The 57,671-nt window shown below is 29.2% G+C and carries 52 protein-coding genes and 2 rRNA genes (1 of these 54 running past the window's edge); 23 read left to right on the plus strand and 31 right to left on the minus strand.

The window, feature by feature from the left end; all coding sequences use genetic code 11:
* Positions 1-217 precede the first annotated feature (217 nt).
* The 3 genes from ACH5BH_RS11945 (at position 218) to ACH5BH_RS11955 (ending at position 5,588) form a co-directional block, all read left to right on the plus strand.
* Positions 218-3,130: ribosomal RNA gene (locus ACH5BH_RS11945) — 23S ribosomal RNA — on the plus strand.
* A 226-nt stretch (positions 3,131-3,356) separates the two neighbouring features.
* Positions 3,357-3,472, plus strand: a 5S ribosomal RNA gene (gene rrf / locus ACH5BH_RS11950).
* Between the two features lie 205 nt (positions 3,473-3,677).
* Positions 3,678-5,588: a sensor histidine kinase gene (locus ACH5BH_RS11955; protein ID WP_423298509.1), complete on the plus strand. Its 1,911-nt coding sequence runs from the start codon at positions 3,678-3,680 to the stop codon at positions 5,586-5,588.
* A gap of 34 nt (positions 5,589-5,622) precedes the next feature.
* Here the strand turns inward: ACH5BH_RS11955 and rpsU are convergent, their stop codons facing one another.
* Complete coding sequence (rpsU, locus tag ACH5BH_RS11960; RefSeq protein ID WP_254576631.1) at positions 5,623-5,835, minus strand: 30S ribosomal protein S21; 213 nt, start codon at positions 5,833-5,835, stop codon at positions 5,623-5,625.
* 115 nt (positions 5,836-5,950) lie between these two features.
* Here rpsU and moaC point away from each other — a divergent pair, with 115 nt between their 5' ends.
* The 4 genes from moaC to ACH5BH_RS11980 are packed head-to-tail and all read left to right on the plus strand — an operon-like array spanning position 5,951 to position 8,765.
* Positions 5,951-6,424, plus strand: a complete 474-nt coding sequence (gene moaC / locus ACH5BH_RS11965; protein ID WP_423298510.1) for a cyclic pyranopterin monophosphate synthase MoaC — start codon at positions 5,951-5,953, stop codon at positions 6,422-6,424.
* Positions 6,425-6,439: 15 nt separating this feature from the next.
* On the plus strand, positions 6,440-6,703 hold the full coding sequence (locus tag ACH5BH_RS11970) for an HP0495 family protein (RefSeq protein ID WP_423298511.1): 264 nt from the start codon (positions 6,440-6,442) through the stop codon (positions 6,701-6,703).
* Between the two features lie 3 nt (positions 6,704-6,706).
* Complete coding sequence (locus ACH5BH_RS11975; RefSeq protein WP_423298512.1) at positions 6,707-7,477, plus strand: M15 family metallopeptidase; 771 nt, start codon at positions 6,707-6,709, stop codon at positions 7,475-7,477.
* A complete protein-coding gene (locus tag ACH5BH_RS11980; RefSeq protein WP_423298513.1) occupies positions 7,449-8,765 on the plus strand; it encodes a M99 family carboxypeptidase catalytic domain-containing protein in 1,317 nt (438 codons plus the stop codon). Before ACH5BH_RS11975 ends, ACH5BH_RS11980 begins: the two co-directional genes overlap by 29 nt.
* Before the next feature lie 24 nt (positions 8,766-8,789).
* Here ACH5BH_RS11980 and ACH5BH_RS11985 read toward each other — a convergent pair whose 3' ends face one another.
* Genes ACH5BH_RS11985 through ACH5BH_RS12005 form a run of 5 tightly spaced genes read right to left on the minus strand, consistent with a single transcriptional unit; the run spans position 8,790 to position 14,955 of the window.
* The gene (locus tag ACH5BH_RS11985) at positions 8,790-9,053 is read right to left on the minus strand and encodes a hypothetical protein (protein WP_423298514.1); all 264 of its coding nucleotides are present in this window, start codon (positions 9,051-9,053) and stop codon (positions 8,790-8,792) included.
* Positions 9,054-9,063: 10 nt separating this feature from the next.
* The gene (gene surE / locus ACH5BH_RS11990) at positions 9,064-9,855 is read right to left on the minus strand and encodes a 5'/3'-nucleotidase SurE (RefSeq protein ID WP_423298571.1); all 792 of its coding nucleotides are present in this window, start codon (positions 9,853-9,855) and stop codon (positions 9,064-9,066) included.
* Complete coding sequence (gene dnaE, locus ACH5BH_RS11995) at positions 9,855-13,421, minus strand: DNA polymerase III subunit alpha (protein ID WP_423298515.1); 3,567 nt, start codon at positions 13,419-13,421, stop codon at positions 9,855-9,857. Before dnaE ends, surE begins: the two co-directional genes overlap by 1 nt.
* A 39-nt stretch (positions 13,422-13,460) precedes the next feature.
* Positions 13,461-14,219, minus strand: coding sequence for a patatin-like phospholipase family protein (locus ACH5BH_RS12000; RefSeq protein WP_423298516.1), 759 nt, complete (start codon positions 14,217-14,219; stop codon positions 13,461-13,463).
* Positions 14,209-14,955 (minus strand): UDP-2,3-diacylglucosamine diphosphatase, encoded by a 747-nt coding sequence (locus ACH5BH_RS12005; protein ID WP_423298517.1) that lies wholly within the window; start codon positions 14,953-14,955, stop codon positions 14,209-14,211. Before ACH5BH_RS12005 ends, ACH5BH_RS12000 begins: the two co-directional genes overlap by 11 nt.
* A gap of 125 nt (positions 14,956-15,080) precedes the next feature.
* On the opposite strand from ACH5BH_RS12005, the gene ACH5BH_RS12010 reads away from it, so the two are divergent.
* Both ACH5BH_RS12010 and ACH5BH_RS12015 read left to right on the plus strand, forming a co-directional pair.
* Positions 15,081-15,797, plus strand: a complete 717-nt coding sequence (locus ACH5BH_RS12010; protein WP_423298518.1) for a FlgO family outer membrane protein — start codon at positions 15,081-15,083, stop codon at positions 15,795-15,797.
* A 5-nt stretch (positions 15,798-15,802) separates the two neighbouring features.
* Positions 15,803-16,390, plus strand: coding sequence for a FlgO family outer membrane protein (locus ACH5BH_RS12015; protein WP_423298519.1), 588 nt, complete (start codon positions 15,803-15,805; stop codon positions 16,388-16,390).
* Here ACH5BH_RS12015 and recJ read toward each other — a convergent pair.
* From recJ to ACH5BH_RS12080, 13 genes are all read right to left on the minus strand, one after another.
* Positions 16,385-17,950, minus strand: coding sequence for a single-stranded-DNA-specific exonuclease RecJ (gene recJ, locus ACH5BH_RS12020; protein WP_423298520.1), 1,566 nt, complete (start codon positions 17,948-17,950; stop codon positions 16,385-16,387). The two genes, ACH5BH_RS12015 and recJ, sit on opposite strands and share 6 nt — an antisense overlap.
* Positions 17,950-19,566, minus strand: a complete 1,617-nt coding sequence (pyrG, locus tag ACH5BH_RS12025; protein ID WP_404307728.1) for a CTP synthase — start codon at positions 19,564-19,566, stop codon at positions 17,950-17,952. Before pyrG ends, recJ begins: the two co-directional genes overlap by 1 nt.
* A 138-nt stretch (positions 19,567-19,704) precedes the next feature.
* Positions 19,705-21,087: a cytochrome c oxidase accessory protein CcoG gene (gene ccoG / locus ACH5BH_RS12030; protein ID WP_423298521.1), complete on the minus strand. Its 1,383-nt coding sequence runs from the start codon at positions 21,085-21,087 to the stop codon at positions 19,705-19,707.
* 102 nt (positions 21,088-21,189) lie between these two features.
* Positions 21,190-22,026: a hypothetical protein gene (locus ACH5BH_RS12035; protein WP_423298522.1), complete on the minus strand. Its 837-nt coding sequence runs from the start codon at positions 22,024-22,026 to the stop codon at positions 21,190-21,192.
* 124 nt (positions 22,027-22,150) lie between these two features.
* Positions 22,151-22,750 (minus strand): FmdE family protein, encoded by a 600-nt coding sequence (locus tag ACH5BH_RS12040; RefSeq protein ID WP_423298523.1) that lies wholly within the window; start codon positions 22,748-22,750, stop codon positions 22,151-22,153.
* A 13-nt stretch (positions 22,751-22,763) separates the two neighbouring features.
* A complete protein-coding gene (locus ACH5BH_RS12045; protein WP_423298524.1) occupies positions 22,764-23,180 on the minus strand; it encodes a hypothetical protein in 417 nt (138 codons plus the stop codon).
* A gap of 3 nt (positions 23,181-23,183) precedes the next feature.
* Entirely contained in the window at positions 23,184-23,492 is a 309-nt protein-coding gene (locus ACH5BH_RS12050) for a metal-sulfur cluster assembly factor (protein WP_423298525.1), read from the minus strand.
* A complete protein-coding gene (locus ACH5BH_RS12055; protein ID WP_404307717.1) occupies positions 23,482-24,720 on the minus strand; it encodes a hypothetical protein in 1,239 nt (412 codons plus the stop codon). The genes ACH5BH_RS12050 and ACH5BH_RS12055 overlap by 11 nt, the downstream gene beginning before the upstream one ends.
* 8 nt (positions 24,721-24,728) lie before the next feature.
* Positions 24,729-25,052, minus strand: a complete 324-nt coding sequence (locus ACH5BH_RS12060; RefSeq protein WP_423298526.1) for a sulfurtransferase TusA family protein — start codon at positions 25,050-25,052, stop codon at positions 24,729-24,731.
* Positions 25,053-25,133: 81 nt separating this feature from the next.
* Positions 25,134-25,820, minus strand: coding sequence for a gamma-glutamyl-gamma-aminobutyrate hydrolase family protein (locus tag ACH5BH_RS12065; protein ID WP_404307713.1), 687 nt, complete (start codon positions 25,818-25,820; stop codon positions 25,134-25,136).
* Positions 25,802-26,800, minus strand: a complete 999-nt coding sequence (locus tag ACH5BH_RS12070; RefSeq protein ID WP_423298527.1) for an amidoligase family protein — start codon at positions 26,798-26,800, stop codon at positions 25,802-25,804. The genes ACH5BH_RS12065 and ACH5BH_RS12070 overlap by 19 nt, the downstream gene beginning before the upstream one ends.
* A 12-nt stretch (positions 26,801-26,812) precedes the next feature.
* Positions 26,813-29,068 carry a fatty acid cis/trans isomerase gene (locus ACH5BH_RS12075; RefSeq protein WP_423298528.1) on the minus strand — a complete coding sequence of 752 codons (2,256 nt, stop codon included), beginning with the start codon at positions 29,066-29,068 and terminating at the stop codon, positions 26,813-26,815.
* Positions 29,055-30,416: a dihydrolipoyl dehydrogenase family protein gene (locus ACH5BH_RS12080; RefSeq protein ID WP_423298529.1), complete on the minus strand. Its 1,362-nt coding sequence runs from the start codon at positions 30,414-30,416 to the stop codon at positions 29,055-29,057. Before ACH5BH_RS12080 ends, ACH5BH_RS12075 begins: the two co-directional genes overlap by 14 nt.
* Before the next feature lie 192 nt (positions 30,417-30,608).
* On the opposite strand from ACH5BH_RS12080, the gene ACH5BH_RS12085 reads away from it, so the two are divergent.
* A complete protein-coding gene (locus tag ACH5BH_RS12085; RefSeq protein ID WP_423298530.1) occupies positions 30,609-31,172 on the plus strand; it encodes a hypothetical protein in 564 nt (187 codons plus the stop codon).
* A gap of 48 nt (positions 31,173-31,220) precedes the next feature.
* A complete protein-coding gene (locus tag ACH5BH_RS12090) occupies positions 31,221-32,033 on the plus strand; it encodes a hypothetical protein (protein WP_423298531.1) in 813 nt (270 codons plus the stop codon).
* 211 nt (positions 32,034-32,244) lie between these two features.
* Here ACH5BH_RS12090 and mnmG read toward each other — a convergent pair whose 3' ends face one another.
* Complete coding sequence (gene mnmG, locus ACH5BH_RS12095; RefSeq protein ID WP_423298532.1) at positions 32,245-34,116, minus strand: tRNA uridine-5-carboxymethylaminomethyl(34) synthesis enzyme MnmG; 1,872 nt, start codon at positions 34,114-34,116, stop codon at positions 32,245-32,247.
* A 227-nt stretch (positions 34,117-34,343) separates the two neighbouring features.
* On the opposite strand from mnmG, the gene ribE reads away from it, so the two are divergent.
* A complete protein-coding gene (gene ribE, locus ACH5BH_RS12100) occupies positions 34,344-34,964 on the plus strand; it encodes a riboflavin synthase (protein ID WP_423298533.1) in 621 nt (206 codons plus the stop codon).
* Here ribE and mreC read toward each other — a convergent pair.
* The 7 genes from mreC to ACH5BH_RS12135 are packed head-to-tail and all read right to left on the minus strand — an operon-like array spanning position 34,954 to position 41,462.
* On the minus strand, positions 34,954-35,772 hold the full coding sequence (mreC, locus tag ACH5BH_RS12105) for a rod shape-determining protein MreC (RefSeq protein ID WP_423298534.1): 819 nt from the start codon (positions 35,770-35,772) through the stop codon (positions 34,954-34,956). The genes ribE and mreC overlap by 11 nt on opposite strands.
* A complete protein-coding gene (locus tag ACH5BH_RS12110; protein WP_404307697.1) occupies positions 35,765-36,796 on the minus strand; it encodes a rod shape-determining protein in 1,032 nt (343 codons plus the stop codon). The genes mreC and ACH5BH_RS12110 overlap by 8 nt, the downstream gene beginning before the upstream one ends.
* Before the next feature lie 20 nt (positions 36,797-36,816).
* Positions 36,817-38,046, minus strand: a complete 1,230-nt coding sequence (gene clpX, locus ACH5BH_RS12115; RefSeq protein WP_423298535.1) for an ATP-dependent Clp protease ATP-binding subunit ClpX — start codon at positions 38,044-38,046, stop codon at positions 36,817-36,819.
* An 18-nt stretch (positions 38,047-38,064) separates the two neighbouring features.
* Positions 38,065-38,844, minus strand: coding sequence for an acyl-ACP--UDP-N-acetylglucosamine O-acyltransferase (lpxA, locus tag ACH5BH_RS12120; protein ID WP_404307693.1), 780 nt, complete (start codon positions 38,842-38,844; stop codon positions 38,065-38,067).
* Positions 38,845-38,855: 11 nt separating this feature from the next.
* Positions 38,856-39,299, minus strand: a complete 444-nt coding sequence (fabZ, locus tag ACH5BH_RS12125) for a 3-hydroxyacyl-ACP dehydratase FabZ (protein ID WP_404307691.1) — start codon at positions 39,297-39,299, stop codon at positions 38,856-38,858.
* Between the two features lie 49 nt (positions 39,300-39,348).
* Positions 39,349-40,392: a lipid-A-disaccharide synthase gene (lpxB, locus tag ACH5BH_RS12130; protein WP_404307689.1), complete on the minus strand. Its 1,044-nt coding sequence runs from the start codon at positions 40,390-40,392 to the stop codon at positions 39,349-39,351.
* Positions 40,389-41,462 carry an epoxyqueuosine reductase QueH gene (locus ACH5BH_RS12135; RefSeq protein ID WP_423298536.1) on the minus strand — a complete coding sequence of 358 codons (1,074 nt, stop codon included), beginning with the start codon at positions 41,460-41,462 and terminating at the stop codon, positions 40,389-40,391. The genes lpxB and ACH5BH_RS12135 overlap by 4 nt, the downstream gene beginning before the upstream one ends.
* A 174-nt stretch (positions 41,463-41,636) precedes the next feature.
* On the opposite strand from ACH5BH_RS12135, the gene ACH5BH_RS12140 reads away from it, so the two are divergent.
* The gene (locus ACH5BH_RS12140) at positions 41,637-41,912 is read left to right on the plus strand and encodes a hypothetical protein (RefSeq protein ID WP_423298537.1); all 276 of its coding nucleotides are present in this window, start codon (positions 41,637-41,639) and stop codon (positions 41,910-41,912) included.
* A gap of 28 nt (positions 41,913-41,940) precedes the next feature.
* On the opposite strand, the gene ACH5BH_RS12145 is transcribed toward ACH5BH_RS12140, so the two are convergent.
* Positions 41,941-43,065 (minus strand): hypothetical protein, encoded by a 1,125-nt coding sequence (locus ACH5BH_RS12145; protein ID WP_423298538.1) that lies wholly within the window; start codon positions 43,063-43,065, stop codon positions 41,941-41,943.
* Between the two features lie 65 nt (positions 43,066-43,130).
* Here ACH5BH_RS12145 and ACH5BH_RS12150 point away from each other — a divergent pair, with 65 nt between their 5' ends.
* Positions 43,131-44,114 carry a helix-turn-helix transcriptional regulator gene (locus ACH5BH_RS12150; protein WP_423298539.1) on the plus strand — a complete coding sequence of 328 codons (984 nt, stop codon included), beginning with the start codon at positions 43,131-43,133 and terminating at the stop codon, positions 44,112-44,114.
* 28 nt (positions 44,115-44,142) lie between these two features.
* On the opposite strand, the gene ACH5BH_RS12155 is transcribed toward ACH5BH_RS12150, so the two are convergent.
* A complete protein-coding gene (locus ACH5BH_RS12155; RefSeq protein ID WP_423298540.1) occupies positions 44,143-45,345 on the minus strand; it encodes an NAD(P)/FAD-dependent oxidoreductase in 1,203 nt (400 codons plus the stop codon).
* A gap of 314 nt (positions 45,346-45,659) precedes the next feature.
* On the opposite strand from ACH5BH_RS12155, the gene nfo reads away from it, so the two are divergent.
* The 4 genes from nfo (at position 45,660) to ACH5BH_RS12175 (ending at position 50,479) form a co-directional block, all read left to right on the plus strand.
* The gene (gene nfo / locus ACH5BH_RS12160) at positions 45,660-46,505 is read left to right on the plus strand and encodes a deoxyribonuclease IV (protein WP_423298541.1); all 846 of its coding nucleotides are present in this window, start codon (positions 45,660-45,662) and stop codon (positions 46,503-46,505) included.
* Positions 46,506-46,601: 96 nt separating this feature from the next.
* Positions 46,602-47,978, plus strand: a complete 1,377-nt coding sequence (locus ACH5BH_RS12165; RefSeq protein WP_423298542.1) for a Sau3AI family type II restriction endonuclease — start codon at positions 46,602-46,604, stop codon at positions 47,976-47,978.
* Between the two features lie 129 nt (positions 47,979-48,107).
* Positions 48,108-49,427, plus strand: a complete 1,320-nt coding sequence (dcm, locus tag ACH5BH_RS12170) for a DNA (cytosine-5-)-methyltransferase (protein ID WP_423298543.1) — start codon at positions 48,108-48,110, stop codon at positions 49,425-49,427.
* Positions 49,428-49,546: 119 nt separating this feature from the next.
* Positions 49,547-50,479 (plus strand): AEC family transporter, encoded by a 933-nt coding sequence (locus ACH5BH_RS12175; RefSeq protein WP_423298544.1) that lies wholly within the window; start codon positions 49,547-49,549, stop codon positions 50,477-50,479.
* On the opposite strand, the gene ACH5BH_RS12180 is transcribed toward ACH5BH_RS12175, so the two are convergent.
* Positions 50,467-51,084, minus strand: coding sequence for a tetratricopeptide repeat protein (locus ACH5BH_RS12180; protein WP_404307661.1), 618 nt, complete (start codon positions 51,082-51,084; stop codon positions 50,467-50,469). The two genes, ACH5BH_RS12175 and ACH5BH_RS12180, sit on opposite strands and share 13 nt — an antisense overlap.
* A 121-nt stretch (positions 51,085-51,205) precedes the next feature.
* Between ACH5BH_RS12180 and ACH5BH_RS12185 the strand changes: the two genes are divergently transcribed.
* A complete protein-coding gene (locus ACH5BH_RS12185) occupies positions 51,206-51,559 on the plus strand; it encodes a hypothetical protein (RefSeq protein ID WP_423298545.1) in 354 nt (117 codons plus the stop codon).
* A 10-nt stretch (positions 51,560-51,569) separates the two neighbouring features.
* On the opposite strand, the gene ACH5BH_RS12190 is transcribed toward ACH5BH_RS12185, so the two are convergent.
* Positions 51,570-53,948 carry a tetratricopeptide repeat protein gene (locus tag ACH5BH_RS12190; RefSeq protein ID WP_423298546.1) on the minus strand — a complete coding sequence of 793 codons (2,379 nt, stop codon included), beginning with the start codon at positions 53,946-53,948 and terminating at the stop codon, positions 51,570-51,572.
* Positions 53,949-54,129: 181 nt separating this feature from the next.
* Here ACH5BH_RS12190 and ACH5BH_RS12195 point away from each other — a divergent pair, with 181 nt between their 5' ends.
* From ACH5BH_RS12195 to ACH5BH_RS12210, 4 genes are all read left to right on the plus strand, one after another.
* Entirely contained in the window at positions 54,130-55,863 is a 1,734-nt protein-coding gene (locus tag ACH5BH_RS12195) for an ATP-binding protein (protein ID WP_404307655.1), read from the plus strand.
* Between the two features lie 447 nt (positions 55,864-56,310).
* The gene (locus ACH5BH_RS12200; protein ID WP_404307653.1) at positions 56,311-56,700 is read left to right on the plus strand and encodes an NAD(P)H-quinone oxidoreductase subunit 3; all 390 of its coding nucleotides are present in this window, start codon (positions 56,311-56,313) and stop codon (positions 56,698-56,700) included.
* Positions 56,682-57,191: a NuoB/complex I 20 kDa subunit family protein gene (locus ACH5BH_RS12205; protein WP_404307651.1), complete on the plus strand. Its 510-nt coding sequence runs from the start codon at positions 56,682-56,684 to the stop codon at positions 57,189-57,191. The genes ACH5BH_RS12200 and ACH5BH_RS12205 overlap by 19 nt, the downstream gene beginning before the upstream one ends.
* Positions 57,191-57,671: the 5' portion of an NADH-quinone oxidoreductase subunit C gene (locus ACH5BH_RS12210; RefSeq protein WP_423298547.1), read on the plus strand. Its footprint extends 323 nt past the window's final position; 481 of the gene's 804 nt are visible here — the first part of the coding sequence; it begins with the start codon at positions 57,191-57,193; its stop codon lies off the right edge, out of view. The genes ACH5BH_RS12205 and ACH5BH_RS12210 overlap by 1 nt, the downstream gene beginning before the upstream one ends.

The following is a 57,671-nucleotide window of genomic DNA, read 5'->3' on the forward strand; positions in this document are numbered from 1 at the left end:
TTCTTTAGAAATAAAGGATATGATATTTAAAAACATAATGTTAAAGTCTTAAAATTTTTCTAGCGAATATTTAAATGAGAGTTTAAATATAAACTAAAAAACGAAACAATTTTAAAAACACAACTTTTTTATTAGATGTAGCAATATATTTAATAAGATAGTAGCCAAGGAATAATTATTCAAAACGGTGAAGTAATGTAAATTACTTTATCAACAAAAATAAGCTATTAAGGGCTAATGGTGGATGCCTAGACTGTAAGAGGCGAAGAAGGACGTACTAGACTGCGATAAGCTACGGGGAACTGTCAAGAAGTTTTGATCCGTAGATTTCCGAATGGGACAACCCAGCATATAGAGATATATGTTACCTTTCGAGGGGCGAACGTGGCGAAGTGAAACATCTCAGTAACCACAGGAAGAGAAATCAAATGAGATTCCGTTAGTAGCGGCGAGCGAACGCGGATTAGGACAAACCCAATGCTTGCATTGGGGGTTGTAGGACCATAACATGAGACTAAAGAAGATAGAAGAAATAGTTGGAAAGCTATAGCATAGAAGGTGATACTCCTGTAATCGAAATTTTCAATAGCTCTAATGGTATCCTGAGTAGGTCGGAACACGTGATATTTTGACTGAATCTAGGGGGACCACCCTCTAATCCTAAATACTACTTACAGATCGATAGTGAACAAGTACCGTGAGGGAAAGGTGAAAAGTACTCCAGTGAGGAGAGTGAAATAGAACCTGAAACCATTAGCTTACAATCATTCGGAGCCCTATGATTTATCAGGGTGACGGACTGCCTTTTGCATAATGAGCCTGCGAGTTGTGGTGTCTGGCAAGGTTAAGTCAAGTACGAAGCCGTAGCGAAAGCGAGTCTTAATAGGGCGAATTAGTCAGATGCTGCAGACCCGAAACGAAGTGATCTATCCATGAGCAGGTTGAAGCTGGTGTAAGAGCCAGTGGAGGACCGAACCGGTGGGCGTTGAAAAGTCCTCGGATGACTTGTGGATAGGGGTGAAAGGCCAATCAAACTTCGTGATAGCTGGTTCTCTCCGAAATATATTTAGGTATAGCCTTGTGTAGTAGCATATAGGGGTAGAGCACTGAATGGGCTAGGGCTGCTTACCGCGGTACCAAACCCTATCAAACTATGAATACTATATGTGTAATCACAGGAGTCAGGCGTAGGGTGATAAAATCCTATGTCGAGAGGGGAACAACCCAGACTAACAGCTAAGGTCCCAAAGTCATATCTAAGTGGAAAACGATGTGGAGTTACTGTGACAACCAGGAGGTTGGCTTAGAAGCAGCCATCCTTTAAAGAAAGCGTAACAGCTCACTGGTCTAGTGATTCTGCGCGGAAAATATAACGGGGCTAAGATATGCACCGAAGCTTTAGACTCAAGTTTACTTGAGTGGTAGGAGAGCGTTCTATTCAGCGTTGAAGGTGTACCGGCAAGGAGCGCTGGAGCGGATAGAAGTGAGCATGCAGGCATGAGTAGCGATAAAAGAGGTGAGAATCCTCTTCGCCGAAAACCCAAGGTTTCCTACGCGATGCTCGTCATCGTAGGGTTAGTCGGGACCTAAGTCGAGTCCGAGAGGGGTAGACGATGGCAAATTGATTAATATTTCAATACCAACAAATAAGCGCGATGTGGGGACGCATAGAGTTAATCGAGCACACTGATGGAATAGTGGGTCGAAGGACGTAGGCTGTAACTTAGGCAAATCCGGGTTACATGAAGCCGAGATCTTACAGGCTCTTGACACTCTTCGGAGGAGATAGAGAATCGATGATACTGTCGTGCCAAGAAAAGCCACTAAGTATATTATTTGTTGCCCGTACCGTAAACCGACACAGGTGGGTGGGATGAGTATTCTAAGGCGCGTGGAAGAACCCTGGTTAAGGAACTCTGCAAACTAGCACCGTATCTTCGGTATAAGGTGTGCCTACTTTGGTATAGAGATTTACTCTCAAAAGCTAAAGAGGTTGCAACAAAGAGTCCCTCCCGACTGTTTACCAAAAACACAGCACTTTGCTAACACGTAAGTGGATGTATAAGGTGTGACGCCTGCCCGGTGCTCGAAGGTTAATTGATGATGTTAGCATTAGCGAAGCATTTGATCGAAGCCCGAGTAAACGGCGGCCGTAACTATAACGGTCCTAAGGTAGCGAAATTCCTTGTCGGTTAAATACCGACCTGCATGAATGGCGTAACGAGATGGGAGCTGTCTCAACCAGGGATCCAGTGAAATTGTAGTGGAGGTGAAAATTCCTCCTACCCGCGGAAAGACGGAAAGACCCCGTGCACCTTTACTACAGCTTGACACTGTAGCTTGGATATTCTTGTGCAGGATAGGTGGGAGGCTTTGATTCATAGACGCCAGTATATGATGAGCCATCCTTGAGATACCACCCTTGAATATTTGAGTTACTAACTGTGTATAATTATCTTATACCAGGACAATGTCTGGTGGGTAGTTTGACTGGGGCGGTCGCCTCCTAAAAAGTAACGGAGGCTTACAAAGGTTAGTTCATGGCGGATGGAAATCGCCAGTTGAGTATAATGGCATAAACTAGCTTGACTGTGAGACATACAAGTCGAACAGAGACGAAAGTCGGTCATAGTGATCCGGTGGTTCTGTGTGGAAGGGCCATCGCTCAAAGGATAAAAGGTACGCCGGGGATAACAGGCTGATCTCCCCCAAGAGCTCACATCGACGGGGAGGTTTGGCACCTCGATGTCGGCTCATCGCATCCTGGGGCTGGAGCAGGTCCCAAGGGTATGGCTGTTCGCCATTTAAAGCGGTACGCGAGCTGGGTTCAGAACGTCGTGAGACAGTTCGGTCCCTATCTTCCGTGGGCGTAGGAAAGTTGAGGAGATTTGTCCCTAGTACGAGAGGACCGGGATGAACGTACCACTAGTGTACCAATTGTTCTGCCAAGGGCATCGTTGGGTAGCTATGTACGGATGTGATAAGAGCTGAAAGCATCTAAGCTCGAAGCCAACTTCAAGATGAACTTTCCCTGAAGATCCCAGCAAGACTAGCTGGTTGATAGGCTAGGTGTGTAAGCGTTGTAAGACGTTTAGCTGACTAGTACTAATAGATCGTTTGGCTTTTTTTAATAAATTTCTTGGTTTACTATCTTATTAAGTATATATCTGTTGCTTTAAAAAACTTGTTTTTTAAAGGGAACACTACTTAATAAATGTGTGAATTGTTTCACAAAGCGTTTCCTTGAAAAGATGAACATCTTTTTAAGAAGCTCATTTAAGACTTTAACATTATCTTTACACTCATTACCCTAATGTGAGTATAAAGAGTTTATTTGAACTTTTTATACTCATATTGCTGGTGGTTATAGAGAAGTGGAAATACCCAGCCCCATTCCGAACCTGGAAGTCAAGCACTTCATCGCTGATAATACTGCAGGTTTCACTTGTGGAAACGTAGGCCGCTGCCAGCTCTTGAGTTTTATCTAAAAGCTTTTATCTATTTGAACTTCTTTACAGTTCCTTTAGGTAGAAGCTTTTTTTTTAGCCCACTTTCTTTACCTTTACCTATTATTCTCTTTTTTTATTATTTTTTATAGTTTTATTGCCTCTTTTTTATTTTATTTTTATATAATAAATAAAAGATATTGTCTTTTATCTACTTTTTTAGGAACTTACTTGTTAAAAAGATCTATTTATAAAGTTTTAAATGTATTAACTATTTTTCCCCCTCTTTTAATAATATTGCTTTCAATTATTATCACAAGTTATTTAGTTTATGAAAATCAAAAAAAATTTGAGAAAGAATCATTTTTATTAAAGAAGGAGTATCTTAAAGATAGTAGACAGAAGATTTATGAAGATGTGAATAATGCAATTAAATATATAGAGTATGAATATGAAGATACAGAAGAAAAGCTAAAACAAAATTTAAAAAATAGAGTTAATGATGCTTACTCTATAATTAAAGGTATTATTAAAAACAATCAGAATCTTAATAAAGATGAACAAATAAAGATTATAAAAGATGCTTTAAATGATATTAGATTTAATGATGGTAGGGGTTATTATTATATTTATAGTATGCAAGGCAAATGTATATTATTACCAATTCAAAAAAAACTTGAAGGTAAATCTTTTTTAAATGTAAAAGATAAAAGGGGTAAGTTTATTACTAAATCTATAATTAAGTCTTTAAAAGAAAATAAGGAAGAATTTATAACTTGGTGGTGGTATAAACCAAATGATATAGAAAAACAATATAAAAAGATTTCTTTCAATAAATATATAAAAGAATTAGATATGTATATTGGGACAGGTGATTATATTGAAGATTTTGAAAGTATAATAAAAAAGAAAGTTGTATCTTTTCTTTCAAGTTTTAAATATGAAACGGGGGGTTATATTTTTATTTTAAATAGTGAAGGTAGAATTATTTTACATCCTAATGAGAAACTTCAAAATAAATATATAGACACTTTAAACATAAGAGATAAAACTAATTTAGAATCTATTATAAAAATAGGGAAAAAAGGTGAAGGATATCTTACTTATTCTTCTGATGTATTAGGTTTATATAAAGATGGTATTTATAAAACATCATATATAAAAGGTTTAGATAAATGGAATTGGATTATTGGAAAAGGTTTTTATAAAAATGATTTATATGAAACTATAGCTTTAAATCAAAATGAATTAAAAAAAGAAAATACAAAAATTGTAACTAAAATAATTCTTATCAGTATATTTATTACTACAATTCTAATCATTATTATTTTGTATAATGTTAAGTTTTTAAGAAATAAATTTGATTTAATTAATAAAAGAATTGAAAATGAGATTAAATCTAATCATGAAAAAGATAAACTTTTATTTCAGCAATCTAAAATGGCATCTTTGGGAGAAATGTTACAAAATATTGCTCACCAGTGGAGACAGCCTCTTTCTGTTATATCGACAGCTGCAAGTGGTTTAAAATTAAAAAAAGATTTTAATATTTTAGATGATAATAGTATTGATGATACAGTTAATGTAATAATGAAATCAACTACTTATCTATCTAAAACTATTGATGATTTTAGGAATTTTTACAAAGATGAAAAAAAAGAAAAATGTTTTAATATTAAAAATGCTATTACTGACAGTATAGATATTATTTCAATAAAATTGAAAAATAAAAATATTCTTCTTGAATGTAATTTAATTGATTATGAATATAAAGCACTTAAAAATGAATTGATTCAGGTGCTTATCAATATTCTAAATAATGCAATAGATGCTTTTGAAAAACAAAAGGATAGATTAATTTTTATTGATATTGAGGAGAATACATCTTTTTTAAAAATTAGTATAAAAGATAGTGCAGGTGGAATTCCAAATGACATAATAGATAGAGTTTTTGAACCTTATTTTACTACTAAGCATAAGGCACAAGGAACAGGTATAGGTTTATTTATGAGTCAAGAAATAATTACAAAGCATTTTGAGGGTATTATTAGTGTAAAAAATTGTACTTTTGAATATAAAACTAATAATTATAAGGGTGCATGTTTTACAATTAATTTACCTATAAAAAAAGGCCAGTTGTAAACAACTGACCTTTTTTATCGGAAAGAACAAAATCTTATAACCTAGATTCATATCTTCTAAGCATATATAATCTTTTAAGCATTTTCTTTCTAGCATTGATTTTTTGCTTTTTTCTGATCTCTGTCATTGGCTCAAAAAATCTTCTAGCTCTAGTTTCAGTAACAATAAGATTTCTATCACATTGTTTCTTAAACCTTCTGTATGCTTCGTCAAAAGATTCGCTCTCTTTTACTTTAATGCCTGGCATGTAAAGTTCACCTACTTTCTTTTTAATTTAGGCTTGCATTATATTTAAATTATACTTAATTTCAATTTAACTAAAGTTTGAATATAATAAATATACTAATAAAGAGGATATTAATTTGGATTTAACACACTTAGATAATAATAATAGACCAAAAATGGTTGATGTTTCTGCTAAAGATGAAACAACAAGAGTTGCTGTTGCTTCTGGTAAAATTTCAATGAGTCAAGAAGCTTTTGATGCAATAATTAAAAATAATACAAAAAAAGGGCCTGTTATTCAGACTGCTGTTATTGCTGCTATTATGGGTGTTAAAAAAACTAGTGATTTAATTCCTATGTGTCATCCATTACTTTTAAGTGGTATAAATTGTGATGTAGAAGAATTACCTGAATTACCTGGATTTAAACTTATTGTAACTGCAAAATTAAATGGACAAACAGGTGTTGAAATGGAAGCTTTAACGGGTGTTAGTTTAGGGCTTTTAACTATATATGATATGGTTAAAGCTATTGATAAATCTATGGTTATTTCAAATGTCCAACTTGAAGAAAAATCAGGTGGAAAAAGTGGAGATTTCACAAGAAATTAAGTATAAGGAGATTAGATGATAGATTTAAATAAAGAAAAATTAAAATTAAACTACCCTTGTAATTGGAAATATAAAATTGTAGTTTTAGAAACTATCAATATTAAAACTGTAGTTACTGATGTTGTTTCACAAAGAGAACATAAGGTAAATGAATCTAATGTAAGTAAAAAAGGTAAATTTAAAAGTTATACTTTAGAATTGCTTGTTCATAGTGATGATGATAGAAAAGGTTTATATGAGAATCTTGGAAATCATGATGATATTAAAATGGTATTATAATTTATGAATAGGAGAGATTTTTTTAATATCTCAAAAGCAGGAGTTATAACTACTGCTTTATTTAGTAAAGAATTACTTGCTATAGAACCTCCTGAAATTAGAACTCCATACTTTTATTTAGAAGAAAAATATGAAAATGACTTTCAAGAAATTAGAAGAAAACTAAATCTTATTCAAAGACATGTGGGATATGGAAACTTTAATATTTTAGGTTTTGATGAAGCTTTAAAAATTGCTAAACGAGTCTCTTCAATAGGTGAGTTTTCAAAATCACAATTAGAGTTTTTAGAATTTATGTTTTATTATAATCCATCGTCACATGGATTTTATGGTAAAAGAATCACTAAAAGCATTACAAGTAGTATTGATACAAAACAAATAGTAAAAGTTCCAAAAACTGGACACTATCTTTTTAAAGGTAAACCTTTAGAAACTTATAATGACATGGTTAAAGATATAGGGAGCACTCTTACTTTAACTTCTGGTATTAGAAGTGTTATGAAACAAACAAAACTATTCTTTGACAAAATAGCTTCTGTAAATGGCAATATTACAATTGCTGCTATTTCTTTAGCTCCTCCTGCTTATACTTATCATTTTATTGGAGATTTTGATGTGGGTAAAAAAGGTTTTGGTCATGCAAACTTTACATCAAGATTTGCACTTACTGATGAATTTAAAAAAATTAGAACATTAAAATATGTTGATGTTAGATATACAATTAATAATAAGGATGGTGTAAGGTATGAACCTTGGCATATTACGACTGTTTAAAATCTCTATAATATTTTTATTAATTCAAAATTTATATGCACAAGTACAAACTTACGACTTCGATTTTATTAAAAAAGGTGAGCAAGATGAGAATACTCTTCTTTTAATTGGAGGTATCCAAGGTGATGAACCTGGTGCTTTTATGGCAGCATCTTTAATAGCAACTCATTATGATATTAAAAAAGGTTCTGTTTGGGTTATCCCAAATCTTAACTTTTATTCTATTATTAAAAGATCCAGAGGCCCTTATGGAGATATGAATAGAAAGTTCGCTGACCTTTCACCTACTGATCCTGATTATGAAACTATACAGCGTATAAAAAAGTATATTAAAGCTTCTGAGGTTAAGTTAATACTTAATTTACATGATGGAAGTGGTTACTATCGAAAAGAACATATAAACAATCTTTATTCTCCTAAAAGATGGGGACAATGCTCTATCATCGATCAATCAAAACTTGATATTCCTAAGTATGGTAACCTTGAAGAGATTTCAACAAAAGTTGTAAGTAGTATAAATCAAAAGCTTTTAAGACCAAAAGATGTTTATGGTGTAAAAAATACAAAAACAAGACTTGGTGATAAAGAGATGGAAAAAACTCTTACTTACTTTGCTATAAACAATAAGAAGGCTGCTTTTGCAAATGAAGCTAGTAAGGATTTACCATTACATGAAAGAGTTTACTATCACTTATTAGCTATTGAAGCATATATGGATATTATGGGAATAGAATTTGAAAGAAAGTTTGATGTTTCGACGGCTTCTATTAAAAATGTAATTGACCATGATATTTATATCTCTTTTTATGATGAACAAATTAAACTTCCACTTAGTAAAATTAGAAGTATTTTAAAATATTTCCCAATTAATAAAGATGGTATTTTAGAGTTCACTCCTTCAAACCCTTTAATGACTATAGTTAAACAAGGTAAAGAGTATGTTATTCACTATGGAAACAGAAAATTAGCTAAACTTCATCCTGATTATATCAAAGTCATAAAGGATGATAGAGACATAAACTTTTTAATTGATGGACAGAAAAAAAGTGTGAAGCTTGGTGATATTGTATATGCACAAGAAAGCTTTTTAATTGAGCCAATTGATGATTTAAGAGTTAATATTATTGGTTATGTAAATAAAGATATAGAAAGCGAAGTTGGAATTATAGTAAATAAAAATGAAATCCAAAAAAGATTTTCTGTTGATAAAGATGGAGATTTATTTAGAATTGAGTTTTATAAAAAAGATAAGTTTATAGGTATGGTTCTTTTAGGTTTTGAAAAATAGAGTTTTAAACTCTATTTTCTAAGATTAGTCAAAAGATACAAGCTCTTTTTTGAAAAGTTCTTGATTTAACTTTTTACAAGCAGTTTTATAAAGTTTTTCAACTCTTTCTTCATCATCTTTCACGATTTGTACTACTTCTTCTAAAGATTTTCCTTCTTCAAAAGCTACAAAAGTTTTATACTCTTTTTTTGTAAATTTTCTTTTTAATACATCTTTGATTTCATCTTCAGGTCTTAATACACCTACAAGTTTATCAATATGTTTAAAAACAGCTTCTGTATAGTTCATTTTTTTCCTTTTAATTATTTATCCAATTTTCTAGAGACTTGATATCTTTATAAGATGTAAGATCAAGCATGATTGGAGTTATAGAAACATTGTTTGCTTTAATCGCTTCAAAATCACAAGACTTATCAGTACTTTCTTGCCAGATTAAAGGGTGTAGTCCAATCCAGTAGTACTCTTCACCTCTTGGATTTAGATGTCTATGGGTATCATTTCCATACTCTCTATAACCAGCTTTTGTGATTTTAATGCCCTCGCACTCATTAGGTTTGATAGGTGGGATATTAACATTTAATAGCTTTCTTTCATCTAATGGGAACTCATTATTTAGTATTTTTGATGCTAATTTAGCAATCGTCTGTTTTGCTAATGCAAAATCCCAACCATCTTTTATATCAAGGCATTTATTTCTACATACTTGTGAAATAGCAATAGCAGGAACACCTTGAAGCACAGCTTCCATAGCACCTGCCGCAGTTCCACTATATGTAATATCCTCTCCCATATTCGCACCAATATTAATACCACTTATTACTAAATCAGGTTTAAACTCTTCAGTAAAAAGATTGTTTAGTGATATAAAAACACAATCAGTAGGTGTTCCATCATCGACTCTATAATAATCATCATCAACTTTGTCAAGCTTCAGTGGTCTATCTAAAGTTAAAGAGTGACCACATGCTGACTTGTTTTTAGCAGGAGCAACAACAGTTAGTTTTGCAATTGGACTTAATGCTTCAATTAAAGCTTTTAATCCAATGGCATCAAAGCCATCGTCATTTGTAAGTAAAATATGTTTTTTCATCATGCTACTACATAAGCTCCTTCTATTTGTTTAATTAGGTTTTCTACATTTGAAGTTACTTTAAAACCTGTTTCAAGTTCAATATCTGCTAGTTTTGATTTAACGAGTACTTTAAATTCTCTTCTTCCTTGATTATTTGCAATAATATCAAAAAGTTTATACATCACATCATCTCTATCATCAAAAGGAATAGCAACAGTTAGAGGTGGTTCTATTTTTTCAACTTGTTTTGTTTTTACTTTCTCTTTTTTTGCATCTAACAAACTCTCAATTTTAAGAATGTTCATTCTAGTAAAGTTTTCATCTTTTGTGATTCTTACTTTAAATGCAATAGGTTCAGATTCACTTGGGTTTCTTAAATCAATCCCAAAGTTTTCTTCAAGTTCTTTAAGTCTGTTTTCAAACATCATAAGTTCAATATTTCCATGTAAGTCCATGATGGAAGCAATACCAAATTTATTACCTTTTTTAGAAATTTTTTCAGTAATACTCTCTATCTTTCCTACAAATAGAGCTTGAGAACCATCAGCAATCTCATCAATTTCTGATGATAGAGTATATTTGATTTGATCTAATTGCTCTCTATAATCATCAAGTGGGTGACCAGATACATAGAATCCTAAAGAGGCTTTTTCAAGTTCAAGTAGTTCTTTATTATCAAATTCTGGTAATTCTTCAAGTTCTATTTCAATAGAAGTTAATTCTTCACTATCTCCAAATAATGAACCAACAGCCATTTTTTTAGCTTTTGCTACATTTCCAACAGCTTCACCTATTTGCTCAATTTGCTCTAGCATGGCTCTTCTTGTATAGTGGAAACCATCTAAAGCTCCTGCTTTAATAAGTGATTCAATTACTCTTTTGTTTACTTTACTTCCATCAATTCTTGAAATAAAATCAGATAAACTTTTAAACTCTCCACCTTCTTTTCTAACTCTCAAAATTGAGTTAATGGCAACATCTCCAGCACCTTTAATAGCACCCATACCAAACATAACAACTTCTTCACCATCAATTTTTTTAGCAGAGAATACTAGGTCAGACTTATTTATGTCAGGTGGGAATAAATCAAGTCCTAATCTTTTTACTTCATCCACATACTTAACAACTTTATCTGTATTATCTTTTTCAAGTGTAAGTAAGGCTGCCATAAATTCAGATGGATAATAACACTTAAGATATGAAGTATAGAAAGTTACAAGTGCATAAGCTGCTGAGTGAGATTTGTTAAATCCATATCCAGCAAACTTTACAATTAAGTCGAACAGTTCTTCTGTATAAGCTCTTGTATAACCTTTCTCTTGAGCTCCATCGGCAAACTCTGTTTTAAGTTTATCCATCTCTTCTTTAATCTTTTTACCCATGGCCCGTCTAACTAAGTCGGCACCACCAAGTGAGAAACCACCTATACTTTGCACAATCTGCATAACTTGCTCTTGATATACAATAACTCCGTATGTAGTTTCTAATATTGGCTTAAGTGCTGGTTCAAGTTCATCATAGAAATAGTCAATCTTTGCTCGACCATGCTTTCTATCAATAAAGTCATCAAGCATCCCTGACTCCATTGGACCTGGTCGATAAAGGGCTAGAACGGCAATAATATCCTCAAAATTTGAAGGTGCTAGTCTTTTACATAAGTCTTGCATACCATCAGATTCTATTTGGAATAATCCAATTGTATTACCTGTTTGAATTAGCTCATAAACACCTTTGTCATTTACATCTGTTGTTAAGAAATCAACTCTTTTCCCATGTCTTTTCTCAATTAGTTTATTTGCTTCTTCAATAACTGTTAGGGTCTTAAGACCTAAGAAGTCAAATTTAATTAAGTCAACATCCTCAACATATTTACCATTATATTGAGTGGCAAGAGTATCAAGTCCCGAGGGTTTAAATAAAGGAGTTTTTTTCCATAAAGGTTCATTCGAGATAACAACACCCGCTGCGTGAGTACCTGCATTTCTATTTAGTCCTTCTAAGGCTAGGGCAAATTCCCAAACTCTTTTAGACAGTGGATCTGAATCACAAAGCTCTTTGATTTTTGGTTCTTTTTCATAAGAGTCAGTAAGGTTAATACCAAGTTCATCAGGAATAAGTTTAGCCATTGCATCAGCTTTTGCATAAGGCATATCAAGAACCCTTGCAACATCTCTAATAACCCCTTTTGCAAGAAGTTTACCAAAGGTAATAATTTGAGCAACATTGGCACGACCATATTGTTGTACAACATAATCAATGATCTCACCCCTTCTACTTTGACAGAAGTCCATATCAATATCGGGCATAGATACCCTCTCTGGATTTAGGAACCTCTCAAAAAGTAAACCATAAGGCATTGGGTCAATATCGGTAATAAATAAACAATAAGCAACAAGTGAACCAGCAGCAGAACCTCTTCCAGGACCTACTGGAATACCCATTTGTTTTGCAACAATAACGAAATCCCATACAATAAGCATATATCCCGGGAATTTCATGTTGTTAATAATGTCTATTTCTACTTGAAGTCTTTCTCTATACTCTTCATGTTTTTCAGATGGAACTATTTCAAGTCTTTTTTCTAAACCTTTCCAACACTCATGAATAAATAAAGCTTTATCATTTTCAAGTGAATACTCTTCATCTGGAAAAGGTATTTCAACATTTTGCTCTTTAAGTTTATCTCTTGTAAATTTAAAGTTTGGAGGTGTAGGGTTTCCTAGTTTTATCTCTAAATTACATTTATCAGCAATTTCTTGAGTAGCTTCAATTGCTTCTGGAATATCAGCGTATAGTTTTGCTATTTGCTCTGGTGATTTTAAATAAAATTCATGAACAGAGTGTCTTAATCTATTTGGATCATCATAAAGTTTATTCATTGCTATACACATAAAGGCTTCGTGTGCATCAGCATCTTTTGGATTTAAGTAGTGTGTATCATTTGTAGCTACTACTTTTATTCCCGTTTCATGGGCGATTCTTAGAATTTGGTCATCTACAAAGTGTTGATCTCCAATTCCATGTCTCATGATCTCAAGGTAGAAATCATCTCCAAAAATATCTCTATATTCTAAGGCTATCTCTTTTGCTCTTTCATAACCTTTTGCACCATTTCTTACGTTTCTTTCATTTTGTAAATTTAGGTGCCAGTTTATTTCACCTTGTAGACAAGCAGCAGAACAAACTAAACCTTCACTATTTTCTCTTAAAAGCTTTTTATTGATTCTTGGATAGTAGTAAAAACCATGCATATAAGCTTGTGAACTTAAATACATTAGGTTTTTATAACCAGTATCATTTTTTGCATATAAACATAAGTGATATCTTTGTCTATTTGTTTTATCTCCTAATTCTTCTGAATTATGGATATAAGCTTCCATACCAATAATAGGTTTAATGCCTTCATTTCTCATGGCATTATAAAAGTCAATAGCTCCAAACATGTTACCATGGTCAGTCATGGCAACAGAGGTCATTCCAAGCTCTTTTACTTTTTTAGCTAGTGGTTTAATTTTGTTCGCACCATCAAGTAGTGAATATTCTGTATGTAAATGTAAATGTGTAAATTGTGGTGTATCAGACATAATATAATCTTTTTAAAATAATTTTTGTTTGTTAATAGTTTATATTATATCTAAAAAATGATTTTGAGCCTCTTTAAAACCAAGATTAAAACACTCTTCTAATTCTTTAAAAGTGAACAAAGAAAATCCTCTGATATGAGGACTTCCTAAATATTCGTGTGTGTGAGCAATTGAGTGGGCATGATTTTCATGTAATTGTTTAAAAATTTTTTTATGAATTGTTTTAATTGGGTTAAGTTTTTTGATATTTTTCTTATTGGATTTTGGAAATAAATCTACACTAAAAATATGATAATTTTTATCTAGCAAAGGCTTAATTGGTACATTATCGAACAATCCCCCATCTATTAAAGACATTCCTTTGTATTTAACTGGTCTAAAAAGGGGAATTAAAGCAGATGAAGCCATACATAAAGTTACAGTATCTCCACTATTAAAATAGTGAAGTTTTTTCTCTTTGGTATCATAGGCATTCACGTAAACAGGTTTTGGAATATCTTCTAGTTTCTCAATAGGAAGTAATTCTTTTACTATTTTGTTTGATGAGTCAATTTTTAGTAAACCATTTCTAAAATAGTTAAACTTTAAAGCCTGTCTAACATCTTTACTTCCAAATATTCTTAGTTGTTCTTTTGCAGGAATTCCACTTGCATGAGATGCACTTATGATACTTCCAATTGAAGAGCCACTATAAGCTTTAATATCTATGTTTTTTTCTTCACAAAAGTGTAAAACTCCTAAGTGAAAAGCACCTCTAGCAGCACCTCCACCAAGAGCAAGACCTAAATTATTTATCATTCTTATCTAACCAATCTATTATTTTAAACTCACCATCAAAAGTCTCTACTATAGCTGTACAGTTTTCAACCCAATCTCCACAGTTTAGGTACTCTATACCATCTATATCTCTTATTTCAGCTTTATGGATATGTCCACATATAATACCATCATATCCTTTATTTTTTGCGTGAGTTGATAAAACACTTTCAAAATCATTTATAAATGAAACTGAGGATTTTACTGAGTCTTTCACATATTTTGATAAGGACCAATATTTTTTTATTCCAAGTTTTTGTCTTATGAAGTTTAATGCAGCATTTAAATATAAAAGCAAATCATATCCATAATCACCAAGAATGGCTAACCATTTTTTAGTCATGGTAATTGAGTCAAAAAAATCACCATGGGTTATATAATATTTTTTGCCATTAATTCCTTGATAATCAAGCTCATTGGAAATATTTAAAGAATCACCTAAAACTAGGGGAACAAAGGGTCTTATAAACTCATCGTGGTTACCAGTGATAAAATGAACATTTGTTCCTTTTCTGGCTTTTTTTAAAACTTTTTGAATAACATCTGAGTGAGTTTGAGGCCAAATAAACTTTCGTTTTATAGCCCATCCATCTATAATATCTCCCACTAAAATTAGATTTTCACACTCATTATGTTTTAAAAAATTTAATAATTTTTTAGCCTTTGAAAACCTTGTGCCTAAATGAACATCTGATATAAATATGCTTTTGTATTTCATCTTTGAATTTTAGAGTACTTTGATTACAATTGAATAACAAAAGAAAAATAGTATTTATGGGTTTCTTCAAGATTTTATAAGCTAGTTTTAAATAAAATTTAAACAATTATACTAAGGGGAATTTTATGTTGAAAACTTTTGCAAAGACTTGTTTAGTAGCTACTGCTACTATGATATTTTCGGGATGTCAGATACATCAAACGATTGTACAAAAAGAGCAACTACCAACTGTAAAAGGTCAGCAAACAAATAATACTTCAAGTGCAAATCTAAGCACTAACCATCTTCAACAAACAAATAATGAAGTTCAAGTTACAAAAGAGTATTTAAAAATTGCAAGTGATCAAGAAAAGTTTGTAACAAAACAATATACGTTAGAAGGAACAATAAACTCTTTAGCAACACAAATGATGAGAAATCAAAAACTTGCTACAAATAAACCTGTAATTATTACTTCTTTTGTTAGATTAGACCAGTTCAAAAAGACTACTGAGTTTGGAAGAATTGTAAGTGAAAGCTTAATCAATGAACTTTCAAATAAAGGTTTTAATATCATTGAATTTAGAGGTCAGCTAGCTGTATCTGTAGATGATAAAGGTGAATACTTTATTACAAGAAAAGTTAGACAAATGAAAGGTAAAACTCCAAACACTTATGTAGTAGTTGGAACTTACTCAAGACAATATAAAAAAGTGATTTTAAATGCTAGAGTTATTGATAATATTACTGGTAGAATTATTACAAGTGCAAGATCAACTTATCATCATGGAAGAGCAAATGATTGTATGATGTTTAGTGATTGTAAACCAGCAAGAACTGTTCAAATTGTAAAAGAACACTAATATAAATGAAATCCTCTTTTTCTAAAAACTTAAGAAGTATTTTACTTCTAGGTTTTTTAACTCTTTTTTTAACTTCATGTTCATACTATAAAATTCCTATTGATGGAGCAAATGATTTTCATTCATTAGTTTCTAAATTAGTTGATGAATCAGCAGTAAAAATAAAAAAGAATGTAGCTTATGAAGAAGTTGTTTTAGTTTCTGATTTTGTAAATATTCAAGATTTAGAAAACAAATCACAACTTGGTTTTCTATTATCAAATATACTAAAAGATAAATTAGTATCTTTAGATATAGTAGTAAGAGAGGTTACTTTTGGGAAAGAGTTTCAGCTAGGTCAAAAAGGTTTTAATATGCTTATTAGAGATAAAAGAAAGATTATTTCTGATGAGGTTACAAAAGCTAGATATGCTGTAGTTGGAACTTATTCTATCTCTACTAGAAGTCTAAATATTTTTATTAAACTTATAGATATTCAAACTGGAAATATTTTAGCTTCTTCCCATGAAAGAACTTCTATCGATCAAGAAATTATTAATCTTGAAGGTGAAGAAGAAAGAAAAATTGTTCTTAAACCAAGAGTTGTTTTATAAAATATCTTGGATTAAGAACTGAGCACTAAGCTCTCCTCTAAACTCATTTTTATTTACAGAAACTATCATATCAAGTTTATTAGGTAGATTTGTATTGCTATCATTAAATTTTAAAGCCTCAAAGATTATTCCCTCACTATTAAGTGTAAGCTTTAAATGATTTTTATCTTTTCCTATTAAATCATATTTTACTAGGTTTACATTTGAAATTTTAAAAATAGGTTTATGGTTTTGTAGGCCATAAGGTTCAAACTGCTCAATTATAGATAGAAACTCTAAATCAACAGAAGATACATCAAGTTCCCCTAAAGTTTTAGGTTCAATATGAAGTTTGTCTTTCTTATCTTCTAATTCTTGGTTTACTATAGCTTTAAACTCTTCTAAGTTTTCTTCTTTCATCGCTAAACCAGCAGCATTTTTGTGACCACCATAACCTAACAATAAATGATTTGCTTTAGTGATTAAATCATAAAGATTTATATCAGCATTTGCTCTTGCACTTCCTTTAGCAATACCATTATTGATTGAAAAAATAAATGCAGGTCTTTTAAAGTGATGAGACATTTTTGAAGCTACAATACCTATCACTCCTTCATGCCAATCTTCTCCCCAAACAATAACAGCATTATCATCGTAACTAGATGCACTTAGAGCTTTTTGAGAAATCTCTTCTTGTAGAGTTTTTCTATAATTATTTAATTCTTCTAATAATTGTAAAGATTCATTTGCACTAAAGGAGTTATTTGAGAGTAAAAAAGATAAGGCTACAGAAGCATCATCCATTCTTCCTGCACTATTGATTTTAGGAGCTATAAAAAAGCCAATATCATCTGAAACTAAAGCTGCTTTACCCATAACTTCATTTAGTTTTTTAAAGGCTTCTCTTTGTGAGTTTTTGATTTTCTTAAGACCTTGCTTTACCATAGTGTAATTAAGTGCAGTCATAGGCATAATATCAGCAACAATAGCTAATGCTAAAAGATCTAAGAAATCTGACATATTTACATTTAGATTTAACTCTTTTTTTATTGCTGCACATAAGTACCAAGCAACTTGTGCTCCACAAATATCTTTAAATTCAAAGTTACAATCTTCTTGTTTTGGATTTATAATAGCAATTGCAGGAGGTAATTCATCTCCTACTGTATGATGATCTGTAATTATTAAATCAATATCTTTTTTTTCAAGTTTCTTAGCTGCTTCAACTGCTGAAATACCATTGTCAACAGTAATAACTAAACCTTTATCTATTATATCAACTATTTTAGGAGATAAGCCATAACCATGTTCAAATCGATTTGGAATTATGTGTTTTACTTTATATCCAATTTTATTAAAAAAATCTAACATAATAGTAGTAGAGACAACACCATCTACATCATAATCCCCTACAATTGTTATAGTTTCATTATTTAAAATGGCAGTTTTGATTCTTGAGGTTGCTTTTTTGATATCTTTGAAGTTATCAGGAGTAGGGATATTTGCAAGGCGTGAATAAGGATTATTCACGTGTCTTGCAGATAAAATTTCAAAAAGTCTATTTTTTGTAATTTTAGACATTAGTCTTTTTTATTTGCTTGTTTTACAAACTCTAAAATAATTGGGTTTGGAGTCTCTAAGTGAGAAGTAAATTCTGGGTGGAATTGAACACCTACAAACCATGGATGGTCTTTAATTTCAACGGCTTCAATTAAACCATTTGATTGACCTGAAATAAGCATTCCTGCTTCTTCTAATCTTTCTTTATAAGCTGGGTTTGCTTCATATCTATGTCTATGTCTTTCATAGTAGATTTCTTCATTTCCATAAGCTTTTTGAAGATTTGTTCCTTTTAAAGGTTCAAATGGATATTCCCCAAGTCTCATAGTTCCACCCATTGGTGATTTATGAGTTCTTAATTGTTTATTTCCACTTTGATCCATAAATTCATCAATTAAATAGATTAATGGTTCTTGTGTATTTTCATCAAATTCTACAGAGTTTGCATTTTCTAAACCTAATACATTTCTTGCATATTCGATTACTGAAAGCTGCATTCCTAAACAAATACCAAGGTATGGAATTTTATTTTCTCTTGCATATTTTATAGCTTCAAGTTTACCTTCAACTCCTCTGTGACCAAATCCACCTGCAACTAAAATTGCATCAGAATTTCCAATAATTTCATAAGCACCAGTATCTTCAATTTTTTCAGAGTCACACCAGTGAATATTTACTTTTGTATTTAAGTGAGCACCTGCATGAATTAATGCTTCGATTAATGATTTGTAAGACTCTTTTAAATCTAAATATTTACCAACAAAAGCAATTGTTACTTCATCTTTTGGAACTAAGATATTTTTAACTAATGTATCCCATCTTTCCATATTTGGCTTAAATTTAATATTGAAGTGTTCTGATAAAGGAGTTAAAATTCCTTCTTTTATAAAGTGTAGTGGCACTTGATAAATAGATTGTGCATCACCTGCTTCAATTACTGCGTTTCTATCAATATCACATGATAAAGCTAATTTGTCTTTTAAGTTTTTTGGTAGCTCTTTTTCTGTTCTACATACTAACATGTGAGGAGTAATACCAATTCTTCTTAACTCTTGAACAGAGTGTTGAGTAGGTTTTGTTTTAAGTTCACCTGCTGCTTTGATATATGGAACTAAACTTACATGAATATTCATAGTTTTATCTTTTGGTTTTTCATGTCTAATAGCTCTAATTGCTTCCATAAATGGTAAACCTTCAATATCACCAACTGTTCCACCAAGTTCAATTATTAAAAAATCTTTTTCATCTGCTGCTGCATAAATTCTATCTTTAATTTCATCAACAACATGAGGAATAACTTGAATAGTTTTACCTAAGTATCCACCTTCTCTTTCTCTTTTAATTACACTTTGATAAACTTGTCCTGTCGTAAAAGAGTTTTTAGCAGTTAAAGTTGTGTCAATAAATCTTTCATAGTTACCTAAGTCAAGGTCAGTTTCAGCACCATCAGCAGTTACGAAAACTTCTCCGTGCTCTAGTGGACTCATTGTTCCTGGGTCTACATTTAAGTAAGGGTCGATTTTAAGCATACTTACTTTGAATCCAGATTGTTTTAAAATTGTTGCAATAGAAGCAGAAGTGATACCTTTACCAAGCGAACTTAGTACTCCACCCGTTACAAAAATGAATTTAGTCATTAAAAATACTCCAATTAAATTAAATAGTCATAAATATATTTCGCGATTTTAGCTAAAGTTTGTTGATAGACAAGTTAAGTTATGTTTATAATAGTAGCTTAAAAGTTAGCAATTTGCTAACTTTTAAGATTTAATAATTTATTTAAGTTTATCTGCTCTTGGATAAATAAATACTGCTTTTCTTAGAACACTTACTCTTTTTGGGTCTTCTTTAGCATAAGCTCTTAAAGTAACCGTAATTGGAGTATCTTTTGTATTGTCTTTTACTAAAATTTTATCAGTTTCTAAAATAACAACTTTTTTTCTAAGTTTTCCAGGTTGTAAAGTGAAAGGTTTAAATCTTTTTATCTCAATATCTTTATGATCAATAAGTTCAAGGTGATATGTAAGAGGTTTTGATTCTGTATTTTGGAATAATAATACAAAGTTATTACTTACTACATTGTTCTCTTTTACTTTATATAATTGAGTAGTTTTATTTACATTTAAAAGCATATACTCTTTAGTTCCACCCATCGCAAATAATAAACCTAAAACTATTGTAAGTGCTGCTGCATACATAATAGTTTGCTTTCTAAGCATTTTAGTTGGTTTATTTTTCTTAATCTCATTCGTACTTGACCATTGTACAAGTGAAGGTTTTCCTAGTTTCCCCATAACTGTTGTACATGCATCAACACACTCTAAACAGTTGATACATTCAAGTTGTAAACCTTTTCTAATATCAATATGTGTAGGACAAACAGTAACACATGATTCACAAGTAGTACATTCATCTGTTTGATTTGGTAAATCTTTGGCTTTGAAAATAATCTTCTCTTTATTTTCATTGTAAATATCACCACCTCTATTTGTAGAGTAAATAGCCTGATAAGTATTGTCATCATAAAGTACTGATTGTACTCTTGAATAAGGACAGATATAAATACAGAAGTCTTCTTTTAGGAATACTGCATCATAAACTATAAATGCTGCAATTGACAATACAAATCCAATTAAGAACATGTGTTCTGTAGGGTTTTGTATATAAGCAAAAAAATCTTCTGGCGGAATAAAATACCACATAAAGTTAGAAGCTGCAATAAGTGCTAAACAAGCCCATATAATGATTGCGATAACTCTTTTTGAAGCATTTTTTGGTTTTGAGAAGTCAGGCTCTTTTTGTTTATTTTTTATTCTTCTAAGACCTAAAAGTTTTCCTTCAATTAAATCTCTATATACAACCCTAAAGATTGTTTGAGGACAGGCCCAACCACACCATGCTCTACCACCTAAAGAAGTAACAGCAAAAATACCTAAAAATAGAAGCATTAGTAAAAATGGCATAAGGTATAATTCCTGCATATCAAATGCAGTACCTAAAAGATGAAGCTGTTTTTTATCAAAAGATAATAAGAAAATGTGGTTACCACCTATAGTAATAAAAGGTAAAGATAAAGATACTATTGTTGCGATTATGTATCCATAATACCTTTTAATTCTATAAGGAGTTTTACTTAAAAATTCATTTTTCTCTTTCACTGTAAAACCTTTGTATATAATGTATACTTAATTATATATAAAGATACCTTATAATAACCATAAATAACTATAAGTAGAACTTATAAAGTGAAAGTATATTCACTAATTCCCTTGTGTTAGCTTTTTATAGTTTTCTATTTTTTCAGAAATTTCATTTTTTACCATAGAAATATCAAAATTTTTAGGTTTTTGTATAGTTGGATAAGATTTTATAATATTTTCAAACTCTAAAATAGTATCATCAATTGATTTTGATTCAATTACTGGAATGTTTAGTTTTTGAATTAATTCTTCATTATATGTTTTATCTTCTCTTTTAAATAAAACAGGGTTATTTTCACAGAAGATAGATTCTAATGCTGTTTGTAAAGAAGCTGTTAATAAATACTTACTATTTTGAATAGTTTCAACATACTCTTCTTCATCTATAACATCACTAAAATGTTCTGTAAATATTTTTTCATTTCCTAAGAAGAAATAGTGTCCCATAAGAAGTGTGATATCATGTTTAGAAGAATTTTTAACACCATCTAAGAATAGTTCATTATAGTCATCATCACCAAAGAAAATTGTTTTTTCTATATTTGGATTTTCTATTTTTGAATAAAGTTGTTCATCAATAATTACATCATTTAATTCTTCCATATTATAAACTAAAGAACAAAACTCACTCATTCCTTCTTTCATTAGTTCATTTGTTTCATCTGTATCATAAAGAAGAATATCTCTTTTTTGCATGATGTTATGTAAATTTCTTACAACATCAATATTTACATATCTTCTTATCCCTAATAAGTCTTTAGCAAAAGCTCCTGCTCTAAAATCACTAGTACATAAAATAGGATCAAATTCTTTTAATTCAGTTGCTATAGCAGCACATCTTTTTGCTGCTTCAAGACCAATAGCATGACCTGTTTTTGCATAAAAATAAACTTGCATATTAATACCTTTTATATTTGTTTGTATATATTTAAGTATTTAGTATACTAAAAAGCTTCATAGCTTTTGGTTAAAATAAGTTTAAAATAAAATACTAAGTTTATTAAATAAGTTAAATTCAAAGCTAAGGATATTTTACTTGGATTACTTTATTTATATTTTCAAATATATTTTTTACTCTTTCTTGCCATAGTTTTCTAAACTCTTTTTTTTCTTCTATTGAAGCTAAGTTTTGCATTTGTTTTTGCATAAGTTCAGCTACTTTTGGATGAGCTGGTATGCTGTTTGGATTATATATGATTTCTATAGTTTCTTTAGTATCTAACCTTTGAAACTTTGCACTTGAATTAATATTGTCATTAAACTTCATTAAATCAAATCTTTGAAATTTTTTATTTATTCCTTTAAAGCCAGTAGCTTCAGTTGCACCAGTGATTTGTGATATTACATTTGCGATAACGCCTGCTACTGAATCTTTAGAATCTTCTTTAAAGGAGACAAAAATCTCACCTCTTTTAGGGAGTTCTTTTTGATATAAATGTTTTAAGGCTACTAAAGTCATGATATAAGCTCCTGCAACAGTAGGACATGAATGTCCTGCTGCTTTAACTATATCTAAATAATTAAATTCAACAAGACCCTCTTCAAGTGAACCTAAGAATGCTGATAAATCATCTTGAAGTTTTATAGTTTCTATAGTATTAAAAAATTCTGGATAGTTCATATTTTCCTCTCTTTTAAACGAAATACATTGTTTGTGATAAAAATACTATACATATTACTAATGCAAAAGGTAGTTTATGGCTTTTGAAAATAAAAGGTTGAATTCCAAAAAAAACTTGAAGTATACCTCTTAAGCCTAACCATAAACCTAAAATAGCTTTAATTGATAATAATATTTGAAAATTTGAAAGACTATTTTCAATACTTCCAAAGTTAAGATAAAAAAGGCAAATACCACTTACTACAGCAACAATAAGAGCTTTAGGTACCAAAACTCTTGTAAAGTCTTTAAAGTAAGATCTAACTTCTTCATATTTTTCTTTAGTAAGTCTTTTTTGCATTCTCATTAAAATCAAATTATCTGTAAAAAGAAAACCTGCATAAATTAAAATAGAAAAAATATGTATAAGCTTTAAACTTAGATATATCATGTTTTACATTCTACCTAGTTTTGCTTTTACTTCATCTGTTGCCATACTGATATTCCAAGCAGGCTCCCATACTAGTTCAACTTGAGCAAGTTGTGCTTTAGGTAATTCTCTTAAAACAGCTTCTTCTACCCACTGTACAATCAACTGATGTAAAGGACAAGCTTTTGTACTTAATGTCATCACAACTGTAACTTCCATTTTTTCATTACAAAAAGCATCATAAATTAAGCCCATTTCTACAAGATTAAAACCAACTTCTGGGTCATTTACTGTTGAAACAGCTTTAAAAATTTCTTCTTTATTATATATCATCTTTAAACCTTATCATGAAATCTATATCTTTTAGCAAAAAAATTGCACCAATACTTAATACACTAACACCGCTTTTAAAAATAGTTTCATTTGCATATAAAATTCCAATTGATACTATTATTATTCCAATAGATGAAAAAATAAACTGCATATTTGCACTTCTTTTAGGTACCATATCAGCAAGCATTGGAACTTTTTTCTTTCCAACAAAAGGAGAAAATCTTTCATACCAAACTAAAAAGGGGATGATTTTATATAAATGCCCTGTGATTATAAATGTGATAAAAGCAATACCTAACCAAGAAAGAGTAAGTAAAAGGTTTTGACTTGGATATAAAATATATAAACCTGTTAAAATCAATGCAAAGAATAAACAAATATATGAGAAAACCATACTTTTGAAATAGATATCATTTTCTAATCGTACTCTTGTTTTATAGATTATAAAAACTTGCATGAAGTATAAAATTAAAGCTATAAATGTAAAGATATAAGATAAATATTCAAAAATTAAAATATCAAATAATGATGAAAAAACTTGTAATAAAATTCCAATACTTAAAATAGCAAGAGCAGTTTTAACATATATCCATGAGAAACTATGACTTAACCAAAACATAGGAAGTAAAATCAAACTCATTCCCATGATAGTGATGCCAACATAGCCTATTAATACTAAATATACATGGGCTCTTAAAATAGATATAGTATCAACATCTAAAATACCACTATATCCTAAAGCAAGAATAATTCCTATAATTAAGCCTAAAAGTAAAAAAATATTGGCTAGTAAAACACTTGTTATTATAAAGTTTAGTTTTTTCACTTTTATTATAGTAAGAAAAGTTTCAAGTAAAAAAATACTAAAAGAAATAAATGCAACTACTCCTCCATAAGGTAATAATGAAGGGTAATACATAAATCCAAGTGCCATAAGAGTTGTTCCTATAAATAATAAAGGATAAATAATATAATACAAATCAACAGAAAAATGACCAACTTCAAGTACTACAGGAATAAGTTGTGCCATTGCACCAAATATTATCATCATTACAAATCCTAGTAAAAATAAATGTGTCCATGATAAAACTGTATTATTTAAACTATGTGCATCTATAACATCTATATTAAATAGTAAAAAAATACTAAGTGTATATATAATCACACCTATTAAAAAATATGGTGCAACAAGTTTAAAAGGTGGTGCAAACTGTTGTGAAATATTCATCTTATTTATTACCCATTACAAGTGTTTTGTGAAAAATCAGTAGTCTTTGAGGCATTATTTTTTAATGTAAATACTACTTTTACTTTTCCATCATCTGTGTTTTCTTCTTGAAAGTCAAAATCTTCTTGTACTTTTGGGAATAATCCAGCTGGCGATTTATGATTTATCATAACTAGTTTTGAGTTTTTATCTAGTAGTTGTAGACCTGCCATTGCATTTACCATTGGTTCAGGTGGAGGACACATACTTGTATCAAATTCATATATTGTTAGTTCATTTTCAACTTTTTTAAAAAAGTCTACAGTTGAACCCATAACTTCTATTTTTTCCATTTTTGCTCCTTTTATTTCCATAACTTTATCAGTATTGATAATGTATATCATTGATATAAATCAATGGAAATAAAAAGATCTCTAAGATGAGGTTTTATACCTAATACAAGCTTCTACAAACTTTTCAAAAACTCTTCTGTGTTCTTTTAAATATATTAAGTATTCAGGGTGCCATTGTAAGGCTAATAAGAAAGGATAGTCCTTTTTTTCAATAGATTCAATAATAGATTCATGCTTAGAAGACACTTCTAACTCATCACCTACTTTGTTGATAGCTTGATTATGAATACTATTGATTAAAATCTTTTCTTCTTTTACTGTAGAGTATAAAGAACTGTCTTTTTTTACTTTGGCTTCTTTGATTGGGAAGATAGAGTTTTGATGGATTAAAAACTCATCCAAATCAAGTATTTTTGCGTATAAATTTCCTTCAAAATAGATATTTATAAGCTGAGCACCTCTACAAATACCTAAAATAGGAAGCTCTTTTTTATAAGCTTTATCAATCATTTCAAGTTCAAAAGCATCTCTTTTTTTATCAAGCTCTGTATTATGTGCATCTTTGTGTGCTCCATAAAGTGTAGGGTCTATATCATTTCCTCCACTTAAAATCAAACCATCAAGCCTATCAAAGTTTATATTTTTCTTTGAGGGTCTAAGTCTAATACAAAATGCACCTTGAAGTTTTAGGTTTAACTTTATAAACAAGTAAGCAAAAACATTGCCCTTATCTGGTAAACATATTCCAATTAGTGGTTTTTTAGCCATGACTGAACTTTTTCCTCCCATTTGATAAGATTGATTATATTGTCTAAGTGAGATAAATACTCTTTAGATAATAGCTCTAAAGCAGAACTATTATTTGCTAAGTCTTCTATTAGAATCCATCTATTCCATTCTTGAGAAACTTCCCAATCTTTACTTCCAATCATAGAGTTTGATAAACGATAATGAAAGGCTGGCCTTGGTTTGATTTTTGTATCAGGAAGTATAGCTCTTACAGCTTTTTCATCAATAAATGCCAAAATAGGAAGTAAGTCTAAGGATCTATTTCTTGTGGGGTTAAATTTCAAATAATCATTTAAAAATTCATTTATTGAGGGATTGTAGTTTTCATCTAATATATGTTTTATATAATCTTTTTCAAAATTATCAATAAAAGGAGTGATTTTTCTAGCAAGGTCAATTTTAGCGTCTTTATTTATATAATCTTGTAGAATAACATAAGCTCTCATATATGAAAGAAGACTTTTTACATCTAAAGAAATTACTTCTACATTTATATGAAGTCCAAAGGCATAATATAGTTTATGTTTTGTTCCTTTTGCTTCATGAAGTGCTAATTCTTGGATTATTTCATCTATTATTGTAATTTCATCTAAAGGTAGAGGAGGTGTGCTTATCTCATAAGGAACTATATCTTTTGATATATCGCCTATGAATTTTTCTACTATATCAATATCTTCTTTTTTGATATTTATACCAATTTTTTCTGATAACTCTTTTGCATTTTTTTCTATTTTTTGTTTTGTTAAAAGTTCAAAATCAAGTTCTAATATAAAATCCCCATATTGAGATTCTAGTTTATACAAATAATTATTTACTTTTTTTACTTTTAGATTAAAATCTTTTTCAAGAATCTCTAAAATTGTTTCTATTTCAATATTAGAAAATTCAAGCTCAAATCCTATATGTCTAATCTCATTTTTATAGTTTTTTCTAATTTTTGGTTGTAAAAAATTACTCATTTATAATATCCTTTAATCTATACTTTTTTTATAGTATCTATTTAAATCAAATAATCCAGCTTCAATAGGATTTGTTTCATTAAATTTATTTTGAAACCAATCATAAACTTGCCAGAAATTTTTATCGTTTCTATTTATAAAAAACTTAGAAAGTTTTGATTCATCAACATTTCCTTTTAGAAGCTCAAAAAACTCTTTGATATCATCTTCTTCTACGACAACAAAATAATTAGGATAAGATCCTATAAAGCCTTCTATTATGTTTATTTTGTCCTTTTTAACATTTAATCGAGCTTCTTCATTAAATAAAAAGGCAACACTATCATGCCATCTATTTATAACTGCTGTGTAGACTAAATCTTCTTTTTTCATTTTGAATCTAACATATACTAAATTGAAGTTATCGCTTGAAAACTTTTTGAATTTGTTTATTTCATTGTGAAAAATTATACTTTTTAGTGCTTTTTGAATATCATCTTTTGTTTTAAACTCTTTTATATTTTTATAAAAATCAACTTTTGTATCAATAAAGTTTATTTCATCTTTAGGAGTTTTTGTATAGTCTAATAAGTTTACAACAAACTCTTTAAATTCATAATCAACTTTAGGATCTAAGTTTGAGGGTGTATATGTAGCTACTTGTTTTGCAATATCTCCTATATACCAACTATTAAAGATATCATTTCTTTTGCTTCGTGGAAGATACTCTAAAAAGTTGCTTTCTCCTTCAATTCTTAGTCTATCCATATATTTTCTTACAAGTATTTTATGTTGAGTATTTCCATATACATCAAAACCTGCAACAAGAGAGTAATAAAGTCTTTCAAGTAAAGGATAATCTATAACCCATAAAGTCTTAGGTATATCTCCTAGCGCTCCTTTATGTACAGAAGAAGAATCAAAGTGTCTATATATTGTTAAAATAGCATCATTATCTTTTTCTCCATAGTTGTTTCCTTTCCAAATAGATTGGAAATCTAAAGGACTATTGTATTTTTCATAAAGTTTATTTTTGTTTTTATAGTAATCAATAGTTACACTATTATATTTATAAATACTAAAAACATCTAAAATCCCACTATTACCACCATATTCATTTGGTAAAGATAAGTTTTTTTGATTTTGTATTAAAAAATCTTTATCTTGAATTGTATAATCATATTTAGGATCTTTAAATGCAACCCAAAAATGGTCATTTATAACATTTAGTGCAACTTGTCCTTTACAAACAGGACCTCTAATATATGTCATAATAAAGTAGTGTATATTATCAAGCATAAATTCATATCTTGATTTTGCAGGAATTTGCTTAAATGCAATCAAGGGATTTGCAGCTATTTTAGGTTCATAGCTAGGCATATTAGGTTTTTCTTCCCAAATAGGTCTTATAAATAAATCTTTATATCTTTGTAATTTATCTTCATTTAATTTATAAACCATGTGTGTTTTATGTACTATAGTAGATGTTATTTTTTTAAATTTATAGAAAAACTTCTCTTTAGCTTTTCCATAAGGAACTCTTGTTTTTACAGCATCTGAGCCATTTGCATTGTATGTTCTATATAAAGAGTAAAAGTTGTCATCCCCATCAAACTTGATGTGAGCTAAGAAAAGATGTTCATAAATATATCTTGCTGTAACTTGATGTTTCATATCTGGGTTATTTAAGAACATCTCAAATGCTTTGATAATTTTAGAAGGTTTTTGTTTCTCTTCTTCTTGTTTTTTTATATCACCTTTAAGCCATGAAATAAGCATTTTATGCTCTTTTTTATTAAGTGCTGGGAAACCATAAGGCATACCATGATTTGGATTATCTTCTAAATATTCATCTAGTTCTTCCATATTTTTACTACATTGAAGATCATCTGTTTCAGGGGCATAATCTCCTATATTTTCAGGTTTTAGCTGTTTTTGCTTTAAAAGCTTGGACATAATACTTTCTTGATTATATTTTTTCAATACAGAGTGAAAACCTAAATCCTCCCACTCTTTAGATGTTGTTGCATCTATAAACATTCTTGAAGGTTTTGCAGGATCAATTCTATTGTCATAAATTTTTTCTTTTGTGGCACCTCTTAGTAAGCCATCAACAGAACTAAGTTTTAATTGACAAGGTGAGTTGTAACATGAGTGGCAAACAACACATCTATTGTCTAAAATTGGTTTTATATCTTTTTGAAAAGACAATTCATTGTTGTTTTGGGCATATAAAATTGTTTGAAGTAGTAAAACTAGAATCAAAAAATTTAGATTAGTTTTTTTCATTTATTTCCTTAATAGTATTAATTGCTGCTGGCAATAGGGCTTCACTTAAAGCAGGGTGGATATATAGCATATCTTTTAAGTGTCTTATATCATTTTGGATGTGCATTACTGTTAATACTTGATGAATCATAGTAGAGCTTTGAGGTCCTATGAGGTGGCAACCTAGTATTTCATAAGTATTTTTATTTACAATAAATTTAGTAAAAGGATAATCTATTTTCATAGCTTGAGCTTTTGCACTAGCTTTCCAGTTTGTTTTTGAAACTACAAAATCAATATTTTGTTCTTGTGCTTGTTCTTGAGTTAAACCTACACTGGCAATTTCAGGACTTGTAAAAACTGCATGGGGCATATATTTGAATTTTAGAGCTTTATTTTCATCTTCAAAAAGAACTTTAAAAAGATGATTCATTTCATAAGCTGCTGCGTGTTGAAGCATATATTCACCTGCTGCATCACCTACTACATAAACATCTTTTGCATTTGTTTGAAAAAACTCATCTCTTTTTATAAAACCTTTTTCATCAAGTTGTATTGAAGTATTTTCAAGCTTTAAATCTTTTGCATTTGAGTCTCTTCCTATGGCATAAAGTAAGGCTTCACTTTTGTGAATCTTTGTACTTTTATCTTTATTTTCTAAAACTATATCAAATGAGCCATTTTTATATTTTGCATCTTTTACTGTAGTATTAAATTTTATATCAATGTTTTTGCTAAACTCATCTTTGAACGTTTCTTGAATATCTTTATCTTCATTTGATAAAAGAGTATTGCTTCTTACAAGTAGTTTTGTTTTGATTTTTAAAGCATCAAAAACATTTGCTAGCTCACAAGCTATAAACCCAGAACCAACAATAGTAATTGATTTTGGAATATTATTTAAAGGAAAGATATCATCACTACTCCAAGCCTTTTCAAAAGGAGGTTTTTGGGGGCTTGTTCCTGTTGCGATTATTATTTTTTTTGCTGTTAATTTTTGATTATTTACTTCAATAACTTTATCAGATAAAAAATATCCAATACCTCTATATAAATCTACGTTTTCATTTAGTTTAGATTTGTAGTTTTCATCTACACTATTTATAAAAGAATTATTGTTTTCAAATATTTTTTTTATATCAATATTTTTAATTTCACTTGAAATAAAATGTTTTTGAGAATTTTGTATAGTTCTAATAACATCAGCATAACCAATTAGAAGTTTTGAGGGAACACAGCCTCTATTTGCACAAGTTCCACCTAAACTTGATTTTTCTATAATGGCAACACTTTTTCCTATGGCACCAGCTTTTTTAGCTAAGTTTGAGGCTCTTCCTCCTCCAATAATTATTAAGTCGTAAGATTTCATAGTAACTCGCTTTTGTTATTTTTTGTTGTAGTATTATAGAGTTTTTTTCTCAAATGACACTTATTTTTATTTAAAATTTTAGAAGTTGTTTCCTTTTATAATTAAAAAGTGTTTCTTAGTTTTTTAGAACTTTATAAAGATTATTAGTTACTTATAATATAATAATTTTCATATAAAATTTGAAGTAAACTTATGCGAAAACTAAACTCAATTCTTGTATTTATTTTAATACTTTCTAGTTATGTAGTAGCTGAGACATCAAACGTCAAACTCACTTACATTCCTAAAGTAATTCAAATAAATAAATCTACAACAATGACTCAAAAAGAACTAGATGAGGCACTAGTAAAACTTTTTAAAAAAAGTCCTATGAAAGATCAATATAATAAAGCTACTGACTTATTAAGTAAAGGAGCATTTGTTACAAAAAACGCTTTATATTATACGATAAAAAAACAAGTAAAAGATTATAGAGCATTTCAATTATTATATGTTAATGGGGGCTTTGATAAAGTTGTCCTTCAGAATTGTTCATTAATTAAAAAAGCAGTTAAAGTTGATTATTTAGCAAGTTATCAAAGTTTAGAAAATGAAATTAATTCAAGTGTTCAGACTGCACTCTTTTTAAAAGATAAAGTTGATTTTTCAAAATGTGATGTTTATTCTGCATTAGCTGGAACAGAATATAATTCTAATATTTCTTTAGAGACTTTAAAATTGTTGTGCAATCACAAAAAATGGCAAGTAAAATATTAAATGATTTAGTAGTTACTATATATAGCTCTTAAGTATTATGAAGAAATATTGAAATTAATTTCAAAGGATATTAAAAATATCGATAAAACGATTGATAATGCACTTAGAGAAATGAAAGAGATGTCAAATAGTAAAAGTTCTAAACCAGTAATAAAAAATATGTATAAAATAGCAATAAAAATACTTTCAAAAGAGAGTAATACAAATATTAAAGAAAAACAAGCAAATGATGATATGCTTACACAATTAAGAACAGCTATTTTAAAAAAAGATAAAAGACGTATAGATTTTTATCTTAGAAGAGGAGCTAAACCTACTTCGGGAATATTTTATTTAACTATTCAAAATGGACTTGAAGAGTTGTTTTTTAAATTATTAAAAATTAATACTCCAAAAGATTTAGATTATAATAAACTACTTTATACTTCTGCTGTAAAAAAGACCTATAAAGTTTTAGACTTCATAATTAAAAATAAACCGATTAATAATAACTTAGAAGATACTATTATTGTTCTATTATCAGATGCTCAGAATTCAAGAGTTCAAAAGTTAATCAATAAAAATATTAATGTTAATAAAATAATTGATTCAGTTTATTTCAATTATGGACTTAATTCTAAAGAATTATCAAATGCAGTAGAGTTACTAGGAAAAGAAGCTCTTTCAAGATATAAATACTTTAAAAATATTGAAACACAAAAGAATAAAAAAAGAATAAAAGAGGAAAAAGAAAGAGAGAAAAAAAGAATCAAACAACTAAAACAAGAACAAGAAGAATATTCTAAAATAAAAAAAGTAGGTGATAAAGTATGTCTTTTAGGTACTCAGCTATTATTTTTTGAAGTTGAAATTAAACGATAAAATTCAAATAAGAATAAGTGATACAGGTGCTTACTCTGGAAATGAGTATATAGAAAATAGACTTGTGTGGGAACCCTATTGGAATTGGAAAATATGTAGATAAAAACAAGAAAATTGACCTTTTGAATTTTAGATAAAATCAAAGGTCAAATTTCTAGTTGAAGATGTATTAAAAATCTCACTAATTAATGTATATTCTTATTAATTACTGTTAAATAGATTTTTTTTCTAAATTCATATACATGTGAATAACATCAATAGCAGCTGGTGTTATTCCTGAAATTTCACTTGCATTGAAAAGTGTTGGAGGTCTGAACTTTTCTAGTTTTTCTATTGCTTCATTTGATAAACCTGAGATTTGTTTGTAGTCAAAATCTTCTGGAATAGTCATTTTAAGCATTTTTTTCATTTTATCAATTTGCTTTTTTTGTTTTTCTACATATCTATAGTATTTTGCTTCTACTAAGATTTGCTCTTTTAAATAGTCTGATAACTCAGCAAATTGTGGTAAGAATTCATCAAAGTGTTCAACTTTTACTGTACTTCTTCCTACGATATCTATTAGAAGTACTCTATCTTTGATTTTATCTTGTCCTAATCTTTCAAGTAGTTCAAGATTTTCTTTTTTAGATGTGAACCATTCATTACTCATGTATTCAATAGCTTCATCAATAACTTTTTGTTTGAAGTTTACTTTTTTAATAGTTTCATCATCAATAAGACCTAACTCATGTCCATAAGCACTTAGTCTTAAATCAGCTCCTTCTTCTCTTAAAAGAAGTCTATATTCTGCTCTTGATGTAAACATTCTATAAGGTTCATTTGTACCTTTTGTAACTAAATCATCGATTAAAACCCCAATATATGCTTCATCACGTCTAAGTACAAATGGCTCTTTACCATCTATTGCTAAACAAGCATTTATACCTGCTATTAGACCTTGAGAAGCTGCTTCTTCATAGCCTGTAGTTGCGTTGATTTGACCTGCATTATATAGGTTTTTGATTTTTTTAGTCTCTAAAGTGTGTTTTAATTCAGTAGGGTCTACATAATCATACTCAATAGCATATCCATATCTAATGATTTTTGCATTTTCTAATCCTGCAATTGAGTGAATCATCTCTTTTTGCACATCAATAGGAAGTGATGTTGATAGACCATTTATGTAGTACTCTGTACACATTGCTGTTTGTGGTTCTAAGAATAACTGATGTCTATCTCTCTCAGCAAATCTATTTACTTTATCTTCAATACTAGGACAGTATCTAGGCCCTGTACCTTCGATTTGACCTGTAAATAGAGGAGTTCTATCAAAGTTTGATCTAATAGTTTCATGTGTATCAAGATTTGTATATGTAATATAACATGGATATTGAGTAGGACTAAACTCTTTTTTATTTGTTCTAAAAGAAAAAGGTGCAGGGTTTACATCTCCTCCGTGCATTTCCATGTTTTCAAAATTGATTGACTTCCCATCAATTCTTGCAGGTGTTCCTGTTTTTAGTCTTCCTACATTTAATCCAAGCTCTTTTAACTGAATAGATAAAGTTGAAGATGGAAGCTCCCATGCTCTACCTGCATCATACTTATTCTCACCAATGTGAATAAGTCCTTTCATAAATGTACCAGTTGTAAGGATAACTTTTGAAGCTTCAAACTCTTCGTTTAGTCTAGTTTTTACACCGTAAACTTCTTTGTTTTCATTGATTAAAAGTTCACTCACTTCATCTTGGTATACTTCAAGGTTGTCTGTATTGTGACAAACTTTTCTCATATATTCTCTGTATTTATCCATATCAATTTGAGCTCGGCTTCCTTGAACTGCTGCACCTTTTGAAGCGTTTAGGATTCTAAACTGAATACCTGTTGCATCAGTACATAGACCCATCTCTCCACCTAAGGCATCAAGTTCTCTAACTAGGTGACCTTTTGCTAGTCCACCAATAGCAGGGTTACATGAAGCAGCACCAATTTGCTCTACTAACATAGTAATAAGTAGGGTTTGTTTTCCCATTCTTGCAGATGCTAAGGCAGCTTCAATACCAGCATGTCCTCCACCTACAACGATAATATCATATTTCATAATTTCTCCAAAAATTAGGTAGTATTTATATTGTTTTTATAAGTCAAAATTGAAGCCTTGGAATAGTAACTTTTATTTAAAAATTGGCTTCAGAATATTTTTTTCGTATAATACCAAAAAAATATGATTATTCCAAATAAATTTTAATTTTTTTTAAGATTTAATGCTTAATTTAGAAATTAAATGTTATTAGATACTATATCGTATATAAAATATGAAGGAATACAGTGTTTACTGGACTTATAAGAGAGATGGCTCAAGTAGTGAGTCTTAAAAATAACTTCTTAACATTAAAAGCAAAATATAGCCCAAAAATAGGGGATTCTATAGCTGTAAATGGAGCTTGTTTAACGGTAGTTAGATATACAAGTGATACTTTTACAGTTGAGCTTTCACCTGAATCTCAAAAGATTTTAGCAATGGAAAACTATAAAGATGAGGTTCACATAGAACCTGCTATGATGATGGGTGATAGGTTTGAAGGGCATATTGTACAAGGTCATGTGGATTGTTTAGGAACAATTAGTGCTATTAAAAACAATGGAAACTCAACTGATTTTTATGTATCACTTCCAAGTGAATACTCAAAGTATATCATCCCAAAAGGAAGTGTTACTATAGATGGAGTTTCACTTACAGTAAATGATGTGATGAAAGACTCATTTAGACTTACAATCATTCCTCATACAATTGAGAACACTTTATTTAAAAGATATAAAGTAGGAACAAAAGTAAACCTAGAAACAGATATGTTTGCTAGATACGTTTATAATATGTTCAAAGGAACTCAAGAGAAAAAAGATAAGCTTTCTTGGAATGATGTAGATAGGATTATGGCTACTTATTAGTAGTCTTTTCCTTTTTTTCTTTAGTTGAATTTTCTTGTTTATTTGAAGCTGTAGGAGCTTCTTTGTACACATAAAAGTATTTTTTCTTTAAAACATTTGCATACATTTCTACTGTGGCTGTTTTCATTTGTGGAAGTATTTGTATATCTTTTACTTTTCCTACTTTTAGACCTTCTACGAAGATGTTATCCATACCTGATGTTACTATTTCATCTCCGACTTTTATTTCAGACCACATAGGAATAAATTTGATTAGGGTTGTTTTGTCTTTCTTTGCTGTTAAAATACCGGGTGTTTTATTTTCTCCTATAAATACAGCGTAAGAGCATTTTTCATTTCCATTTAGAAGTGCTACAGCTCTTCCTTGTTCTTTTACTACAATTCCTGCGGCATAATCTTGGCTAATAAGTCCTAAAATAGTGTCATCTTTTTTTTCATAATCTAACCATACTTTTGTAAAGTCATTGAAGTTTATATATGATAAAACTTTTGTTTGCTTTATATCTATTCTTGTTTGATGTTGTTCATTTGTAGTAAGAAATTTATTTATACTATCTAACTTTTTTTGAGTAGTAAGATATAAGGCTTTATAGTTTTTAAGTTCATTGTTTTGTATTTCAAGCTCTTCTATTGTTCTAACTTGATTAAAATATTTTTCAATAGTAGTAGAAATATCAATAACCGAGTCAATATAAGAGAGTTTTATGTCATTTAAGAAAGTAAAGTTTCTAGCAACTAGTTTATCTACCTCAAAAAGGTAAGATAAACTAACTACTAAAAAAAGTACAACAAAAAAGAATTTACGCATTAGTGATTAGTTTTAAAAGTGCATCCTCATCTAATACATTGCTTGTACCATAAGCTACTGCTAGAAGTGGATCTTCTGCAACTTTAACAGGAAGTTTTACAATATCAGCGATATATTCATCAAGTCCTCTAATTAAAGCACCACCACCTGTAAGAATTACACCATTATCAACTACATCTCCTGCTAAATCAGGTGGCATATCTTCTAAGACACTTCTTACAGCAGAAACTATCTCTTTTAATGGCTCTTTTATAGCAGTTCTAACACCTTCACTTCCAAGCTCAATAGTTGAAAGTAAACCAGAGTTATCTCTACCTTTTACTTTGATTTTTAGTTCAGTATCAAGTTTAATAGCAGTACCAATTTCAATCTTGATATTCTCAGCAGTTCGCTCCCCAATATATAAGTTGTAGTTTTGTCTTACATAATCAATAATTGATTTATCAAACTTATCTCCTGCAACTTTGATTGATTTTGAAAGTACTAAACCACCAAGGGAAGTTACACCAATCTCAGTTGTACCACCACCAATATCAACAACCACATAACCTGATGGGTCAGATACAGGAATACCAGCACCAATAGCAGCTGCCATTGGCTCTTCAACTAAGAATACTTCTCTAGCTCCTGCACTCATTGCTGATTCTTCAACGGCTTTTCTTTCAACTTGTGTAATCCCATAAGGAATACAAATAATGATTCTAGGTCTTATAAAAGATTTTCTTGAGTGGGCTTTTTCAATAAAGTATCTTATCATTCTTTCAGTCATTTCAAAGTCAGCGATAACACCATCTTGCATAGGTCTAACTGCTTGAATATTAAGTGGTGTTTTACCAATCATTTGCTTAGCTTCTTGACCAACTGCTAAGATTTTATCTCTACCATATTTGTCATTTTGAACTGCAACAACTGATGGTTCGTTTATGATAATACCTTTTCCTCTTACAGAAACAATAGTATTAGCAGTTCCAAGGTCAATGGCCATATCACTTGAAAATAGACCGATTAATTTATCTAAAAACACTTTATTTTCCCTCTCTTATCTTATGCGATTTTTGGTTCTTTCTCTTTTTTTACTACATCTTTTGTAATAGTAATAGTTTTGTCTTTATATTTTGGAAGATCATACATAATATCAAGCATAATATCTTCTAAAATTGACCTAAGACCTCTTGCTCCTGTTTTTCTTTCAATAGCAAGTCTAGCAAGCTCTTTTAGTGCTTCTTTATCAAATTTTAGGTTTACATCATCCATTTCAAATAGTTTGATATATTGTTTGATAAGTGCATTTTTTGGTTCAGTTAAAATATGAACCATATCATCTTCTGTGATTTCATTTAAAGTGGCTACCATGTGTAATCTACCGATTAACTCAGGAATTAAACCATATTTTACTAAATCATCAGTTTCAACTTGAGAGATTAGTTTCTCTTCTTCTTTTTTAGATTTCTTATCTTGATTAAACCCAAGTACGTTTGCACCTTGTTTTTTCTTGATAATATCTTCAAGACCATCAAATGCTCCACCACAAACAAATAAAATATTTGTAGTATCAACTTGAAGTGCGTCTTGTCCAGGATGTTTTCTTCCACCTTTTGGTGGAACATTTACAACTGAACCTTCTACTATTTTAAGAAGTGCTTGTTGAACTCCCTCACCAGATACATCTCTTGTAATTGATCTATTTTCACTCATTCTAGCTACTTTATCAACTTCATCAATAAAGATAATTCCTCTTTGAGCTCTCTCAACATCACCATCAGCAGCTTGTACTAATCTAGTAACCACATTTTCAACATCATCACCAACATAACCAGCTTCTGTTAAAGATGTAGCATCAGCAATTGCTAAAGGTACATCTAAATATTTAGAAATAGTTTGTGCTAAAAGTGTTTTACCTGAACCTGTTGGTCCAATTAAAAGAACATTTGATTTATTTAATTCTGTATCATCATCAATTTCATTATGTCTAAAGATTCTTTTATAGTGGTTATAAACTGCAACAGATAAAACTTTTTTTGCTCTTTCTTGTCCGATTACATAGTCATCTAAGATTGCTTTTAATTCAGCTGGAGTTCTAAGTTTTATCTCTTCTTGAACTTTTTCTTCTTCTGTAGTTATTGGTAAATGCTCCATATCATCAGGAGTATTTCCATTCATAATTTCATGTGCAGCACCAACACAAGCTTTACAAATAGAAGCATTATCTCCTGCAATTACAGGATTATTAGCACTATCAGTTGCTCCACAAAAATCGCATGTTACTTTACTCATTTCACCAAACCTATTTATTTATTTTCTGTTGTAAGGAATACCTCTTTTTGTATTTAAACAAAAAGATGCTAATTCTCTTACATATTTATTTTCATTTTCTTTTAATTCATTTGCTACATCAGCTAAAGGTTTTCCTGCTTCAAATAAAGCTTTATAAGCTGTTTTTACAGCATTTATATCTTCTCTATTTTCAAATCTTCTTCTTAAACCATTTAGGTTAAGACCTCTTAAAACAGCTTTATTACCTTCTGCTAAACAAAATGGAGGAATGTCTTGTGTTACTACAGAACCTCCACCAATCATAACTTGTGTTCCAATTTTACAAAACTGATGAATTGGAGTTAATCCACCAACCACAACATAATCATCAATTTCTACATGACCTGCTAAAGTCGCGCAGTTAGCAAAAACACAATTATCTCCAATAATAACATCATGGGCTACATGAACATATCCCATAAATAAATTATTGCTACCAATTTTTGTAATAGAACCACCACCTTGAGTTCCTGGGTTAAATAAAGTAAATTCTCTAATTTTATTGTTGTCTCCAATAATTAGTTCTACTTCTTCGCCTTTGAATTTCAGGTCTTGAGGGTCTGTACCAATTGCTGCATGAGAATAGATATGATTGTTTTTACCAATTGTAGTTTTACCTGCAATTACAGTATTTGAATCAATTCTTGTTCCATCACCAATTTTTACATCTTTACCAATAATTGTAAAAGGGCCAATTGTGATATTATCACCAAGTTGTGCCCCTTCTTCAATAATTGCTGTTTTGTGAATATTATTCATTATTTACCTAATTATTTGTCTACTACCATAGCTTTTAATTCAGCTTCTGCAACAAGTGCATCATCAACATAAGCTTTACCTTCAAGAACAATTAGTGTACCTCTTAGTTTTTTAACTTGAATTCTGTACTCTAATTTATCTCCTGGTTTTACAGGTGTTCTGAATTTTGCTTTGTCAATACTCATGAAGTAAATAACTTTGTTTTTTAACTCTTCATTTGTTAAATCATTGCTTTTAAGAGCTAAAACTCCACCTGCTTGTGCCATACCTTCTAAAATTAAAACACCTGGGTAAATCGGGTGACCAGGGAAGTGACCCATAAATGCAGGTTCACTTATAGAGATATTTTTATACCCTGTAATACTTTCGCCTTTTTGCATATCTGTAATTCTATCTACAAGTAAAAAAGGGTATCTGTGAGGAAGTATTTCTTGAATTTCCGTAATATCTAACATCTATTATCCTAAAGTTTAATTAATGGTAGATATTTTATCGAAAAGAAAATTAGTTTTGAATTATGTTTGCTACGTTTTTTGAACTTCCATTTTTTAAATACTCTCTTAGAAGTTTTGAATCTTTAAAAAATTTATCCCTATTCATGGTTTTATAGTCATTTAGTAAAGCTTCTACACTTACTTCATCTTGTAAAAATTCACTATGAATACACTCTTTGCCCATCTTATCAAAAAAGATATTAGCAAGACCTATATATGGTAGTTTTACAAAGGTTCTTCCTATTTTATAGTCTAATTTTTTAGCTATATAACTTAGTGTAAAAGGTGTTCCAATAAGTGCAGCTTCAAGAGTGGCTGTTCCAGAACATATAAAAGCATATTCACTATCTTGTAAAGTTTCATGAGCTTGTCTTGAAATAGTAAAATCTGATATATCTCCATAAGTTCTACTAATATATTCATCATCAAATTTTGCAGGGATTATTAAAATATGTTCTTTGTTTGGAATTTGTTTTGCCAAGCTTTTAAAAATTGGCATTAGGTTTTTTATTTCAGTTTTTCTACTTCCTGGCATAAAAGCGATTTTATTGCTTTGTATAAGCTCTTCTTTGAAGTGATGTATTTCATCAAGTAAGGGATGACCTACATAAGTGATTTTATCTTTTTGAGTGTAAAGCTGCTTTTCAAAAGGTATAATAGAGCAAAGTTTAGAACAATATGCTTCAAGTTTTTTAACTCTTCCTTTTTTCCAAGCCCAAGCTTGAGGAAGGATGTAATAAATAATCTCTTTATTTGGATACTTTTGTTTTAGTTTTTTTGCTAAAGGAAGGTTGAAACCTGATGAGTCCATCAAAAGAACTTTATCACAAGTAGCAGCAGCTTCTACAAGTTCATCTCTTAACTTAAAAAAGAATCTAAGCTTTTTAAGAGCATCTATAAAGCCCATGATAGCTAAAGCAGTTAAATCATACATAGGATTACCAAGTTCTTTATCAAATACTCCTACAAGCTCTATATCATCACTTAGGTGCTTTTTAAGCTCCTTTAAGTGAATATTTGAAGAAGTTTCCATCGCACATACTAAAAGTTTCATATTATCTCTTCCCTTACATCATCATAAGTTTGCGCATTTATAAAAATCTCATACTTTTCATCAAGAATTTCATCTAAGACTATAATAGCACTTAAATCATAAGGGCTTTTGATTATTTTGGCTCTTATTTGAAGTTCTTCATCAAATAGTGGGGGATTATATATAAGCTCTTTTACATTTGCATAGTTTTTATTGCTAAGTTCATTGTATCTCTCAATACTTATGATTTTTACTTCATCTCTGTTTAGATAGTTTATGCCATCTTTTTTATAATCAATTCTTCCATTTGTTTTTCCTCTATTTATCATAGAATATGGGAAAATATATGAAGCTTTGATTTGTTTTTTTACAAAAACTTTTCCACTTAAAAGTCTATAGTTTAAAAATCTATTTTTTATGATTTTATACTCATCACCATTTGCTTCAAGAGTATTTCTTCTTTTATAAAGTTCTAATCTCTCTTCAATTGATTCAGGTAAAATTTGATTTGAGATAGGGTTAAACATCTCATCCATGATTTTCTTTTGAGCTTCTCTTTGAGCTGATAAACCAAATAAACAACCACAATAGTTTTGTCTATAAAGTTGGTTTTCTTTTACTTTTTTACCTTGGATTTCTGCACCATTTCCAGCTTTATAATCTCTAAAAATAAACTCAATTCCATGTAAACTTTGAAGATTGTGACCGATTTTATCTAGCTTTTCTTGGGACTTTTTAGGAGAAATTAAAAGAGTAGTTGTGAACTTATCATGTCCTAGCTCTTTTGCTTTTGCAACTGTGTTATCAAGTCTATCATCATAACAAACTGTACATCTATCCCCTTTTTCTGGAAGATGTTCCATACCTTTTACTTTTTTAAGCCATGCTTCTAGGTTATAAGGGCCTTCAATTAATTCAATTCCTAGTTTTTGGCATGAGTATTCTACGTCTAAGTATCTAAGTCTATATTCACTATATGGATGAATGTTTGGATCATAAAAAAATCCTACTAACTTTTCATCTGGATATTCTTCTTGTATTCTTTCTAAAAAATAGTGACTATCAACTGCACAACAAATATGTACTAACAATAAATAACCTTTGATTTTATAATTTATGGATATTATAGTAAAATATTTTAAAACAAAGGATTAGATATCAAAAAATTAGCTATCTTACTTACTTTTATCTTTCTTTTTACAGGTTGTTTAAAAAAAACGCCAACACTTACATCAAGTGCTACAATACTTATAAAAACACCGACCATGAAGTTTTATGACAAGGGTTTTATTTTTAATTATGATGATTATACACAAGTTCAAATCTTTAGTGCAGGCACAGCAATACTTGATATGAAAATCTATGAAGATAGGGTTTGTAGTTCTACTTTTAGATGTGAAAAGTTAGAGATTTTTAATGCAAAAAATTTACATAAATCATATAAAAAAGAGTTTTTAAGAGAACTTTTTAGTAAAAATGAAAAAGAGATTATCCATAGAGATAGAAAAAATAGAATACTTATAAAAATAAAAAAAGATTAAAACAAAAAGGACATAAAGTCTTTTTTGTTTATCTAGGTGACTTAAAGTACCATTTCATTTCTTTTAAATCATTTATATTTTTATTTGAATTTACTGATTGTAAAGTAACTACAAGATGATCACTTGAAAAACTTTTTATTTTTAAAGTTTGAGTATAACCCATGTATTGAGTAACTATACTATTGTTTTGAATTTTTAAAGAGTCATAATCTTTTGTTAAATCATCTATTTTCCAAGAATTACTTATAAAACTTTTATAATGTCTTTGAACCTTTGCTTTATAAGAATTTTTATATTCATGTACCACATAAGCTAAATCCTCATAACCTTTTTCGTACTCATAAAAAGTCTTATTTAATAAATAAGAAACATCTTGTTTATTATCTTCTTGTGGCGTTTTTTTCTCAAGTTCTTTTTTTATTTCTTCTACTTGTGTGCTTGTTAATTTTTGTATTAAACTTGAAGTTTGTAAATCATTTACAACTTGTGTTTCAAGTAAAGCTGCTTTTTGTTTTAAATCTTGATTTATAGTACTTTCAAAAGTAGTTTTAAGTGAAGAGATATTGGCTTTCACATCATCTAATCTTGTAGTATTATTTGTATCAAATAAACCTTCAATATAATCTTGTGTATTTGTAGAGTTTTGTTTAAAATTCTGATATAAAGCGTTTGTAATAATCATACTCTCTTTCGAACTACTAGGTAAATCTAAAAGCTTTTCTTTATCTAAACTGCTTAGATTTAATTGTGTTTTTGTTAAATCAAGAAGTTTTTCAAGGTTTTGATTCTCTATATTTTTATCTGTATTATAAATCAAAGTAGAGATTAAAGAGACTTTTTTTGTTGAAGATTTTAGTGTTGTTGTTAGTCTAATATCTTCTGTATCTATTTGCCCATTTGCATTTACATCTATAATCCCTGAACTCACTACTATAGGATAGGCTATAGTAGTATCAAATTCATAGCTATTTGAATATGGACTAACAGGTATTGCTGTATTTCCATTTGCGTCTGTAACTGTTGCATTTAAAACAGCACCTCTTTCTACTTGAACAATATTTGATATACTAGATGAAACATCTCCTGCTCCCCCACAACCTACAAATAATATAGAACTTAGAAGAGATGTTAGTACTATTTTTCTTTTTTTCATTGTAATCCTTAATATGTTTTTAATTATAAATTTATAGAATTATATGTTTACAAAGAGACAGTATTATGTCGCAAGAAAAAGTAAGAGATAAAATGAATAAAGATTTTGAAAATTTACCTAAAAAAAACAGTGAAAAAAACAGCGATACGGTTCTTAGAAGACTTATGCTTATTTTACAAAAATTAAGTGATAATGAACTTCCAACTAGAAAAGACTTAGAAAAAGAGTTTAATGTAACAGCAAAAACTATCCAAAGAGATATATACCAAAGACTTTCATATTTTCCTATTGAGAAAACATCTTTAGGGCAGTATAAATTTATAGAGGGCTTTACTTTAAATAAAACAACTCTAAAAGAAGATGAAATGCTTTTTGTTTATCTCTCCCTTTCTCAAATAAAAGATATAAATGAAAACTTTGAAAAAATCACTTATGATATTTTTTCAAAACTTTTAACTCCAAGATATTCAAGTCCATACTATATAAAACCAAATAGTTTTCAAGAAATAGATATGGATTCATCTTTGTTAAACAGACTTGAAAAAGCAATAGAGTTAAATAATATGGTGGAGTTGAAGCTTCAAAATAGAGTATTTATAATTGAACCTTATAAAGTAGTAAGCTTTGATGGAATTTGGTATTTATTTGGGAAAGACACAAAGGATGAAAAAATACGAACGGTTTTTATCCATGAGATAAAAGAACTTTGTATTCAAAAGTGTAAGTATAAACTAGATAAACCAATAGATGAAATACTTGATAATGTACATAGTGCTTGGTTTGAAGATGGAAATACAATGGAAGTAAAAGTAAAGGTTTTACCAAAAGCAGCTTTCAATTTTAAGTTAAAAAAGCTATTGCCTTCTCAAGAAATACTAAAAGAGTATGATGATAAATCTTTATTAGTAAAGTTTACAGTATCAACCCAAGAAGATATAGATAATATCATAAAAGCGTGGTTACCAGATATCCAAATAATAGAACCACAAAGTTATAAAGAAAAGTTTATAAAAGAGTTACAGCAGTATCTAAAAGCTTATGAAGCTTAAGTCTAGTCTTTGAGACTAGACTGGATACTTATGACATTTTTTTTAGTTTTGAATAACCTGCTTTGATTAGTTTTAAAAGAGGTTTTCTATAAGAGCTAAATACATACTTTTTGATTTCGTAAGCAAGTCTTCCTTTTACATGGAATAAATCAGCAATATTACCAGCTGCGTATTTTCCACCTAGGGCAATTAGAATACCATCTAGTTTTGGATCACATTTTACTAATCTTTTTTTCTCGATCATTCTTAAAATATTTTTACCTGCATTTGTTCCACTGATTCTAGCAATAGTAACATTTGGAGGCATAATCTCGCCTTTTTTATTTTTGATTTCAGCTGCATCACCAATAGCAAAGACTTTAGGGTCTTTATCACTTTGCATAAACTCATTTACTATTATTTGTCCTTTAGGGTTTTTAGCTACATCAAGTTCTTCTGTGATTTTATTGGCTTCAACTCCCCCTGTAAAGATTAGAAATGAGTTATAGATTTTTGTTCCATTTGAAAGATAAGCAAATCCATCTTCACACTTTTGAAGTTTTGTATTAGTAATTACATTAATACCAAGAGATTTAAGTCTTTTATGGGAAATACTAACTAATTCAGGAGTAAGACCTGGAAGAATAGTATCAGAACTACTTACAAGGGAGATTTTTAGGTTATCACAAGAGAAATTACCTCTTTGAAAAAACATCTTTGAGTTATATGCCATCTCTGCTGCGATTTCTACACCTGATAAACCAGCTCCAACAACTACGATGTGAGTATCATCACATTTTTTTGCTTCATCTTGGATTTTTTTGAAAAGTTGGTTTTCAAAACTTTGTTTAAAGAACATAGCCCAGTGAAGTTTTTTGATATCGTGGGCATTATTTAATCCAGGAATTTGTGGTGGGAAAAATGTTCTAGTACCTGCTGCCATGATTAAATAATCATACTCAACTATTTCTTGTTCTTCTGTGAATATTTTTTTTGATTCTTGGTCTATTTTTCTTACTTTTAAGTTTTTATACTCTAAATAGTTGTGATTAAATCCTAAACATAAAGTAGTTAAATCAATAGTAACATCAGCAATATTTGATTTGTTTGCGATAAGATCATAAACTTCTGGTTGAAGATTATGAAATGTATGTTTATCAATCAATGTGATTTTTATATTTTTATTTTTAACTAATTCTCTTAATGCATAAATACCCGCATAACCACCACCAATTATTACAACTTTTTCCATCAAATAAACCTTTTTTTCACTATTTTATTTGTAAGATAAACTTTTACAAATATATGTTTGAAATGTTACTAAATTTTTATAGCCCATATATAGCGAGCCTCAAACTTAAAATATTCAGTAATTCTATACTTAGCCATTTTAGGATATGATAAAAACTTAATAAAGATTGTAAATTTCTTAACTGGTGTTAATAAATGACACTTTATATAAGCTTATAATAATTCAAAAATCATGAAACAAAAATCACTTATTAAATTAAGCTTATATTATAAATCTAATAAGTGTAAATAATATTAAATTAATAGGATAAATATATGAAATACGTAGGAGCTCATGTAAGTGCAACTGGTGGAGTATTTAATGCCCCAATAAACGCAAGAGAAATAGGCTGTAAGGCCTTTGCTCTTTTTGTAAAAAATCAAAGACAATGGAGAGCAAAAGACTTTGAAACAAAGGTTTTAGATAAGTGGTTTAAAGAGATGGAAGAAACAGGTATTGAAGCAAAACATATCTTGCCACATGATTCATACTTAATCAACTTAGGTCACCCAGAAGAAGAGAAAAGACAAAAGTCACTTGATGGGTTTTTACATGAGATTGAAAGATGTGAAATTTTAAAGCTTGATAGACTTAACTTTCACCCAGGTTCGCATCTAAGAAAGATAAGTGAAGAAGAGTGTTTAGATAGAATCGCACTATCTCTAAACCAAGCAATTGATGCTACAAATGACATAAAACTAGTTATTGAAAACACAGCAGGTCAAGGAAGTAACTTAGGTTATAAGTTCGAGCATTTAGCATACTTAATTGATAAAGTAGAAGATAAATCAAGAATTGGTGTATGTATAGATACCTGTCACATGTTTACAGCTGGTTATGACATCAGAACAAGAGAAGCTTATGATAAAACATGGAAAGAGTTTGATGAGGTAGTAGGACGTGAGTATCTTATGGGAATGCATATAAATGACTCAAAACCAGAACTTGGAAGTAGAGTAGATAGACACCATAGTTTAGGTATGGGACAGATTGGATGGGATGCATTTAAGTTCATCATGAATGATGATAGAATGGATGATATTCCATTAGTACTAGAAACAATCGATGAAACTATCTGGGCTGAGGAGATTCAAGCCTTATATGATTTAGTAGAGAAGTAGTTTTACTTCTTTGCTAGTGCTTTGGAGACTTTTATAAATATCAAAACAATTAAGTAATTATATTATATTATCTTTAAAAGATTTATTGGGGAATAAATGAAGTTAAAAGAATATGATATTAATTCAAAAAAATCTATAGTTAGTTACGCACAAAAGTTTATTGATAAAAGTCTAAATGATGTTTTAGAGAAGAATGATATATTAGATATATTATCTTTAATTGGTAAATATAATAAGAATAGAAAAGGTTTATTGGGAGATATAGTTGAAAAGTATTTATTTGGAATTAATAATAACAATTATGCAAGAGCTGATTTTGAAAAAGTTAAAATAGAGTTAAAAACAACTGGAATAAAGAAGTTAAAGTCTCAAAAATATTCTCCTAAAGAAAGATTAAGCTTATCAATGATTAATTATATGAGTATTGTCAATGAAAAATGGGAAACAAGCTCTTTTTTAGAAAAAAATAAATTGTTACTTATAATGTTTTATTTATCAGAGGATGATAAAAGTCTTTTAGAGTATAAATTTAAGATGGTAGAATTAATAGATTTAATCTCAGGAATTTCTAAGGCTGACGTTGCTCAAATAAAACAAGATTGGCAAAAAATTGTTGAAAAGATCAAAAGAGGTGAAGCTCATAATTTATCTGAAGCTGATACTTTATACTTAGGTGCAGCTCCAAAAGCAAGTACATCAAAAAATAGAAGAATTCAGCCTTATAGTGAAATAACTGCTAAACCAAGAGCATTTTCTCTAAAAACAAAGTATCTAAATTATTTAATTCAAAAAATTTTATCGAAAGATGATAAATCTTATCATTCAATTATTGAAAAAAACTACCCTCTTACTATAGAGGAAAACATAGAAAAAAGATTTGAAATATATTATGGAAAAACAAATTTAGAAATAGAAAAGAGGTTGAATATAAGTTATGATAAGAGACCTAAAAATCATCGAAGACTTCTTATAAATAAACTATTGGGAGCAAGTTCAAATAAAATCAAAGAATTTGAAAAAGCAAATATTACTTTGAGAGTTATAGCTCTTGAAAAAACAGGTAGATTAGTTGAATCTATATCTTTTCCTATTTTTAAATATACTGAGATTATTAATCAAGATTGGACAAATTCAAGTTTTTATAAACAATTAACTGAAAAGAAATTTTTGTTTGTAATATTTCAAAAAACTAAAAAAGGTGAGGATATATTAAAAAAAGTTCAATTTTGGAATTTTCCTTTTAAAGATATTAATAATGTAAAATGGGTTTGGGAAGAAACAAAAAAACGAATAAAAGAAAAAAAAGCTGATAAACTACCTTCTATAACGGAGAATTCAATAGCACATGTTAGACCACATGGTAGAAACTCAAAAGATGTATTAGATACTGGATATGGAAAAAAAGAAGTAAAAAAGTGCTTTTGGTTGAATGCAAAATACATACAAAATCAGTTAAATATTAAGAATACATAGAAATACTTGATCTTCTAAAATAAATTAGATATAATACGAAAAAATTAATAAATATTGCAAAATGCAATAAAAAATTAGTATAATTTAATTTTGGTGTATAATCTTTAAATATTTTTATTAGGGATTAATATGAAAACACCAAACTTATTTAGTATTTTTCAAAAGGTAGAAAAGCTTAATAATATGAATAAACAAATAAATGTAAAAAATAAATCAATTAAAACTATTGAATTATTTGCTGGTGTGGGTGGATTTAGACTAGGATTAGAGAAAGCTTCTCATTATGATAAACAGTATGATATTGTTTGGAGTAATCAATGGGAACCATCAACAAAAACTCAACATGCATCGGATGTTTATTGTGCAAGATTTGGATATGAAAATCACAGTAATGAAGACATTTCAACAGTTAAAACTTCTGAAATCCCAAATCATGATTTACTAGTTGGAGGTTTTCCATGTCAAGACTATTCTGTAGCTAGTACATTAAAAAATTCTAAAGGGATTGTGGGTAAAAAAGGTGTTTTATGGTGGGAAATTCATAGGATATTAGAAGAAAAGGGTGAAAAATCACCTTCTTTTTTATTACTTGAAAATGTTGATAGACTATTAAAATCACCGGCTTCTCAAAGAGGTAGAGATTTTGCAATCATATTATCTTCTCTGAATAATTTAGGATATGCTGTTGAATGGCGAGTTATAAATGCTAGTGAGTATGGAATGCCACAAAGAAGAAAAAGGGTTTTCATTTTTGCTGCAAAAGTAGGTACATTCATTAATGATGTTATAACAAAAACTAAACCTCTTGATGTTTTAAATAAAGCAGGAATTTTTGCAAAAACTTTTCCAATTAAAAAAATAGAAGAAAAAGATTTATTGATAAATGAACTGTCTTCTGACTTAGTGGATGTGACAGATAATTTTAATAAAGACACACCTAAAAAGAATTCATTTTGGGAAACAGGATACATGATTAATGGGAAATATTATACGGCAAGATGTGAAGCTAATTACGATGGAGTAAATAGTGTTTTAGGTGATTTTTTAGAAGATGAAAAAAATGTTCCAAAAGAATTCTTTATTAATGAAGAAGAATTAAAAAAATGGGAGTACCAAAAAGGTGCCAAATCGATAGAAAGAGTTAACAAAACTACAGGACATAAATATTTATATACAGAAGGTAGCATGGGCTTCCCTGATTGTTTAAATAAACCTTCAAGAACAATCATAACTGGAGAAGGTGGTGCAAGCGCATCTAGATTTAAGCATGTAGTTAAAGTTAATGGAAAATATAGAAGACTAACTCCAGTTGAATTAGAGAGATTAAATATGTTTCCTGATAATCATACTAAGGGTGTGACTGATTCAAAAAGAGCATTTTTAATGGGAAATGCTCTAGTGGTTGGAATTGTTGAAAAATTAGGTAATACTATATTAAAAGAAATTTAGTTTTTATAAAATATTATAACTTAGTAGAGAAGTAATTTACTTCTTTGCTAATACTTTAAACAAAAAATAAAACTACTTAAATATAATGTTCTAATAACATATATATTATTAGGATAAACATGCAAAATATACTACTAGCACTAATACCAATTTTTTTACTTATATCTTTAGGATATTTTCTAAAGCGAATAAAGTTCCCTGATGAGCAGTTTTGGCAGTATGCTGATAAGTTTACTTATTATGTGCTATTTCCTGCACTTTTGATTTATAAGCTTTCTACTGCTTCATTGGATGGTATAGATGGGGTAAACTTTATTTTTTCAGCTCTTTTAACTATTGGGATTATCACAGTTTTACTTATGATAGCTGATAAGATTATGTTCTTTTTTGATGGCCCTTCTTTTACTTCTGTTTATCAAGGCTCGATTAGGTTTAACACTTATGTATTTTTAGCTTTAACAGATGCTATTTATGGAGATGATGGCTTAGTTTTAGCTGCACTTTTAATGACTTTTTTAATACCAAGTATAAATGTATTTTGTATAGGAATTTTTTCTATTTATGCTTCAAGTGATAAGATTACATTTATATCTTTTATAAAGTCAATTTTTAAAAATCCTTTGATTGTAGGATGTATAATTGGAGGAGGTTTAAACTTTTTAGGTATTTCTTTAGTTTCTCCTCTTGAAAAGACACTTAGTATTTTAAGTGCTGCTGCACTTCCATTGGGTCTTTTATCTGTTGGGGTTGGTTTGCATATTACTCACTTAAAAGAAGTGAAATTTGAGCTATTTTCATCGGTGTTTATAAAACTTGCACTTTTTCCTGTGCTTATTTTCTTTGTGGCTATAAATTTAGGAGTTACAGGACTTCCATTGTTGGTACTTGTTCTTTTTGGAGCTATGCCTACAGCTTCTAGTGCTTATATTTTAGCAAGGGAACTTGGAGGAGATTTAAAGCTAATGTCTGCGATTATTACTATGCAGACACTGCTTTCGATATTTTCTATTTCAGCGATACTTATGTTACTTGAAAACTATCAAATACCGTAAATTTTCATCATAAAACTATTTGTTTTATTTTCAAATTTTTCTAGCCAAAAGATACTCTTTTGAGTATCTGGTTTTACTATTTTACCATTTGCGTAGATTTTTGATAGTTCTAGTTGAGCATTTTTTACATTGTTATTTGCTGCAAAAGTTAAAAGTTCAAGAGCATCATCATAATCTTTTTCATTAATATAATAAAAAGATAATTTATAAGCTGCCATTGGGTCAACTTTTTTTGTATCTTTAAGTAAATCAATTCCTAGTTTTTGATTTTGCTTAACACCTCTTCCTTTTAAATATAGTTCCGAAAGTAAAGCATTTGCATAGAAGTTACCTCTTTTTTGTGCTAAATCATAAAGTGTAAAAGCGTCTTGATATTTTCCTTCTGAATATTTTTTGATACCAAGTCTTAGAAGAGCGATAGTATTTTTATAAGAGATTAAATCGTAGCAATTCTCTTCAAACTCTTTATCTTGACTGATACATTGATTTGCTTGTGCTAATTCAGTTGGTAAAACTTTTAGTGACTGCTCATAGTTATTACATCCTGTTAAAAGTATAGAAGCTATTGCAGAAGTCACTAAAAGTTTTGTAGTGCTTTTTAACATATTTTTTCCTTGTAGATACAACTTGTAATTTTTGAATAATATTTTATCTAATTTTAGATAATTATATGAAGTTAAGAGTTATTCTTGTAATATTTATTTAGATTTACTTAGGAGATTTTATATGATTTTTATAGCTTTCTTTTTATTTATTGCACTTATTGCAGTATCTTTAAATATGATGAATTCTTCAAATTTAGAGCAAATACAAGAGCATTTAAAATCACAAAATTGTAATTCAATACTTTATTCAAAAGGTTCATATAAAGCCTTGTGTAGTGACAAAGTTTTGGAGATATCAAATAGTTTTACTATTGATTTAGAGAAAAACTCAAAAGAGTATAAATATAGTGATATTAAAAATCTAAGTGTTGAAAACTTGGATATTGTAATAAATGACAATCAAAAGTTACAATTTAAGAAAAAAGATGAAGTGTATAAATTTTATGAGGCTTTAAAAAAGCAAATAAAGAAGTAAAATTACTTCTTTATTTTAAAAGTTTTAATTGCTTTTTAGAATCTTTTATATTAGCTTTTTCATACCATTGTTTAGCTAATTTTTTATCTTTTTTTATACCACCTTTTCCATAATGGTATACAAGACCTATATTATAAGCAGCTACTTTATCATCATATTTATTGTATGCTTCTTTATAGTATTCTAAAGCTTTTTGAATATCAACTTTCCCTAAAACACCTCTTTCATACATAATTCCAAGTTTTACAATAGATCCTTTATGTCCTCTTTTTCTAGCTTTTTTATAAAGTTCTAAAGCTTTTTCGTACTCTTTTATATCATAATAATATTGCCCTAAATGATGTGCAGCAAACATATCATATTTATAAGCTTGTTTATAATACTCTACAGCTTTTTCTCTATCTTTTTTAACACCATAACCCTTTTCATAGAAAACTCCAATAAGATTAGTTGCTCTATAGTCTCTTTTTTGGTGACCTTTTTTTAAGTATTCTAAAGCTTTTTTGTAGTTAAGCTCTAATAGTGAATCCTTAGGTGATTCCTCATCTTGATAATATAACCATGCAAGATAATAATTAGCTGTGTTGTACCCTTTTTGAGCGGCTTCTTCGTATAACTCTTTTGCTTTTAATAAGTCTCTTTCTACTCCTTCTCCATATTGATATAACCAACCAAGACTAGCAATATCATAAGAGTAACCTCTTTTTACTAGTTTTTCAAGATAGTATTTTGCTTTTTTGTGATTAAGTTTTTTGTTTTCACATTTTCCACAAAGATAAATATCTACTAATTTTCTTGAAGCTCTAAAGTCATCTTGTTCTGCAAGTTTTTCATAAAGTTTTAATGCTTTATCTTTATCTTTGTATTCTTTAAATCCATAAGGAGGATTATAATATAAATCTGCAAGTTCTTTAGTAGCTTTTTTTTCACCTCTTTGCTCTAATGATTCTAAAAGTTCAACGGCTTTTTTAAAGTCTTTATTTTTTCTATCTCTTTTATAATAATTTATTAAAGAATAAGTACTTTTTACATCTCCAAAATTATGGGCTTTAGTTAAAGCTTCTAGTGCAAGTTTTTTATCTTTGTATTTGTATGCTCTATAGATTTCTCTTAGTTCAATGATATTGTTAGTATCAAGTTTATTTACTGAGTATTTTTTAAGTTCTTCTTTATAGTATCTTTTTGTATATGGTGAAGAGATTTTATCAATATATTTTTTCTTTAATTCTTTATCTTTTGAGTTATAGATATAATCTTGCCATTTTTTTGTTTGATTATGAATTTCAGGATTAAATCTATATGAAGAAGCTCTATTCATTGCTAACTCAATGATAGCTTCATGGTTACCTTCTTGTGCTACTTCTTCAAATAACTTATAAGCTTGAGGATATTGTCTTTGTTTTTTATAAAACTTCGCAAGGATTAGTTTTCCATCTTTTGAATCATTTAACTTTTGTTTTAATGAAAAGTATTTATCTAAATATTTCTTGTCAGATGAATAAATACTAAGAAGTGATTGTGTAGCTTCACTATTATCTAACTTTGAAGCTTTTTCAAAATACACAGCAGCTTTATCTTTATTCTTTTTAAGTTTTTCTCTATAGTTACCTTTATTATAAATAGCTCCAAGTTCAAGTAGCGCGTTTATATTTTTAGGATCAAGTTCAAGAACTTTTTCATAATAAGGAATGGCTTTTTCAAATTTATATTTTTTATAATAAAGATTAGCTAGTTTATAGATATCTTCACTTTTATTTTTTTCTAAAATCTTATTGATTAGTTCATTAAGTTTTCCTTCATCACTTTTTCTATAGCTATATTTTCTAATATTTTTTATAATAGCTTCTGTAGGTAGTTCAATACCTTTTTTTTCCATAATCTTTTCAAGATTTTTAGCTTGTCTTGAGTAATAGTTTTTATTATAGAATGAATACAATTCTTGCATTTCTTCATTGTTTAAACTATCAATTATTTTTTCTTCTAAAGCTTTAGCTTCATCTCTTTGATAGCTTTTTAAATATGATTTGATTAAAGCTATATTTGCACTATTATCACCTAAACTTGAAGCTAGTTTATAAAGTTTTTGTGCTTTTTGATTTTCATTGATAAACATTTTTGAATATTCATCATAAACTTTAGCAATTGCAGTTATATCTTTTGGATCATGCTGCTTATTTATATTTGTATACCATTTATTAAAATAGTATAAACCTTCTTTTGTTTGGGGAAACTTATAATGCTCATGTAGTTGAAGCATTGCTTTTATGTCACCAGTTTGTGAAGCTTTTATTAACTCTTCTTTTGAGCTTACACTGTTTTGGTTTAAATTAGAAACCGAACAAGCTGTAAAAAAAATTAAAGTGAATAAAGCCACTATTAAATTTTTCATCTGCATTCCTTATAATTATTATAATTTTAAAAAATAACATAATAGGGAAAACTATCTTAATAAATAATTTATGTGAAACAATTTCATAACTAATAGGTAATTTCATCGGCTCATTAATAGTTAAGAGAATTTAATGTATTATCAAAGATTACACATATATAATATAGGATATTTTAAATAAATGAAAGAATTAGTTAATTTTATAAAAGCTTCGGATATAACAAAAACAAATTTTTATAAAAGATTAAAATGTAAAAAAGAAGAAGGACATATTCTTCAATATTTAACAAAAGAGTATGTAAAAGGTAGAGACACTCTAGTTGTAATAGATGTTTTAGCAGAATTTTGTGATATTAAAGAGTATGAACACTTAGATAAATTAGATTTAATTAAATCTCTTTTAGAGTGTGGTTGGTTAGTTCAAGTTGCCTTTGATCAAATAAAATTAAATGAAGTTTCAAAACTGGAATTATTAAATTCAAATATTGCACTTTCAAGTTCATATTTAAAACTATTTGAAAATATTTCAGGTGATTTTGTTCTTCCTGAAATCAAAAGTTATAGTGATCATTTGGAGTATTTACAAGATCAATTTTTTAAGATAGATTTAGTGCAACAGCTAAATGTAGTTAGAAAAAACTTTGATATAAATTCACCTAGTTCAAATAGACTAAAATCAAAATTAGTGATGTTGGAAAATAGAATTAAAGAAAGAGTAAAAGTTACAAACAGCTCTATTATGCTTGAAGATTTTTTTAAAGAAAATGATTTAGCTGACCAAGAACAAACACTATTTTTAGCATTATTAAAAGAAGAGTATTCAGGTGGAGATGGTTCAATAAGAGATATGAATGCCTTAATAGAACTTATTTCTTCAGATGATTATGAGAAAATTAAGTATAGAAGCTTACTTGAAGAAAGTTCAAATTTAGTGTCAAAATCTTTAGTTGATTATGATGAAGTATTAACTGCTTTTGGTGGAATAAATAGAAACTTTTATATTCCAGATGAAATTTTATATAAAATTTCTCATCCTACAAAAAAGAAAACTAGAAGAACAAAAATCAAACTTGATTCTGTTATAAAAGAACAAGATATGTTTGAACTTATAAATACTTCAAAAACTTTAGATGATGTGGTTTTAAATGATAAAACAAAAGAGACTTTAGATGCGCTTTTACAACAAGTTGATAAAACTGTAGCAAATAGACTTAAACAGTGGGGAATAAAAGATAAAAAAAGAGGAATAGATGCAAAGATAATTTTTTATGGGGTTGCAGGAACAGGTAAAACTTTAACAGCTTTAGCTATGGCAAAATCTCTTAAAAAAGAAGTTCTTAGTTTTGATTGTTCAAAAATTCTTTCTATGTATGTAGGTGAGAGTGAAAAAAATGTAAGAGCTATTTTTGATAAGTATTACGAGCTTAGAGAAATTTCAAAATCTGAGCCTATTTTACTTTTAAATGAAGCCGATCAATTTTTAAGTTCAAGAACTACAGGAGCAGGAAGTGGGAGTGATAAAATGCACAACCAAATGCAAAATATTTTCTTAGAACAAATTGAGAGATTTGATGGAATTTTAATAGCTACAACAAACTTGCTTGAAAATCTTGATAAAGCATTTTCAAGAAGATTTAACTATAAAATTGAGTTTATGAAACCAAATAAAGAACAAAGAATAACTTTATGGCAAAAGTTAATACCAGAAGCCTTACCTTTAGATGAAAACTTTGATGTTGAAGAATTAGCTAAATATGAATTAACAGGTGGACAAATAGAACTTATTATAAAAAATACTGCATATAAATTAGCAGTAAGCCAAGAGCCAATATTTAAAATAGAAGATTTTAAAGAACAGATTCAAAAAGAGCAAAAAGGGCAGTTTGATTCAGAAAATAAAGTTGGCTTTTTCTAGGAAGTATTTTACTTCTTAGAAATTATTATTTATACATTAAGTTCTCTCAATATAAAAAAATCCAATAAATAAAAAAAATAAATTAATCTAAAAATTTAATAAAGATATAAAGTTAGAAAAAAAACTAAATATGTGAAATTTTGAAACACTAAGAATTTGAAAGGTAAAAAGTTCACTTTTCATGTTAATTAATTGTAAGTTTATCATACCAATTTTAGATACTTCTTTTATAATAATATTAAAAGCCTATAAAAAATTGGCATAACTATATAGTGTTTCATTTTGTGTCAATTTGTATAGTGAGGTAGCAAAAAAATAGCTAATAAGCTATTTTTTATAGCGATAGAAATATCATTGCATAACTGTTAAAGTGGCTATTTATTACTATTTAGGTACTATATTTAAGCTTCAAATAAACTTTTTAAAGTTTTATAAAGGATATACGATATGACACATATGGATTTTGCACATCCTTATTTCGGTGCATTTGTTATGTTTGTGGTAACATTTGCTGCATTTGGTGCTACTGTATGGCTATCAAGATTTATTAGTAGAAAAATCGCAAGACTTGATACTGAAAAACTTAAAACAACACTGTATGAGTGTGGGCCAGAGGTTACAAAGCAACCAAACACAATCTCAACACAATTTTACTTAGTTGCATTAATCTTCATTCTTTTCGATGTAGAAATTATTTTTATGTTCCCTTGGGCTATCAACTTTCAATTATTAGGTTGGTTTGGGTTTGTAGCAATGATTTTATTTATTACAATTCTATCAATCGGATTCTTATATGAGTGGAAGAAAGGAGCCTTAGAATGGCACAGCATAAAGTAAACTATTTACAAGATGGCGGAGCGCCAATAAAGTTAACTACTATTGATAAGCTTGTAAATTTTGGTAGATCAAATTCAATTTGGCCAATGACTTATGGTTTAGCCTGTTGTGCTATTGAAATGATGGCTACTGGTGCATCAAGATATGACTTTGATAGATTTGGTACTATTTTTAGAGCAAGTCCAAGGCAATCTGACTGTATCGTGATAGCAGGAACTCTTACTAAAAAACACGCAGAGTTCATGCGAAGATTATATGATCAAATGCCTGATCCAAAATGGGTAATCTCAATGGGATCATGTGCTAATACAGGTGGTATGTTTAATACTTATGCAACTGTTCAAGGTGCAGATAGAATAGTACCTGTTGATATTTACTTACCAGGTTGTGCCCCAAGACCTGAAACATTACAATATGCGTTAATGACTCTACAAAAGAAAATCAGAAGAGAATCGATTTTTAGAGCTAAGAAGAAAAAAAGGTTAGTTTAATGAGACAGTATAAACCAAAACATGACGTACAAAAAAAATCATACTTCTCAGATAGATTTTATGTAACACCAAGTTTAGCAAGACTTGATGTAAATAAAGATGAGCAGTTTGAAAAAGATTTTGAAGTATTTTCTTCAAAAATTGATCTAAAAGAAGCTTATATTGAGCATACTCATTTAGTAATACATATTGATAAGAACTCTATTGTTGAAGCTATGACTTTATTAAGAGAAGAATTAGAATATGATATGTTGATGGAACTATCAGCTATTGATTATTTAGCTAAAAAAGATGGCTATGAGTTATTTTATGAAATGTTGTCATTATCAAAACACAAAAGATTAAGAATCAAATGTTTCTTAGGAAAAGATGAAGCTATTGAGTCTGTAACATCTGTATTCAAATCAGCAAACTGGTCTGAGAGAGAAATGTATGATATGTTAGGAGTAAAAGTATTAAATCATCCTAATATGAAAAGAA

The sequence above is a fragment of the Arcobacter rhizosphaerae genome (assembly GCF_049472155.1).
GTDB lineage: Bacteria > Campylobacterota > Campylobacteria > Campylobacterales > Arcobacteraceae > Arcobacter_B.

Excerpts from the sequence above, each read along its gene's own strand:
- rpsU (WP_254576631.1), bottom strand. The coding sequence starts at position 5,835 with ATGCCAGGCATTAAAGTAAAAGAGAGCGAATCTTTTGACGAAGCATAC.
- ACH5BH_RS11970 (WP_423298511.1), top strand. The coding sequence starts at position 6,440 with ATGATAGATTTAAATAAAGAAAAATTAAAATTAAACTACCCTTGTAAT.
- ACH5BH_RS11975 (WP_423298512.1), top strand. The coding sequence starts at position 6,707 with ATGAATAGGAGAGATTTTTTTAATATCTCAAAAGCAGGAGTTATAACT.
- ACH5BH_RS11980 (WP_423298513.1), top strand. The coding sequence starts at position 7,449 with ATGAACCTTGGCATATTACGACTGTTTAAAATCTCTATAATATTTTTA.
- ACH5BH_RS11985 (WP_423298514.1), bottom strand. The coding sequence starts at position 9,053 with ATGAACTATACAGAAGCTGTTTTTAAACATATTGATAAACTTGTAGGT.
- surE (WP_423298571.1), bottom strand. The coding sequence starts at position 9,855 with ATGAAAAAACATATTTTACTTACAAATGACGATGGCTTTGATGCCATT.
- dnaE (WP_423298515.1), bottom strand. The coding sequence starts at position 13,421 with ATGTCTGATACACCACAATTTACACATTTACATTTACATACAGAATAT.
- ACH5BH_RS12000 (WP_423298516.1), bottom strand. The coding sequence starts at position 14,219 with ATGATAAATAATTTAGGTCTTGCTCTTGGTGGAGGTGCTGCTAGAGGT.
- ACH5BH_RS12005 (WP_423298517.1), bottom strand. The coding sequence starts at position 14,955 with ATGAAATACAAAAGCATATTTATATCAGATGTTCATTTAGGCACAAGG.
- ACH5BH_RS12010 (WP_423298518.1), top strand. The coding sequence starts at position 15,081 with ATGTTGAAAACTTTTGCAAAGACTTGTTTAGTAGCTACTGCTACTATG.
- ACH5BH_RS12015 (WP_423298519.1), top strand. The coding sequence starts at position 15,803 with ATGAAATCCTCTTTTTCTAAAAACTTAAGAAGTATTTTACTTCTAGGT.
- recJ (WP_423298520.1), bottom strand. The coding sequence starts at position 17,950 with ATGTCTAAAATTACAAAAAATAGACTTTTTGAAATTTTATCTGCAAGA.
- pyrG (WP_404307728.1), bottom strand. The coding sequence starts at position 19,566 with ATGACTAAATTCATTTTTGTAACGGGTGGAGTACTAAGTTCGCTTGGT.
- ACH5BH_RS12035 (WP_423298522.1), bottom strand. The coding sequence starts at position 22,026 with ATGCAAGTTTATTTTTATGCAAAAACAGGTCATGCTATTGGTCTTGAA.
- ACH5BH_RS12040 (WP_423298523.1), bottom strand. The coding sequence starts at position 22,750 with ATGAACTATCCAGAATTTTTTAATACTATAGAAACTATAAAACTTCAA.
- ACH5BH_RS12045 (WP_423298524.1), bottom strand. The coding sequence starts at position 23,180 with ATGATATATCTAAGTTTAAAGCTTATACATATTTTTTCTATTTTAATT.
- ACH5BH_RS12050 (WP_423298525.1), bottom strand. The coding sequence starts at position 23,492 with ATGATATATAATAAAGAAGAAATTTTTAAAGCTGTTTCAACAGTAAAT.
- ACH5BH_RS12055 (WP_404307717.1), bottom strand. The coding sequence starts at position 24,720 with ATGAATATTTCACAACAGTTTGCACCACCTTTTAAACTTGTTGCACCA.
- ACH5BH_RS12060 (WP_423298526.1), bottom strand. The coding sequence starts at position 25,052 with ATGGAAAAAATAGAAGTTATGGGTTCAACTGTAGACTTTTTTAAAAAA.
- ACH5BH_RS12065 (WP_404307713.1), bottom strand. The coding sequence starts at position 25,820 with ATGGCTAAAAAACCACTAATTGGAATATGTTTACCAGATAAGGGCAAT.
- ACH5BH_RS12070 (WP_423298527.1), bottom strand. The coding sequence starts at position 26,800 with ATGAGTAATTTTTTACAACCAAAAATTAGAAAAAACTATAAAAATGAG.
- ACH5BH_RS12075 (WP_423298528.1), bottom strand. The coding sequence starts at position 29,068 with ATGAAAAAAACTAATCTAAATTTTTTGATTCTAGTTTTACTACTTCAA.
- ACH5BH_RS12080 (WP_423298529.1), bottom strand. The coding sequence starts at position 30,416 with ATGAAATCTTACGACTTAATAATTATTGGAGGAGGAAGAGCCTCAAAC.
- ACH5BH_RS12085 (WP_423298530.1), top strand. The coding sequence starts at position 30,609 with ATGCGAAAACTAAACTCAATTCTTGTATTTATTTTAATACTTTCTAGT.
- mnmG (WP_423298532.1), bottom strand. The coding sequence starts at position 34,116 with ATGAAATATGATATTATCGTTGTAGGTGGAGGACATGCTGGTATTGAA.
- mreC (WP_423298534.1), bottom strand. The coding sequence starts at position 35,772 with ATGCGTAAATTCTTTTTTGTTGTACTTTTTTTAGTAGTTAGTTTATCT.
- clpX (WP_423298535.1), bottom strand. The coding sequence starts at position 38,046 with ATGAGTAAAGTAACATGCGATTTTTGTGGAGCAACTGATAGTGCTAAT.
- lpxA (WP_404307693.1), bottom strand. The coding sequence starts at position 38,844 with ATGAATAATATTCACAAAACAGCAATTATTGAAGAAGGGGCACAACTT.
- fabZ (WP_404307691.1), bottom strand. The coding sequence starts at position 39,299 with ATGTTAGATATTACGGAAATTCAAGAAATACTTCCTCACAGATACCCT.
- lpxB (WP_404307689.1), bottom strand. The coding sequence starts at position 40,392 with ATGAAACTTTTAGTATGTGCGATGGAAACTTCTTCAAATATTCACTTA.
- ACH5BH_RS12140 (WP_423298537.1), top strand. The coding sequence starts at position 41,637 with ATGAAGTTTTATGACAAGGGTTTTATTTTTAATTATGATGATTATACA.
- ACH5BH_RS12145 (WP_423298538.1), bottom strand. The coding sequence starts at position 43,065 with ATGAAAAAAAGAAAAATAGTACTAACATCTCTTCTAAGTTCTATATTA.
- ACH5BH_RS12150 (WP_423298539.1), top strand. The coding sequence starts at position 43,131 with ATGTCGCAAGAAAAAGTAAGAGATAAAATGAATAAAGATTTTGAAAAT.
- ACH5BH_RS12155 (WP_423298540.1), bottom strand. The coding sequence starts at position 45,345 with ATGGAAAAAGTTGTAATAATTGGTGGTGGTTATGCGGGTATTTATGCA.
- nfo (WP_423298541.1), top strand. The coding sequence starts at position 45,660 with ATGAAATACGTAGGAGCTCATGTAAGTGCAACTGGTGGAGTATTTAAT.
- ACH5BH_RS12165 (WP_423298542.1), top strand. The coding sequence starts at position 46,602 with ATGAAGTTAAAAGAATATGATATTAATTCAAAAAAATCTATAGTTAGT.
- dcm (WP_423298543.1), top strand. The coding sequence starts at position 48,108 with ATGAAAACACCAAACTTATTTAGTATTTTTCAAAAGGTAGAAAAGCTT.
- ACH5BH_RS12175 (WP_423298544.1), top strand. The coding sequence starts at position 49,547 with ATGCAAAATATACTACTAGCACTAATACCAATTTTTTTACTTATATCT.
- ACH5BH_RS12180 (WP_404307661.1), bottom strand. The coding sequence starts at position 51,084 with ATGTTAAAAAGCACTACAAAACTTTTAGTGACTTCTGCAATAGCTTCT.
- ACH5BH_RS12185 (WP_423298545.1), top strand. The coding sequence starts at position 51,206 with ATGATTTTTATAGCTTTCTTTTTATTTATTGCACTTATTGCAGTATCT.
- ACH5BH_RS12190 (WP_423298546.1), bottom strand. The coding sequence starts at position 53,948 with ATGAAAAATTTAATAGTGGCTTTATTCACTTTAATTTTTTTTACAGCT.
- ACH5BH_RS12195 (WP_404307655.1), top strand. The coding sequence starts at position 54,130 with ATGAAAGAATTAGTTAATTTTATAAAAGCTTCGGATATAACAAAAACA.
- ACH5BH_RS12200 (WP_404307653.1), top strand. The coding sequence starts at position 56,311 with ATGACACATATGGATTTTGCACATCCTTATTTCGGTGCATTTGTTATG.
- ACH5BH_RS12205 (WP_404307651.1), top strand. The coding sequence starts at position 56,682 with ATGGCACAGCATAAAGTAAACTATTTACAAGATGGCGGAGCGCCAATA.